Source organism: Ralstonia sp. 22111 (assembly GCF_052045895.1).
GTDB lineage: Bacteria > Pseudomonadota > Gammaproteobacteria > Burkholderiales > Burkholderiaceae > Ralstonia > Ralstonia wenshanensis.
This window is the reverse complement of the sequence record NZ_JBQEPR010000002.1, coordinates 115,344-170,521: the sequence shown is the minus strand read 5'-3', so window position 1 is coordinate 170,521 and position 55,178 is coordinate 115,344. Positions and strand designations below refer to the sequence as shown.

The 55,178-nt window shown below is 64.6% G+C and carries 60 protein-coding genes (2 of these 60 cut by a window edge); 47 read left to right on the top strand and 13 right to left on the bottom strand.

What is annotated here, in order from left to right; translation table 11 throughout:
• Positions 1–766, bottom strand: the 5' portion of a protein-coding gene (locus ACTJK4_RS07055) for a LysR substrate-binding domain-containing protein (protein WP_440076204.1). Its footprint begins 131 nt before the window's first position; the window shows 766 of its 897 coding nt (coding positions 1–766); it begins with the start codon at positions 764–766; the stop codon falls past the left edge of the window.
• 119 nt (positions 767–885) lie between these two features.
• On the opposite strand from ACTJK4_RS07055, the gene ACTJK4_RS07050 reads away from it, so the two are divergent.
• Entirely contained in the window at positions 886–1,917 is a 1,032-nt protein-coding gene (locus tag ACTJK4_RS07050) for a bile acid:sodium symporter family protein (protein WP_440817093.1), read from the top strand.
• Here the strand turns inward: ACTJK4_RS07050 and ACTJK4_RS07045 are convergent, their stop codons facing one another.
• The 3 genes from ACTJK4_RS07045 to tsaE are packed head-to-tail and all read right to left on the bottom strand — an operon-like array spanning position 1,918 to position 4,562.
• On the bottom strand, positions 1,918–2,463 hold the full coding sequence (locus ACTJK4_RS07045) for an N-acetyltransferase family protein (protein WP_440076206.1): 546 nt from the start codon (positions 2,461–2,463) through the stop codon (positions 1,918–1,920).
• Positions 2,464–2,466: 3 nt separating this feature from the next.
• A complete protein-coding gene (locus ACTJK4_RS07040) occupies positions 2,467–3,990 on the bottom strand; it encodes an N-acetylmuramoyl-L-alanine amidase (protein WP_440817089.1) in 1,524 nt (507 codons plus the stop codon).
• Entirely contained in the window at positions 3,984–4,562 is a 579-nt protein-coding gene (gene tsaE / locus ACTJK4_RS07035) for a tRNA (adenosine(37)-N6)-threonylcarbamoyltransferase complex ATPase subunit type 1 TsaE (protein WP_316870220.1), read from the bottom strand. The genes ACTJK4_RS07040 and tsaE overlap by 7 nt, the downstream gene beginning before the upstream one ends.
• Before the next feature lie 16 nt (positions 4,563–4,578).
• On the opposite strand from tsaE, the gene queG reads away from it, so the two are divergent.
• The 7 genes from queG to plsY all read left to right on the top strand — a co-directional run bounded on the left by queG (position 4,579) and on the right by plsY (position 10,422).
• A complete protein-coding gene (gene queG / locus ACTJK4_RS07030; RefSeq protein WP_440817087.1) occupies positions 4,579–5,736 on the top strand; it encodes a tRNA epoxyqueuosine(34) reductase QueG in 1,158 nt (385 codons plus the stop codon).
• Positions 5,737–5,994: 258 nt separating this feature from the next.
• The gene (locus ACTJK4_RS07025) at positions 5,995–6,642 is read left to right on the top strand and encodes a chalcone isomerase family protein (RefSeq protein ID WP_440817085.1); all 648 of its coding nucleotides are present in this window, start codon (positions 5,995–5,997) and stop codon (positions 6,640–6,642) included.
• Positions 6,643–6,765: 123 nt separating this feature from the next.
• Positions 6,766–7,743, top strand: a complete 978-nt coding sequence (locus ACTJK4_RS07020) for a tripartite tricarboxylate transporter substrate binding protein BugE (protein ID WP_232040871.1) — start codon at positions 6,766–6,768, stop codon at positions 7,741–7,743.
• A 62-nt stretch (positions 7,744–7,805) separates the two neighbouring features.
• A complete protein-coding gene (locus ACTJK4_RS07015) occupies positions 7,806–8,282 on the top strand; it encodes a methylated-DNA--[protein]-cysteine S-methyltransferase (protein ID WP_440817082.1) in 477 nt (158 codons plus the stop codon).
• On the top strand, positions 8,279–9,214 hold the full coding sequence (xerD, locus tag ACTJK4_RS07010; RefSeq protein ID WP_232040873.1) for a site-specific tyrosine recombinase XerD: 936 nt from the start codon (positions 8,279–8,281) through the stop codon (positions 9,212–9,214). The genes ACTJK4_RS07015 and xerD overlap by 4 nt, the downstream gene beginning before the upstream one ends.
• A gap of 22 nt (positions 9,215–9,236) precedes the next feature.
• Complete coding sequence (gene ybaK / locus ACTJK4_RS07005; RefSeq protein WP_440817080.1) at positions 9,237–9,728, top strand: Cys-tRNA(Pro) deacylase; 492 nt, start codon at positions 9,237–9,239, stop codon at positions 9,726–9,728.
• A gap of 70 nt (positions 9,729–9,798) precedes the next feature.
• Entirely contained in the window at positions 9,799–10,422 is a 624-nt protein-coding gene (gene plsY, locus ACTJK4_RS07000; protein WP_232040875.1) for a glycerol-3-phosphate 1-O-acyltransferase PlsY, read from the top strand.
• Here plsY and ACTJK4_RS06995 read toward each other — a convergent pair.
• On the bottom strand, positions 10,419–11,435 hold the full coding sequence (locus tag ACTJK4_RS06995) for a GlxA family transcriptional regulator (protein ID WP_440817078.1): 1,017 nt from the start codon (positions 11,433–11,435) through the stop codon (positions 10,419–10,421). The two genes, plsY and ACTJK4_RS06995, sit on opposite strands and share 4 nt — an antisense overlap.
• 159 nt (positions 11,436–11,594) lie before the next feature.
• Here ACTJK4_RS06995 and ACTJK4_RS06990 point away from each other — a divergent pair, with 159 nt between their 5' ends.
• The gene (locus ACTJK4_RS06990) at positions 11,595–13,982 is read left to right on the top strand and encodes an acylase (RefSeq protein WP_440817076.1); all 2,388 of its coding nucleotides are present in this window, start codon (positions 11,595–11,597) and stop codon (positions 13,980–13,982) included.
• Between the two features lie 66 nt (positions 13,983–14,048).
• On the opposite strand, the gene ACTJK4_RS06985 is transcribed toward ACTJK4_RS06990, so the two are convergent.
• Positions 14,049–14,534: a YajQ family cyclic di-GMP-binding protein gene (locus ACTJK4_RS06985; RefSeq protein WP_440817073.1), complete on the bottom strand. Its 486-nt coding sequence runs from the start codon at positions 14,532–14,534 to the stop codon at positions 14,049–14,051.
• A 106-nt stretch (positions 14,535–14,640) separates the two neighbouring features.
• Between ACTJK4_RS06985 and murB the strand changes: the two genes are divergently transcribed.
• The 3 genes from murB to argG all read left to right on the top strand — a co-directional run bounded on the left by murB (position 14,641) and on the right by argG (position 17,625).
• A complete protein-coding gene (murB, locus tag ACTJK4_RS06980; protein WP_440817071.1) occupies positions 14,641–15,669 on the top strand; it encodes a UDP-N-acetylmuramate dehydrogenase in 1,029 nt (342 codons plus the stop codon).
• Between the two features lie 148 nt (positions 15,670–15,817).
• Positions 15,818–16,135, top strand: a complete 318-nt coding sequence (locus ACTJK4_RS06975; protein ID WP_027680653.1) for a pyrimidine/purine nucleoside phosphorylase — start codon at positions 15,818–15,820, stop codon at positions 16,133–16,135.
• 152 nt (positions 16,136–16,287) lie between these two features.
• Positions 16,288–17,625, top strand: a complete 1,338-nt coding sequence (gene argG, locus ACTJK4_RS06970; RefSeq protein ID WP_045202694.1) for an argininosuccinate synthase — start codon at positions 16,288–16,290, stop codon at positions 17,623–17,625.
• A 76-nt stretch (positions 17,626–17,701) separates the two neighbouring features.
• Here the strand turns inward: argG and argF are convergent, their stop codons facing one another.
• Complete coding sequence (gene argF / locus ACTJK4_RS06965; RefSeq protein ID WP_024974875.1) at positions 17,702–18,628, bottom strand: ornithine carbamoyltransferase; 927 nt, start codon at positions 18,626–18,628, stop codon at positions 17,702–17,704.
• Positions 18,629–18,996: 368 nt separating this feature from the next.
• On the opposite strand from argF, the gene ACTJK4_RS06960 reads away from it, so the two are divergent.
• Positions 18,997–19,320, top strand: coding sequence for a DUF3579 domain-containing protein (locus ACTJK4_RS06960; RefSeq protein WP_232040882.1), 324 nt, complete (start codon positions 18,997–18,999; stop codon positions 19,318–19,320).
• Positions 19,321–19,463: 143 nt separating this feature from the next.
• On the opposite strand, the gene rpsT is transcribed toward ACTJK4_RS06960, so the two are convergent.
• A complete protein-coding gene (gene rpsT, locus ACTJK4_RS06955) occupies positions 19,464–19,730 on the bottom strand; it encodes a 30S ribosomal protein S20 (RefSeq protein ID WP_004631753.1) in 267 nt (88 codons plus the stop codon).
• Between the two features lie 315 nt (positions 19,731–20,045).
• Here rpsT and murJ point away from each other — a divergent pair, with 315 nt between their 5' ends.
• A complete protein-coding gene (murJ, locus tag ACTJK4_RS06950) occupies positions 20,046–21,599 on the top strand; it encodes a murein biosynthesis integral membrane protein MurJ (RefSeq protein ID WP_316870116.1) in 1,554 nt (517 codons plus the stop codon).
• A complete protein-coding gene (locus ACTJK4_RS06945) occupies positions 21,599–22,444 on the top strand; it encodes a SirB1 family protein (RefSeq protein WP_232040884.1) in 846 nt (281 codons plus the stop codon). Before murJ ends, ACTJK4_RS06945 begins: the two co-directional genes overlap by 1 nt.
• A gap of 3 nt (positions 22,445–22,447) precedes the next feature.
• Here the strand turns inward: ACTJK4_RS06945 and ACTJK4_RS06940 are convergent, their stop codons facing one another.
• Entirely contained in the window at positions 22,448–23,107 is a 660-nt protein-coding gene (locus ACTJK4_RS06940; protein WP_232040885.1) for a VTT domain-containing protein, read from the bottom strand.
• 114 nt (positions 23,108–23,221) lie between these two features.
• On the opposite strand from ACTJK4_RS06940, the gene mutL reads away from it, so the two are divergent.
• From mutL to ACTJK4_RS06825, 23 genes are all read left to right on the top strand, one after another.
• Positions 23,222–25,129 (top strand): DNA mismatch repair endonuclease MutL, encoded by a 1,908-nt coding sequence (mutL, locus tag ACTJK4_RS06935; RefSeq protein ID WP_260802088.1) that lies wholly within the window; start codon positions 23,222–23,224, stop codon positions 25,127–25,129.
• Positions 25,130–25,135: 6 nt separating this feature from the next.
• Positions 25,136–26,113 (top strand): tRNA (adenosine(37)-N6)-dimethylallyltransferase MiaA, encoded by a 978-nt coding sequence (gene miaA / locus ACTJK4_RS06930; protein ID WP_440817063.1) that lies wholly within the window; start codon positions 25,136–25,138, stop codon positions 26,111–26,113.
• Positions 26,110–26,637, top strand: a complete 528-nt coding sequence (locus ACTJK4_RS06925; protein ID WP_440817060.1) for an N-acetyltransferase family protein — start codon at positions 26,110–26,112, stop codon at positions 26,635–26,637. The genes miaA and ACTJK4_RS06925 overlap by 4 nt, the downstream gene beginning before the upstream one ends.
• An 80-nt stretch (positions 26,638–26,717) precedes the next feature.
• Positions 26,718–27,458 (top strand): 2OG-Fe(II) oxygenase, encoded by a 741-nt coding sequence (locus ACTJK4_RS06920; RefSeq protein ID WP_440817058.1) that lies wholly within the window; start codon positions 26,718–26,720, stop codon positions 27,456–27,458.
• 10 nt (positions 27,459–27,468) lie between these two features.
• Positions 27,469–28,125, top strand: coding sequence for a DNA oxidative demethylase AlkB (gene alkB, locus ACTJK4_RS06915; RefSeq protein WP_440817056.1), 657 nt, complete (start codon positions 27,469–27,471; stop codon positions 28,123–28,125).
• A 15-nt stretch (positions 28,126–28,140) separates the two neighbouring features.
• A complete protein-coding gene (locus ACTJK4_RS06910) occupies positions 28,141–28,791 on the top strand; it encodes a DNA-3-methyladenine glycosylase family protein (RefSeq protein ID WP_440817053.1) in 651 nt (216 codons plus the stop codon).
• A gap of 159 nt (positions 28,792–28,950) precedes the next feature.
• Positions 28,951–29,115, top strand: coding sequence for a periplasmic nitrate reductase, NapE protein (gene napE / locus ACTJK4_RS06905; RefSeq protein ID WP_082075987.1), 165 nt, complete (start codon positions 28,951–28,953; stop codon positions 29,113–29,115).
• An 89-nt stretch (positions 29,116–29,204) separates the two neighbouring features.
• The gene (locus tag ACTJK4_RS06900; RefSeq protein WP_440817597.1) at positions 29,205–29,549 is read left to right on the top strand and encodes a chaperone NapD; all 345 of its coding nucleotides are present in this window, start codon (positions 29,205–29,207) and stop codon (positions 29,547–29,549) included.
• On the top strand, positions 29,521–32,037 hold the full coding sequence (gene napA / locus ACTJK4_RS06895) for a periplasmic nitrate reductase subunit alpha (protein WP_440817050.1): 2,517 nt from the start codon (positions 29,521–29,523) through the stop codon (positions 32,035–32,037). The genes ACTJK4_RS06900 and napA overlap by 29 nt, the downstream gene beginning before the upstream one ends.
• Before the next feature lie 40 nt (positions 32,038–32,077).
• Complete coding sequence (locus ACTJK4_RS06890; protein ID WP_232040893.1) at positions 32,078–32,581, top strand: nitrate reductase cytochrome c-type subunit; 504 nt, start codon at positions 32,078–32,080, stop codon at positions 32,579–32,581.
• 12 nt (positions 32,582–32,593) lie between these two features.
• Entirely contained in the window at positions 32,594–33,181 is a 588-nt protein-coding gene (locus tag ACTJK4_RS06885) for a cytochrome c3 family protein (protein WP_232040894.1), read from the top strand.
• A 55-nt stretch (positions 33,182–33,236) separates the two neighbouring features.
• Positions 33,237–33,869, top strand: coding sequence for a cytochrome c biogenesis heme-transporting ATPase CcmA (ccmA, locus tag ACTJK4_RS06880; RefSeq protein ID WP_440817594.1), 633 nt, complete (start codon positions 33,237–33,239; stop codon positions 33,867–33,869).
• Complete coding sequence (ccmB, locus tag ACTJK4_RS06875; protein WP_260802095.1) at positions 33,866–34,534, top strand: heme exporter protein CcmB; 669 nt, start codon at positions 33,866–33,868, stop codon at positions 34,532–34,534. The genes ccmA and ccmB overlap by 4 nt, the downstream gene beginning before the upstream one ends.
• A gap of 4 nt (positions 34,535–34,538) precedes the next feature.
• The gene (gene ccmC / locus ACTJK4_RS06870) at positions 34,539–35,324 is read left to right on the top strand and encodes a heme ABC transporter permease CcmC (protein WP_414561025.1); all 786 of its coding nucleotides are present in this window, start codon (positions 34,539–34,541) and stop codon (positions 35,322–35,324) included.
• The gene (locus tag ACTJK4_RS06865) at positions 35,321–35,473 is read left to right on the top strand and encodes a hypothetical protein (protein ID WP_232040898.1); all 153 of its coding nucleotides are present in this window, start codon (positions 35,321–35,323) and stop codon (positions 35,471–35,473) included. The genes ccmC and ACTJK4_RS06865 overlap by 4 nt, the downstream gene beginning before the upstream one ends.
• The gene (gene ccmE, locus ACTJK4_RS06860; protein WP_232040899.1) at positions 35,470–35,940 is read left to right on the top strand and encodes a cytochrome c maturation protein CcmE; all 471 of its coding nucleotides are present in this window, start codon (positions 35,470–35,472) and stop codon (positions 35,938–35,940) included. The genes ACTJK4_RS06865 and ccmE overlap by 4 nt, the downstream gene beginning before the upstream one ends.
• Positions 35,937–37,955, top strand: coding sequence for a heme lyase CcmF/NrfE family subunit (locus ACTJK4_RS06855; RefSeq protein ID WP_440817044.1), 2,019 nt, complete (start codon positions 35,937–35,939; stop codon positions 37,953–37,955). Before ccmE ends, ACTJK4_RS06855 begins: the two co-directional genes overlap by 4 nt.
• Complete coding sequence (locus ACTJK4_RS06850; protein ID WP_440076216.1) at positions 37,952–38,494, top strand: DsbE family thiol:disulfide interchange protein; 543 nt, start codon at positions 37,952–37,954, stop codon at positions 38,492–38,494. Before ACTJK4_RS06855 ends, ACTJK4_RS06850 begins: the two co-directional genes overlap by 4 nt.
• On the top strand, positions 38,487–38,957 hold the full coding sequence (locus tag ACTJK4_RS06845; protein WP_232040902.1) for a cytochrome c-type biogenesis protein: 471 nt from the start codon (positions 38,487–38,489) through the stop codon (positions 38,955–38,957). The genes ACTJK4_RS06850 and ACTJK4_RS06845 overlap by 8 nt, the downstream gene beginning before the upstream one ends.
• Positions 38,954–39,853 (top strand): c-type cytochrome biogenesis protein CcmI, encoded by a 900-nt coding sequence (gene ccmI / locus ACTJK4_RS06840; RefSeq protein ID WP_440076217.1) that lies wholly within the window; start codon positions 38,954–38,956, stop codon positions 39,851–39,853. The genes ACTJK4_RS06845 and ccmI overlap by 4 nt, the downstream gene beginning before the upstream one ends.
• 95 nt (positions 39,854–39,948) lie before the next feature.
• Positions 39,949–41,034, top strand: coding sequence for a bifunctional DNA-binding transcriptional regulator/O6-methylguanine-DNA methyltransferase Ada (ada, locus tag ACTJK4_RS06835; protein WP_440817039.1), 1,086 nt, complete (start codon positions 39,949–39,951; stop codon positions 41,032–41,034).
• Between the two features lie 6 nt (positions 41,035–41,040).
• Positions 41,041–41,304 carry an Ada metal-binding domain-containing protein gene (locus ACTJK4_RS06830; protein ID WP_232040905.1) on the top strand — a complete coding sequence of 88 codons (264 nt, stop codon included), beginning with the start codon at positions 41,041–41,043 and terminating at the stop codon, positions 41,302–41,304.
• Positions 41,305–41,342: 38 nt separating this feature from the next.
• Positions 41,343–41,783 (top strand): hypothetical protein, encoded by a 441-nt coding sequence (locus tag ACTJK4_RS06825; protein WP_232040906.1) that lies wholly within the window; start codon positions 41,343–41,345, stop codon positions 41,781–41,783.
• Positions 41,784–41,856: 73 nt separating this feature from the next.
• On the opposite strand, the gene purM is transcribed toward ACTJK4_RS06825, so the two are convergent.
• The gene (purM, locus tag ACTJK4_RS06820; protein ID WP_414561029.1) at positions 41,857–42,912 is read right to left on the bottom strand and encodes a phosphoribosylformylglycinamidine cyclo-ligase; all 1,056 of its coding nucleotides are present in this window, start codon (positions 42,910–42,912) and stop codon (positions 41,857–41,859) included.
• Between the two features lie 163 nt (positions 42,913–43,075).
• Between purM and ACTJK4_RS06815 the strand changes: the two genes are divergently transcribed.
• From ACTJK4_RS06815 to ACTJK4_RS06775, 9 genes are read left to right on the top strand one after another with little or no spacing between them, the layout of a single operon-like run.
• Positions 43,076–44,146, top strand: coding sequence for an AI-2E family transporter (locus ACTJK4_RS06815; RefSeq protein WP_232040908.1), 1,071 nt, complete (start codon positions 43,076–43,078; stop codon positions 44,144–44,146).
• Positions 44,147–44,204: 58 nt separating this feature from the next.
• Positions 44,205–44,906 carry a DnaA regulatory inactivator Hda gene (gene hda, locus ACTJK4_RS06810; RefSeq protein WP_440817035.1) on the top strand — a complete coding sequence of 234 codons (702 nt, stop codon included), beginning with the start codon at positions 44,205–44,207 and terminating at the stop codon, positions 44,904–44,906.
• 52 nt (positions 44,907–44,958) lie between these two features.
• On the top strand, positions 44,959–45,633 hold the full coding sequence (locus ACTJK4_RS06805) for an HAD family hydrolase (protein ID WP_260802104.1): 675 nt from the start codon (positions 44,959–44,961) through the stop codon (positions 45,631–45,633).
• Positions 45,634–45,645: 12 nt separating this feature from the next.
• Positions 45,646–47,208, top strand: coding sequence for a polynucleotide adenylyltransferase PcnB (gene pcnB / locus ACTJK4_RS06800; RefSeq protein WP_440817031.1), 1,563 nt, complete (start codon positions 45,646–45,648; stop codon positions 47,206–47,208).
• Positions 47,205–47,720: a 2-amino-4-hydroxy-6-hydroxymethyldihydropteridine diphosphokinase gene (gene folK, locus ACTJK4_RS06795; RefSeq protein WP_316870135.1), complete on the top strand. Its 516-nt coding sequence runs from the start codon at positions 47,205–47,207 to the stop codon at positions 47,718–47,720. The genes pcnB and folK overlap by 4 nt, the downstream gene beginning before the upstream one ends.
• Before the next feature lie 34 nt (positions 47,721–47,754).
• Entirely contained in the window at positions 47,755–48,399 is a 645-nt protein-coding gene (locus ACTJK4_RS06790; RefSeq protein WP_045202860.1) for a deoxynucleoside kinase, read from the top strand.
• 56 nt (positions 48,400–48,455) lie between these two features.
• Positions 48,456–49,274, top strand: coding sequence for a 3-methyl-2-oxobutanoate hydroxymethyltransferase (gene panB / locus ACTJK4_RS06785; protein WP_232040912.1), 819 nt, complete (start codon positions 48,456–48,458; stop codon positions 49,272–49,274).
• An 11-nt stretch (positions 49,275–49,285) separates the two neighbouring features.
• The gene (locus tag ACTJK4_RS06780) at positions 49,286–49,993 is read left to right on the top strand and encodes an ABC transporter permease (RefSeq protein ID WP_316870136.1); all 708 of its coding nucleotides are present in this window, start codon (positions 49,286–49,288) and stop codon (positions 49,991–49,993) included.
• Positions 49,990–50,688 (top strand): ABC transporter ATP-binding protein, encoded by a 699-nt coding sequence (locus ACTJK4_RS06775; protein ID WP_316870137.1) that lies wholly within the window; start codon positions 49,990–49,992, stop codon positions 50,686–50,688. Before ACTJK4_RS06780 ends, ACTJK4_RS06775 begins: the two co-directional genes overlap by 4 nt.
• Here ACTJK4_RS06775 and ACTJK4_RS06770 read toward each other — a convergent pair.
• From ACTJK4_RS06770 to dnaK, 3 genes are all read right to left on the bottom strand, one after another.
• The gene (locus ACTJK4_RS06770) at positions 50,632–52,521 is read right to left on the bottom strand and encodes a chorismate-binding protein (protein WP_440817025.1); all 1,890 of its coding nucleotides are present in this window, start codon (positions 52,519–52,521) and stop codon (positions 50,632–50,634) included. The two genes, ACTJK4_RS06775 and ACTJK4_RS06770, sit on opposite strands and share 57 nt — an antisense overlap.
• A gap of 149 nt (positions 52,522–52,670) precedes the next feature.
• Complete coding sequence (gene dnaJ, locus ACTJK4_RS06765) at positions 52,671–53,819, bottom strand: molecular chaperone DnaJ (protein ID WP_232040916.1); 1,149 nt, start codon at positions 53,817–53,819, stop codon at positions 52,671–52,673.
• A 134-nt stretch (positions 53,820–53,953) separates the two neighbouring features.
• Positions 53,954–55,178, bottom strand: partial view of a molecular chaperone DnaK gene (gene dnaK / locus ACTJK4_RS06760; protein WP_260802110.1) — the 3' portion only. It continues 731 nt past the right edge of the window; the window shows 1,225 of its 1,956 coding nt (coding positions 732–1,956); its start codon lies off the right edge, out of view; the stop codon is at positions 53,954–53,956.

Here is a 55,178-nt window from a genome sequence, read left to right as displayed (position 1 = left end):
CCAAGGGCGACGAAGAGGGCAGCGGCAACGACAGCGACGGCACCACGCCCGCGCCGATACCCGCTTCCACCATGCCAAACACAGCGCTGCTGTGGCCCATCTCCTGCGCAACGTCAGGTTGAACGCCGTGGCGCAGGAAGATGCGGTCGATGAGCGGGCGGCTGCCCGAAGCGTGGTCGAGCAGGACGACCGCCGTGCGATGCAGATCTTTCCAGCGCACGCTGGTGCGTTGTGCGAATGGGTGATCCTTGCGACAGACGAGGCAGAACGGATCGATCAACAGCGACTCGGTCCATAGGCCTTCGGTATCGAGCGGTTCTACCACCACACCGAAATCTGCTCCACCTGTGCGGATCAATTGCAGCGTGTCGACCTGCACGGAGTCCCGCACGATCATGCGGATGTCCGGATAGCGCACCGCACACTCGGCCACGTAGACCGGCATCAATCGGGTCGACACCGTGGGGCTGGACGCCACCACCACGCGCCCGCGCCGCTGCTCGCCCACCTGGCGCGCCTGTTGCAACGTGTCGTCCAGGTCGGCGACGAGGCGGTCAAGCGCCGTCGCCAGCGAGCGCCCCACTTCCGTCAGCACGACTTCGCGGGTGGTGCGATCGAGCAGCTTCAGGCCTAGTTCGCCTTCCAGCTCGGAGATCGAGCGACTCACGGCCGGCTGTGTCAGGCCGATGGTGTCGCCCGCGCGACTGAAGCTGTGCGCACGTGCCACCGCAAGAAAGACGCGCAATTGGCGCAGGGTCACATTCATGCTGACTGCGTATGAATTGATTCGATCAATGCATTTGTATTCTAGATAGGGATGTTGTGCAATAGCGCCTATCCCGCCATCCAACCCGCGCCGTCACGTAACGGTGACTGCGCATGCACATGAAGATTCCGCTTTTGTCTCCGTTGTTGTCCCATATCGATGGGTTCATTCGCGCCATGCTGGTGATGGTCGCCCTCGCCCTCTTCTTCCCGGCGCTTGGCGCGAGCGACGGTCCGTTGCGGCTCGACATTGTCACCATCGTCGGCGTATCGCTGGTGTTCTTCCTGCACGGCGCAGCGCTCTCGCGCGAGAAAATTGTGGAGGGCGCGCGCAACTGGCGCCTGCATCTGTTCGTGCAAAGCTGCACATTCATCCTGTTTCCGCTGATCGGCGCGGTCATCTTGTTTGTGTGCAAAGCGTTCATTCCGGCAGAGCTGGTGCTGGGCGTGTTCTATCTGTGCGCGCTGCCGTCCACGGTGTCGTCGTCGGTGGCGATGACGGCCATGGCCAAGGGCAACGTGCCGGCCGCCATCTTCAACGCGACCATCTCGGGCCTGATCGGCATGATCGCCACGCCGCTGCTGATGAGCTTCGTGATCCAGGCCTCGGGCGCGGACCTGTCGGTCGGCAAGGCGCTGCTTGGCGTGGCCGAGCAACTGCTGCTGCCGTTCGTGCTGGGCCAGTTGCTGCGCCCGGTGCTCGGCGGCTTCATCAACAAACACAAGCCGATCATCAACAAGGTCGACCGCGCGGTCATCCTGCTGATCGTGTTCAACTCGTTTGCCGATTCGACGCACGCAGGCGTGTGGTCGAAGTATCCGTGGGAGACCATCGTGGCGGTGGCCGTCATGAGTGGTGCACTGTTGTTCGTCGTGCTGGGTGCGACGACGTGGCTGTCGCGGCGCGCGGGCTTCAACCTGGCCGACGAGATCACCGCCGTGTTCTGCGGCTCGAAGAAGAGCCTGGCGAACGGGGTGCCGATGGCGAAGATTCTGTTTGCCGGCAACCCCGCGCTCGGCCTAATCGTGCTGCCGCTGATGATCTATCACCAGTTGCAGTTGATCGTGTGCTCGACGCTGGCGCGCAGGTATGCAGATCGCGTTGCTCGCGCGGAGACCGGCGCCAGCGCCCCGGCCAGCCGCCCGGCTTGATCAGCGCAAGCCCATCAGACCCGCAAGTTCCGCTTCAGGCCAGTGGTAGGTGCGCACCCAAGCGTGCCCGCCATCGGCCGTCTCCAGCCAATCCCGGCTGACCGACACACCGCCCAGGGCTTCGTAGAAGCCGATCGCGGCAGTGTTCGCCTCGTACACCAGCAGATGCAACTGCGTGATGCCCTGAGCTGCGGCCCAGCGCGCCGCTTCGCCCATCAGGCGCTTGCCGACGCCATGGCCACGTGAAGCCGGCAACAAATGCAGGTTGTCGACGAGCGCGCCCCACGGCGTGCCGTCTTCACGCAGAGCGCAGAGAAAACCGATGGTCTCGCCGTCCAGATCGGCACACCACACGCACTGTCCGGCCGCGGGCGTAGTCATGCGCTCACGCCACTTGGCGTGCATCTCTGCGTTGGCCACACCGTCGAGATACGCGTCGGACAGGATGCCGAGCCCGCGATACGCGCTCTGCCAGCTTTGCGTGTGGATGTCGGCGATGGTGCTGGCGTCAGACGCCCCGCCGTCGCGCAATACAACCGTTGTCATGCGTCAGACGCCCGGGTTGCGCGACAACGGCGGATTCTTGGCGAAGTACGCCCGAATGCCGCGCAGGATGGCGTCGGCAAGCTGGTTCTGGTGGCCCAGGTCGTTGAGCTTGGCTTCTTCTTCCGGATTGGAGATGAAGGCGGTCTCGACCAGGATGGATGGAATGTCCGGCGCCTTGAGCACCGCAAACCCCGCCTGCTCGACCTGCCCCTTGTGCAGCCGGTTGATGCCGCCGATCTGGTCCAGCACCGCCTTGCCGACCTTCATGCTGTCGGTGATTTGCGCGGTGGTCGACAAGTCCAGCAGCACGCGCGTGACCTGCGCGTCTTTCGAGCCGAGATTCGCCCCGCCGATCATGTCAGCCGCGTTTTCCTTGTTGGCGAGCCACTTGGCCTGCGCGCTCGAAGCGCCGCGATCGGACAGCACGAACACCGATGCCCCGCGCGCCTCCGGTGAAAGAAACGCATCGGCATGAATGGAGACGAACAGATCCGCCTGCACGCGGCGCGCCTTCTGCACGCGCACGCCCAGCGGGACGAAGTAGTCGGAATCGCGCGTCATCATGGCGCGCATGTTGGGCTGGGCGTCGATCTTGGCCTTGAGCATGCGGGCAATCGACAGCACCACATCTTTCTCGTGCGTGCCGGCACCGCCCGTGGCGCCCGGGTCTTCGCCGCCATGGCCGGGGTCGATAGCGACCGTCAGCAGCCGGCGCATGCGCGGGCCGTTCGACGGCGCGCGCGGCACGGGTTGCTCGGGAATGATCTCCAGTGGCGGCGTGTTCGGCGCGTTGGCAAGCGTCGACGGAGGATTCGTAGACGTTGCGGGTGGCGCCTTGCGCGGCGGCGTGCGGCTGGCAAGCGCCGGGGGGTGCGGCTCTTCGATCGGCGGCTTGGTTGGGCTGCCACCGCTGCTGCGGCGTGCCAGCGCGGCGATCGGGTCATCGTCATCCGACGGCTCCGGCATCGGCGTGCCGCCTGACGCAGCAAAACGCTCCTGCTTGCCCTCGGTGGCCTGCACGAGCTGCATCAGCGGGTCGGGCGGGTTGGTCGGGTACAGATCGAACACGAGCCGGTTGCGATAGCCCGCAATCGGCAGCAGCGTGAACACCTGCGGGTTGACGCTTTCCTTCAGGTCAAACACCAGGCGCACGACGCTCGGCCGGTTCTGGCCTACGCGCACCTGGCGGATGTACGGATCGTTCGGCGCGATCTTGGCAACTAGCTCGCGCAACGTCGGGTTCAGGTCCAGCCCGTCGATGTCGACCATCAGGCGATCCGGGTCCTTGATGAGCTGATGCGTGGCCTTGAGCGCGACGTCGGATTCGATCGTCACGCGCGTGTAGTCCTCGGCGGGCCACACGCGCACGGCGACGATGTTGGCGCCGCGCGCAATCTGCGGGCCCACCAGGCCCAGGATGACCGTGCCTGCGCCGGCCTTCGCCATGCGCGTGAGCCATTGGCGGCGGGCCTGGCTCGGCAGGTTGGGATAATCCGGTTGATCGGTCGGCAGATGCTTGATCAGCATGGGAACAGGTGTTGCAACGACTGTAGAAGTTGAAGGCCGGTCTGCGTGCGTGCGCTCAGACGTGCAAGGCGCGGTGCATGCTCAACGCCGTCATCGTAGGTTTCGTGCACAACGTCGACCGATAAAGCGATGTGCAGATCGGGCGTGCCGAGCAGCGCCTGGGCTTTCTCGGGCCATTCGACCAGGCACAGCGCGGGTTCGGCAAAGCAATCGCGGAACCCGGCATCAGTCCATTCTTCGGGATCGGCAAAGCGGTACAGGTCGAAGTGATAGACCTTTTGCGTGCCCGTAGTCCCGGCAACGTCGTACGGCTCGACCAGCGTATAGGTGGGGCTGCGCACGCGCCCGGTGTGTCCGAGGCCGCGCAGGATGGCGCGCGAGAGCGTCGTCTTGCCCGCGCCCAGATCGCCCGAGAGTTGCACCTGCACGGGCCGCGGACCGAGTGCCAGCACGGCCTGCGCGAGCGCCGCGCCAAAAGCCAACGTGGCCGCTTCATCGACAAGCGAAAGCGTGCGCTCGGCGAGCGGAGGGGTCAGACCAGAAGGCGCGTCAGCAGGGAGCACGGTGGGCATTGCGTACAATTTGGGCATGTCCGCCACCCCCACGTCATCATCCGAAACGAACCTGGATGCACGCTTGCCAGCCGATGAGGCCGGCATGCACGCGCTTGTGGCGCAGATCCGCTCCTGGGGTGCCGAACTCGGTTTCGATGCGGTCCGCATCGCCGATGTCGACCTGTCGCACGCTGAAGAAGGGCTCCAGACGTGGCTTGCGCAGGGGTTTCACGGTGACATGGATTATATGGCGAACCATGGCATGCTCCGCGCACGCCCGGCCGAACTTGTTGCCGGAACGGTACGCGCCATCGTCGCGCGGATGCCGTATCTGCCACATCTGGCCGATCCGCGAACGGCCGGCAGCGACTGGCGCACCATCGAGTGGGACCGCCTGCGCCGCCCCGAAGACGCCACCATCTCGCTCTACGCACGTGGCCGCGACTATCACAAGGTGCTGCGCCAACGCCTGCAGAAGCTCGCAGAAAAGATTGCCGACGCCGTGGGGCCGTACGGTTTCCGCGTGTTCACCGATTCGGCGCCAGTGCTCGAAGTCGCATTGGCAACGAACGGCGGCCTGGGCTGGCGCGGCAAACACACGCTGCTGCTGGACCGCGATGCGGGCTCGATGTTCTTCCTCGGGGAAATCCTCGTCGACCTGCCGTTTCCCGTTGATCCGCCCGTGGAGCCCCACTGCGGCAACTGCACGCGCTGCATCGACGTGTGCCCTACGCAGGCCATCGTCGCGCCATACACGGTGGACGCGCGCCGTTGCATCTCGTACCTGACCATCGAGCACAAGGGCAGCATCCCGGTCGAGCTGCGCCCGGCGATGGGCAACCGCGTGTACGGCTGCGACGACTGCCAGCTCATCTGCCCGTGGAACAAATTTGCCGTGCCGGCCAACCTGCCTGATTTCGACGTACGCAACGGATTGGACGCGGCCACACTGGCTGAACTCTTCCACTGGACCGACACCGAGTTCAACCAGCGTCTGGAAGGCAGCCCGATCCGCCGCATCGGCCACGAGCGCTGGCTGCGCAACATAGCCGTGGCGATCGGTAACGCGCTGCGCGCTCCCCTGCCGGATACCACGCGTGCGCAACTGATTGCCGCCTTGCAAGCACGCGCTGATGACGCATCGGAACTCGTGCGTGAACACGTGGCCTGGGCGCGGGCACAGACGACGTGAGCGCTCGCTCGGGTTAGGCACGCCAACACAGCAGGACTGTGATGTGCCTTTAATCTGCCTTTCCAAGTTGTCACGCGGATTGGTTTAAAAATCCAACAAAACGCGCGTGGCACAAAACCGCGAATACCTGCTTAACGCTCACGCCAGCGGGGCCTTATACCTCCTAGTACGCAAACGCTTGCGCATCAGGGCAGACACCAATTGTTTGCAAATAAAATATCGGGAAAATGGCGGCTTAATCTCAAACCGCCCATTTCGATGTTTTCCGCTCTTGTTCATCTCCGTTGCGCATTGCAGGCTGCTCGTGCCCGTTCATCCAGGATGGCACGCGCGTGGCGCGGCGGCGTCATGGGCGCGATGCTCTGCGCCGCGTGCGCGAGCCCGGCATGGGCAACGGTGAACGTCGAAGGTGTGCCGTTCGACGACGCCGCACGTGTGGCCGGCCGCGAACTGCTGCTCAATGGCACGGGCCTGCGTTCAGTGTTTGTCATCAAGGGCTATGTCGCAGGCTTGTACCTGCCCGAGCGCGCGAAGAACGCGGCGGTCATCCTCGGCATGAAGGGGCCGAAGCGCCTGCAGATCCACCCGCTGCGTGATGTGGGCGCCGATACGTTCATCCGCGCGCTGAACGACGGCATCCACCGCAACCAAACAGAAATTCAAATGCTGAGGCTGGCCGACCGTCTGACGCAGTTGGAAGACGCAATGCGCCAGATCGGCTCCACCAAGCGCGGCGACACCATCAACTTCGACTACGCGCCCGATGCCGGCACCACCATCAGCATCAACGGCGTGACACGCGCCAAGGCCATCCCCGGCGAAGATTTCTACCAAGCCGTGCTCAGCATCTTCATCGGCAACAGCCCGGTCGACCGCGATCTGAAAAGCGGGCTGCTCGGGACCTGACAATCTGACGATTGGCTTTTCAGGGTTTCCCCGGTTGCGGCGTCGTTGGCGTTTGCAGTTGTGCTATTCAGCAGTTTCCCCGCAAGAACGCAGAACGCACACCAAGCCACAAGGAGGATGACGATGACCAAGGGATCTCTGATCGCCAGCCTGATCGCAGCCGCTGGAACGCTGTTGTGCGGGCCGGCGCTGGCCGATAACTACCCAGCCAAGCCGCTCAAGCTGATCATTCCGTTTCCGCCGGGCGGCACCACGGACATCGTGGGGCGAGGTGTGGCCGATCAGCTTGCCAAAGTGCTGGGCCAGGCCGTGGTGGTGGAAAACAAGGGCGGCGGCGGCGGTTCGATCGGCGCCGATGCCATCGCCAAGGCCGTGCCGGATGGCTACACGATCGGCATCGCCACGGTCTCTACGCATGCCGTCAACCCGGCGTGCAACCCGAAGCTTTCGTACGACCCGCTCAAGGATTTCAAGCCGATCACCAACCTGGCTACCGTGGCCAACGTGATTGCGGTCAACCCGACCTTTCCGGCCAAGAACTACAAGGAATTTGTCGCGGCGCTGACGGCGAACCCCGGCAAATATTCGTTCGCGACATCAGGCACTTGCGGCATCGGCCACATGCTGGGCGAAGAGTTCAAGGTGTTGACCAAGACACAGATGGTCCATGTGCCGTATCGCGGTGCAGGGCCGGCATTGAACGACGTGCTGGCCAACCAGGTGCCGATCATGGTCGACAACCTGCCCTCGTCCATGCAGTTCATCAAGGGCGGCAAGCTGCGACCGATCGTGGTGGCTTGGAACAAGCGCATCGATAGCCTGCCGGACGTGCCTACGTTTGCTGAAGTCGGCCTGAAGGATGCGAACGACCCGGCGTGGTACGGACTCGTGGCGCCGGCCGGCACGCCGGACGACATCATCCGCAAGCTCAACGAAGCTTCGGTCAAGGCGCTGAAAGACCCGGGCCTGGTCGATCGATTCCGCGGTGCCGGTGCCGAGCCTGTCGGCAATACGCCGCAGCAATACACGGCCGAGATCAAACGCGAATTCGACAAGATGCGCACGTTGGTCAAGCAGCAGAACATCAAGCTGGATCAGTAACGCTGCCCGCCTTGGGGCCTGTGCTAGATTCGCAGGATTGTTTTTCAGCGCCGGCCCCTGCCATGCCATCCCCTTTTGACGCCGTTCTCGAAGCGCCCTTCGGCAAGCTGGGCGTGCGCGTGGGCAGCGGCGCCCTGCGTGAACTCGTTTACCTGCCCGACAGCACGCCCATCGTCGATTCATCGGACGCGTTGATTGCCAAGCTGGCCGGTCAGCTCGACGCGTACTACAGCGACCCACGCACGACGTTCGACATCCCGCTCGCACGCACCGGCACGGATTTCCAGCACCGCGTATGGCAGGCCATCAGCGCCATCCCGTGCGGCAGCGTCATCACCTACGGCACCATCGCGCAACAGATTGGCAGCGTGCCGCGCGCGGTCGGGCAGGCGTGCGGTGACAACTGGTTCCCGATCCTCATCCCCTGCCACCGCGTGGTAAGCGCGTCCGGCATCGGCGGGTTTTCGCACCACACGGATGGCTACCTGCTGAACGTCAAGCACTGGCTGCTACGCCACGAAGGCGTGATGCTGATATGAGAAAAGCTGCACAGAAAGACGCCGAAGCGCCGGCCCTGCCGCCGCAAAGCGCAGATGCCATCCAGCGTTTTTGCGACGCGCTGTGGCTGGAGGATGGCCTCGCCCGCAATACGCTCGATGCGTACCGGCGCGACCTCACGCTCTATGCGCACTGGCTTGCCGAACGCAGCAAATCCATCGCGGAAACCGAAGACGGCGACCTGGCCGACTACTTTGCCGCGCGCCATGCCGAGAGCCGCGCATCGTCGGCCAACCGGCGCCGCACCGTGTTCAAGCGCTTCTTCCAGTGGGCACTGCGCGAGCACGTGGTGAGCACCGATCCGTCGCGCCTGTTGCCCACCGCCAAGCAGCCGCCGCGTTTTCCGAAGACGCTTTCCGAAACGCAAGTCGAGGCGCTGATCAACGCACCGGATGTCGACACGCCGCTCGGCCTGCGCGATCGCGCGATGATCGAACTGATGTATGCCAGCGGGCTGCGCGTGTCGGAAATCGTCGCGCTGAAAACGGTGGAAGTCGGCCTGAACGAGGGCGTGGTGCGCGTGGTTGGCGGCAAGGGCGGCAAGGATCGTCTGGTGCCGTTTGGCGCCGAAGCGGGCGACTGGCTGCGGCGTTATCTGCGCGATGGCCGCACCGCGCTGCTCGGCGAGCGCACGGCTGACGCGCTGTTCGTGACCGCACGCGGCGAAGGCATGACACGCCAGGCGTTCTGGTATCTCATCAAACGCTACGCGCTGCTCGCCGACATTCACGCACCGCTGTCGCCGCACACGTTGCGGCACGCGTTTGCCACGCACCTGCTCAACCACGGCGCAGACTTGCGCGTGGTGCAGATGCTGCTCGGCCACGCGGATATTTCCACCACGCAGATCTACACCCACGTCGCGCGCGAGCGGCTGCGCACGCTGCACGCCCAGCACCATCCGCGCGGATAGCGACCGTTCCTCCCTGCCCCGTATGAGCAAGTCCAAGCACGTTTCCGAGACGCCCGCTACGCAGTTCCTCAAGGCACATGGCGTCGCTTTCACCGAACACACCTACGACTACGTCGACAAGGGCGGCACAACCGAGTCTTCGCGCCAGCTTGGCGTGGATGAGCACGCCGTCGTCAAAACGCTGGTCATGGAAGACGAGCATGCCAAGCCGCTGATTGTGCTGATGCACGGCGATTGCTCGGTCTCGACCAAGAACCTCGCGCGACAGACCGGCCGCAAGAGCGTGCAACCGTGCAAGCCCGAGGTCGCACAGCGGCATAGCGGCTACCTCGTTGGCGGCACGTCGCCGTTTGGTGTGCGCAAGGCGATGCCGGTGTATGTGGAGGCGAGCGTGCTGGAGCTGGAGCGCATCTATATCAACGGTGGGCGGCGCGGCTTTCTCGTGAGCCTCGTGCCCGGCGTGCTGACCACCTTGCTGAACGCGCAGCCCGTCAATTGTGCAAACCCCGATTGAAACGAACACGGTGGCTGGGGCACGCTTGCGCCCACGCTACAATCGCGCAGCCTGATTTCTCACATTTCATATGTCACCAGTCGTCGCAACCGTCCTTTTTGCCGTGGCCGCCTACCTGATCGGCTCGATTTCGTTTGCCGTGGTGGTCAGCCGCGCGATGGGTCTGGCGGACCCTCGCACCTACGGCTCGGGCAACCCCGGCGCCACCAACGTGCTGCGCTCGGGCAACAAGAAGGCGGCCATCCTCACGCTGCTCGGTGATGCGGCAAAGGGCTGGCTGGCGGTGTGGCTGGCGCTATTCCTGGCGCCGCGCTTTGGCGTGGACGAGACCGGCATCGCGCTGGTGGTGATCGCCGTGTTCCTGGGCCACCTGTATCCGGTGTTCCACCGCTTTGCGGGCGGCAAGGGCGTCGCCACGGCGGCGGGCATCCTGCTGGCGCTGAACGTGTGGCTGGGGCTGGCCACGCTGGCGACGTGGCTCATCATCGCCGTGTTCTTCCGTTATTCGTCGTTGGCGGCGCTGGTGTCGGCGGTGTTTGCGCCGTTCTTCTACGTGCTGATGAACGGCTTCGACTGGATTGCCGGGGCGGTTGCGCTGATGGCGGTGCTGCTGATCGCGCGCCACCGCGCCAATATCGCCAAGCTGCTGGCCGGCAAGGAAAGCCGCATCGGCGAGAAGAAAAAAGCCGCCTAATTGCGCAGCTCGGCGCGCACCGAATGCGCGCGCCGATGTTCCCCCGGTGGCCGGCCCGTGTGCCGCCGGATCAACCGCCGGAAGGCGGACATGTCCTGATAGCCGCACTGCTCGGCAATCGTCGTCAGGCTCAGCGTGCTGACTTCGAGCAGGTGGCACGCGCGCTCCACGCGCAGCCGGTGCAGCAATTGCAGCGGCGACATCCCCACCGTTTTCGTGAAATGCCGAAGCAGCGTCCGCTCGCTGGTCGAGGCGACGGTGGCGAGTTTCCCCAGATCAAACGGTTCGTGCAGATGCTGTTGCAGGTAACGGCGCGCGCGCAGCACGACGCTGTCTCGGATGGCCGGTTTGCTGCGCAGCCAGATGCCGATGGCCTCGCCGCGTGAGGGGTGATCGAGCGCCGTATTGCCCAGCGTGCGCGCAAGCCGCGCATCAGCCAGCCGCGCGACCACGCGGTGCATGAGCGCCACGCCATGCTCCATCGCCCGGGCGGTGATGACGTTGCCGCTGCTGACGATGGCCTGCGCCGGCGCGGCTTTCAGATGCGGAAAGTAGCCCTGCACCCAACCTGCGATGAGCCATGTCACCGTCAGCCGTTGGCCTGCGGGCAGCACGTCAGCCAGCATCGCCACACCTGTGAAGGGCGAGGCCACCAGCCGCCCCGCATCCAGATAACGGCGGATGGTGGCGCGCTCCACTTCGAGCAGGGCCAGACGCTGCTCCAGCGTGCCGATGTGGTCGAAATGCAGCGGGGGGACGATCAACGCAACACCGAGATGCGTGTCGTCTTCCGGTAGTGCGTCACAAGGGCACGCGAGCGTTTCTGCCGCGGCCTGCCAACGCGCCGGGTCCCGCGCGATGAGCCGCCAGCCGAACACCGGCGCCTTGGCGGCATTGGCCCGCTTGCCGCCTTGCATGGAAGCCAGCGCATTGGCCACGCCAAGCGTATCGGCGGCGGTCGCCAGCATGGAAAAGGCAACGTCCGGAAAGGTCAGCAGGTCGATTTTTGGCATGCACGAGTATAGGCGGCAGGGTCGTCTGCATGGCGATATTGACCCTAATTCTGGCGGGAATACCTCTTCCGAATAGGAATCGCCCGATTGACGATGCAACGGTGGCTGCGCACAGACGCAACCGCCCATAACAACACCGACATCAGGAGACAACGCACGATGCAGCGATTCATGCAGGGATTCGCACCGCGCGCCACGCTTGCCACGGCCGCGCTTGCGGCGCTGGCCGGCTGCGCCAGCACAGACAGCGGCTGGACCACGCCTTCGGACACCGGCCTTTCGGCCGAAATCGGCCGCACCCGCTTCGGCATTCCGCACGTCGGCGCCAACGACTACGCCAGCCTCGGCTTCGGCATGGCCTACGCCTATGCGCAGGACAACGTGTGCCTGCTCGCCGATCAGGTCGTCACCGTCAACGGCGAGCGCTCGAAGACGTTCGGGCCGGACGGCACGGTCGTGGTGTCGTTCAAGCCGGTGCCCAACACGCAAGCAGATGCCTTCTTCAAGAGTGCGTTTGACGAAGCCGGCCTGCGCGCGGGCTATGCACGGATGTCGCCTGAAGCGCGCGAGCTGCTGCGCGGCTACATCGCGGGCTACAACCGTTATCTGAAAGACACGCCGGCCGCCAACCGCCCGGCAGCCTGCCGCAATGCCGACTGGGTGCGCCCCCTCACGATGGCCGACATGATGCTGATGGGCGAAGAAAAAGCCATCCAGGCTAGCGCGGGCGCCATGCTGGCGAGCATCGTCGCGGCGCAGCCGCCGGGCGGCGCACCTGCGTCGGCCGTCATTGCACCGCATGCCGTCGACACCGCGGCACTTGACCGCGACCTGCAACTGCGCGACATGCCGATCGGCTCCAACGGCTGGGCCTTCGGCAAGGCCGCCACGGACAACGGCCGCGGTGTGCTGCTCGGCAACCCGCACTTTCCCTGGACGAGCACCAACCGCTTCTACCAGATCCACCTGACCGTGCCCGGCAAGCTGGATGTGATGGGCGCGTCGATTGCCGCGTTCCCCGTCGTCAGCATCGGCTTCAACAAAGACGTGGCATGGACGCACACCGTTTCCACCGGGCGCCGCTTCACGCTGTTCGAGCTGAAGCTCGCCGAGGGCGATCCGACCACCTACCTGATCGACGGCAAGCCGCACAAGATGACCACACGCACGGTGGCCTTTGACGTGAAGCTGCCGGATGGCCGCATCGAACATCGCACCCACACTTTCTACAACACGGTGTACGGCCCCGTGCTGTCGATGCCTGCGGGCGGCATGCCATGGACCACGCAGAAGGCCTACACGCTGCGTGACGCTAATCGCAACAACACGCGCTCCATCGATACGTGGCTGCATATCGCGCAGGCCAAGGACGTGGCGGGCATCCGGCAGGCCATCAGCAATCTCGGCATTCCGTGGGTGAACACGATTGCCACCGACCGCAACGGCCGTGCGCTGTTTGCCGACGTGTCGACCACGCCGGATGTGTCGGCCGAAGCGCTCAAGCGTTGCGCGCCGTCTCCGCTGGCCGACAAGCTCTTCAAGGGCGTGGGATTGGTGCTGCTCGACGGCTCACGCAGCGCGTGCAACTGGCAGGTCGACCCGACATCGCCCGTGCCGGGCCTGGTGGCGCCCGCGCGCATGCCGGTGCTCGAGCGCGATGATTACGTCGCCAACAGCAACGACAGCTCGTGGTTGAGCAACCCAGCGCAGAAACTGACGGGCTTCTCACCGGTGATGGGTTCGACCGACGTGCCGCAACGCCTGCGCACCCGCATCGGCCTCATCGAGATCGAGCGTCGCCTGAACGGGACCGACGGCCTGCCCGGCAACCAGGTCAACCTGCCAAACTTGCAGGCGATGATCTTCCGCGACGCCAACCTCGCCGGCCACCTCGTGCGCAACGATCTGCTGGCCGCCTGCAAAGCCACGGCAAACCTCGACACAGTTGTGCGCGACGGCTGCGCTGCCCTTGCGGAATGGAACCTCACGGACAACGTCGACGCCCGCGCTGCGCACCTGTTCCGCGAGTTCTGGATGCGCGCCAAGGACATCCCGCATGTCTATGCGGTCGACTTCAACCCCGCTGATCCGATCCACACACCGCGCAACCTGCGCATGAGCGATGCAACCGTGCGCACGGCCGTGTTCAAAGCGCTGAAGGATGCCGTGAGCGCCGTCCGTACCGCCGGTTTTGCGCTGGACGCACCCCTGGGCACTGTCCAGGCAGCACATGCGCCAGGCGGCGACATCGCCCTGCACGGCGGTGAGGAGTACGAAGGTGTCCTCAACAAGCTGCAAAGCACGCCGATCGGGCCGAAGGGCTTGCAGGTGTATTACGGCACAAGCTACATCCAGACCGTCACGTTCGACGATCAGGGCCCGGTGGCCGATGCGCTTCTGACCTACGGGGAATCCAGCGATCCGGCTTCGCCGCATGCGTTCGACCAGATGCGCGAATTCTCTGCCAAGCGCTGGAACCGGCTGCCGTTCTCGGAAGCCGCCATTGCCGCCGATCCGGCATTGAAGGTGACCAAGCTGTCGCAGTGAAGTTTTGCCACCGCTAATGCAAACGCCCCGCTCGTGCGGGGCGTTTTGCTTGGGAGCGCGACGGGCTCAGTCGCGGAAGTTGTTGAAATCCAGCGGCGTGTCGCTCACGTCCTTGCGCAGCATGGCAATCACGCTTTGCAGGTCATCCCGCTTGGCGCCGGTCACACGCACCGCGTCGCCCTGAATGCTCGCCTGCACCTTGATCTTGCTGTCCTTGATGGTCTTGACGATCTTCTTGGCGAGGTCACCCGAGACGCCCTTCTTGATCTTGACGACCTGCTTCATCTTGTCGCCGCCAATCTTCTGTTTGTCTTGATAGTCGAGAAAGCGCACGTCGACGTTGCGCTTGGCGAGCTTGTTCATCAGCACATCGTTCACCTGGCCGATCTTGAAATCGTCATCGGCAAACAAGGTCAGTTCCTGATCCTTGTGCTCGACCCGGGAGTCCGAGCCCTTGAAGTCGAATCGCGTCGAAATCTCTTTGTTGGCCTGTTCCACGGCGTTCTTCACTTCCACCATGTTGGCTTCGCATACCACGTCAAACGACGGCATCGTGTTCTCCTTGCAGACTTGAATTCGGGTTGCTGCGGCGCCTCGCTGCGGGTGCCGCGTGCGCCCTGGCTTCTATAATCTTGGCTTTCCCAGCAGATTTGGCGCCATGGCGTTGCTCGACACGCATTATCCCCTAGGCCAGCACAACACGTTCCGTTTTGAGGCCACCGCCCGCTACGCCGCGCACGTGCGCACGCCGGAAGACATTCCCGCCGCGCTGGCCAACCCGCGCGTGCAGGGCCTGCCTGTGCTGGTGCTGGGTGGCGGCAGCAATGTCGTTCTCACGCGCGATTTCGAAGGTCTCGTGCTGCTGATGGAGATTCCCGGCATCGCCGCCGGCCAAAGCACGGTCGACGGCCGCGAAGTCCACACCGTCACCGCAGGCGGCGGCGAATCGTGGCACGGCCTGGTTGCTCACACGGTCTCACATGGCTTGCCTGGGCTGGAAAACCTCGCGCTGATTCCCGGTACGGTGGGTGCGGCGCCCATCCAGAACATCGGCGCGTACGGCGTCGAGATCAAGGACCGCTTCCAATCCCTGCGCGCCTACGACCGCCACGCCGGCGAGTTCGTCACCCTGATCGCCGCCGATTGCGCCTTCGGCTACCGCGACAGCCTCTTCAAGCGCACCGGCGCCGATCGCTACATCATCACCGAGGTCACGTTCGCCCTGCCACTCGACTGGCAGCCCGATACGCACTACGCCGAACTTGCACGCGAGTTGGCCGTGCAGAACATCGCCAGCCCGACGGCGCAGGACATCTTCGATGCGGTGGTCACCATCCGCCGCCGCAAGCTGCCCGATCCGGCCGAGATCGGCAACGCCGGCAGCTTCTTCAAGAACCCCATCGTCGATGCCGCCACGCGCGATGCGCTGGCCACGCGCTTCCCGAATCTGGTCGGGTATGCGCAGCCGGACGGCACCTACAAGCTCGCCGCCGGCTGGCTGATCGATCAGTGCGGCTTCAAGGGCCGGCAGAGCGGCGCGGTGGGTGTATATGAAAAGCAGGCGCTGGTGCTGGTGCACCGTGGCGGCGGTAGCGCGGTCCAGTTGATGACGTTGGCGCGTGAGATCCAGGACGCGGTTCATGCGCGTTTTGGCGTACGCATCGAACCCGAACCCGTGGTCGTGTAAACAGCCCGGCGGAGCGGCTTCTTGAGCACCTTGCGCCACATCCAACGCGTCTGGATCCAGGCAGCCCTCGCCCGACGTACCCGCAGCCGACCCAATGGCCTAAAATGGCTGGTTTGACCCTACGACCACCCTTTTCGCGTTCCATTTCATGACCACCGAAACCTTTGACGGCGTCCGCCTGACCACCAAGGCCAATGTGTACTTTGACGGAAAGTGCGTCAGCCACAGCTTTACCCTGCCCGACGGCACCAAGAAGTCCGTGGGCGTGGTGCTGCCGGCCACGCTGACCTTCGGCACGGCCGCCGCCGAGATCATGGAATGCGTGGGCGGTTCGTGCGAATACAAGCTCGACGGCACCGATGAGTGGAAGACGTCCGGCGCAGGCGAAAGCTTTCAGGTTCCGGCCAACTCGAAGTTCGACATTCGGGTGACCGAGGCCTACCACTACATCTGCCACTACGCCTGAAACCGGCTCACGCTCCTACTGCGCACTCCGATCTTGGCCCTGCGATGCTCGCCCTACCCATGTAGGGCTGCGCTTCTCGACCCAACCTCGAAGCGCTCGCTACGGATCGTGAGCCGGTTTGAATCCTGAACGGCTATTTGAAGAGAAAGATTATGGAAACCATCCTGCAACACGTTCCCGTCGGCCAGAAGGTCGGCATTGCCTTCTCGGGCGGTCTAGATACCAGCGCTGCGCTGCGCTGGATGAAGAACAAGGGCGCGCTGCCCTACGCCTATACCGCCAACTTGGGCCAGCCCGACGAGGAGGACTACGATGCCATCCCGCGCAAGGCCATGGAGTACGGTGCAGAGAAAGCCCGCCTGATCGAGTGCCGCCCGCAACTGGCCAATGAAGGGATTGCCGCCATCCAGGCCGGCGCCTTCCACATCAGCACCGGCGGCATCACGTACTTCAACACCACGCCGCTGGGCCGCGCCGTGACTGGCACCATGCTGGTCGCCGCGATGAAGGAAGACGACGTCAACATCTGGGGTGACGGCTCGACCTTCAAGGGCAACGACATCGAGCGCTTTTACCGCTACGGCCTGCTGACCAACCCGGCCCTGAAGATCTACAAGCCGTGGCTGGACCAGGCCTTCATCGATGAGCTGGGCGGCCGCGCCGAAATGTCGGCCTTCATGACCAAGGAAGGGTTCGGCTACAAGATGAGCGCCGAAAAGGCCTACTCGACGGACAGCAACATGCTGGGCGCCACGCACGAGGCCAAGGATCTGGAGCACCTGAACAGCGGCATCCGCATCGTCAACCCGATCATGGGCGTGGCGTTCTGGAAGCCGGAAGTCGAGGTCAAGGCAGAAGAAGTGTCGGTCACCTTCGACGAAGGCCGTCCGGTCGCCGTCAACGGCCGCGAAATCGCCGACCCGGTGGAGATGTTCCTGGAGCTGAATCGCATCGGCGGCCGCCACGGCCTGGGCATGAGCGACCAGATCGAAAACCGCATCATCGAAGCCAAGAGCCGCGGCATCTACGAAGCCCCGGGCATGGCGCTGCTGCACATTGCCTACGAACGCCTGGTGACCGGCATCCACAACGAAGACACCATCGAGCAATACCGCATCAACGGTCTGCGCCTGGGCCGTCTGCTGTACCAGGGCCGCTGGTTCGACCCGCAAGCGATCATGCTGCGCGAAACCGCCCAGCGCTGGGTGGCCCGCGCCGTGACCGGCACCGTTACGCTGGAACTGCGCCGCGGCAACGACTACTCGATCCTGAACACCGAATCGCCCAACCTGACCTACGCACCTGAGCGTCTGTCGATGGAGAAGGTCGAAGACGCACCGTTCAGCCCCGCCGACCGCATCGGCCAACTCACCATGCGCAACCTCGACCTGATGGACACGCGCGACAAGCTGGCCATCTACTCGAAGGCTGGCCTGCTGTCGCTGGGTACCGCCAATGCACTGCCCCAGCTCGACGGCGGCAAGAAGTAACTACCTGCCGCGTCAAAGCAAAAAGGCCGCTCCGACGTCAATCGGAGCGGCCTTTTTCTATGGCGTCAAACTCGGCTCAGTAGCGCCCGCAGAGCAGGTATTCCATCAGCGCCTTCTGCACATGCAGGCGGTTTTCCGCCTCGTCCCACACGACGCTTTGCTTGCCGTCGATGACGGCTGCCTCGACCTCCTCGCCGCGGTGCGCGGGCAGGCAGTGCATGAACAGCGCATCGGGTTGTGCGCGCTGCATCATCGCCTCGGTGACCATCCAGTCGCCAAAGGCTTTCTTGCGCGCTTCGTTCTCGGCTTCGTAGCCCATGCTGGTCCACACGTCGGTGGTCACCAGATGCGCGCCATCGCAGGCCTCGAGCGGGCTTTCGAACACATGCACAAACGGCAAAGCAGAATCGGCCACCATGGCCGGATCAAGCTGATAGCCCTTTGGTGCAGAAAAATGGAAACGGAAGCCGAGGATTTCTGCTGCCTGGATCCACGTGTAGGCCATATTGTTGGCATCGCCCACCCACGTGACGGTCTTGCCCTTGATGGGGCCGCGCTGCTCGATGAAGGTGAAAATGTCGGCCAGCACCTGGCAGGGGTGGTATTCGTTGGTCAGCCCGTTGATGACCGGCACGCGCGAATGCGCGGCAAAGCGTTCGATGATCTCTTGGCCGAAGGTGCGGATCATGATGATGTCGGTCATGCGGGAGATGACCTGCGCCGCGTCCTCAATCGGCTCACCGCGCCCCAGTTGGGAATCGCGCGTGTTCAGGAAGACCGCGTGGCCGCCAAGCTGGTGAATGCCGGCTTCGAACGACAGGCGCGTACGCGTGGAATTCTTCTCGAAGATCATGGCCAGCGTGCGGTCGTGCAGCGGGTGCCACGTCTCGTAGTTCTTGAACTTGGCCTTGAGGATCGCGGAACGGTCCAGCAGGTATTCGTACTCTTCCAGCGAAAAGTCCTTGAACTGCAGGTAGTGCTTGATCGAGCTTGGTGGGTTCATAAAACAACGAAGGCGGCCTGCAGATGACGCTCCGGGAACATCCCGTGACACGTCGCCCTAGCCGCCTTGCCTGTTGAAGATTCAGTCCATCATACGGGATCGCCACCCATTTGGCGAGTTTCGCGCCTGCGCGGGCGGCTACCATAAAGGCCCGGGTGAAAGGCCGATGAAAGTCTTATATAAGATATAATACTGGCTGCCTCGGATGCCCCAACCGTCCGCAAACCGGCACAACGAGCCGGCCCGTCCGGTTCATGAATCGGCAACCAGGCAGGCGCATCATCCGCACCACAAGTGCACCCCGCTCGAACGTTGCGGCACCCGCACGGTCGAAGTCGTTTGCAAATTTCCACAGCCCCACGCAGTCCATGGCAGCCAACCCTCGCCAATTCTTTATCCAGGGCGTCACCCGCGACGGAAAGACCTTCCGCCCGAGCGACTGGGCCGATCGGCTGTGCGGTGTGATGGCGCAGTTCCGCCCCGCCGGTGATAGCGGAGACCCCCGCTTCACCTACTCCCCCTATGTGCGCCCGGTCATGTCGGGTGGCATCCGCAGCGTGTTCGTCGACGAGCGCCTGCGCGACATCGAACCCAAGGCACTGGATTTCGTGCTGAACTTCGCGCACGACAACAATCTGCAGCTCGTGGAAGCCTGCATCCTGCCGGAAGGCGGCACACCCGCGAAAGCCTGATCCCGTAAAGAACGGCACCCCACTCAGCGCCTCGCACATTGGGCGCACAGAATACAAAAAGCCCGTCCGAAGACGGGCTTTTTTATCGTCGGAGCGCGACGTTGCGTGTCGCACCATGCCGGCTAGGCCGGCATCACCCGAACTTAGGCAGCCATTGCCTTGATGGCAGCGGACAGACGCGACTTGGCGCGCGCAGCCTTGTTCTTGTGGACGATCTTCTTGTCAGCGATGCTATCGATCGTGCTTTGGGCCGTCTTGAATGCAGCAGCGGCAGCAGTCTTGTCGCCAGCGGCCACAGCCTTGCGGACGCCCTTGATTGCGGTACGCAGACGCGAGCGCAGAGCCGAGTTGTGAGCGTTCTGAACGACGGCTTGGCGTGCGCGCTTGCGTGCTTGTGCGGTGTTTGCCATGGAAAAATCCCTGAAGAAACGGTAGCAAGCGCCCCGGGAGACACGGAAGGCCGAAGCGCGCAAATTGGTGAAAGACAGCAATTATACGCAGACTTCCGCGCCCAACGCAAACCCTGTTGTGAAATCGCCCGGATAACGGCAGTTTGCGGCTTTTGCGGCACTTTTGGGCGCATGACAAGCCGGTCCCTATAATACGGCCGCAATTGTGCCCTCCGGTCACGTCAGTCACGCCGGGCGCGAACCCCGCATGGCGCCGTCGGTCAGACCGCCATCGCCGTGTTTGCCTCCCAGACGGCGCCCAACCAAGCATTCATCTTGAATCTCCTCAAAACACTCGCCACGATCAGCGGCCTGACGATGCTCTCGCGCATCACGGGGCTCATTCGCGAGACGCTGATCGCCCGTGCCTTTGGTGCTTCGGTGTACACCGATGCCTTCAACGTCGCCTTCCGCATCCCGAACCTGCTACGCCGGCTTTCGGCCGAGGGCGCGTTCTCGCAAGCGTTCGTGCCGATCCTGGGCGAATTCAAGAATCGCCAAGGGGAAACCGAAACACGCGCATTGGTCGACTCGGTGGCCACGGTGATGACGTGGTTCCTGGTGGTCATCTCGGCGCTGGGCGTGATCGGCGCGCCGCTGATCGTCACCGCTGTCGCGACGGGCTTCAAGGCGCACGAGAACCAAGCCTATATCTCGGCGATCTTCATGACGCGCGTGATGTTTCCGTACATCGGGCTCGTGTCGTTGGTGGCGCTGGCATCAGGCATTCTCAATACGTGGCGACAGTTTGCGGTGCCCGCTTTCACTCCGGTGCTCCTGAACCTGTCGTTCATCGTGGCAGCGGTGTTTGTGGCGCCGTACCTCGAAACCCCTATCTACGCACAGGCCTATGCGGTGATGGTGGGCGGCATCCTGCAGCTGGCCATTCAGGTCCCGTCATTGCGACGCGTGGGCATGCTGCCACGCGTGTCATTCAATGTGCGACAAGCGTGGCACCACCCGGGCGTGCGGCGCGTGCTTAAGCAGATGCTGCCGGCCACGCTGTCGGTGTCGGTCGCGCAGATCAGCCTGATCATCAACACCAACATTGCATCGCGCCTACCGACGGGCAGCGTGTCGTGGCTGAACTACGCCGACCGGCTGATGGAATTCCCGACCGCGCTGCTGGGTGTGGCACTCGGGACGATCCTGCTGCCAAGCCTGTCCAAAGCAAGTGCGGACAACAACCGTGAAGAGTATTCGTCGCTGCTCGACTGGGGCCTGCGGCTGACCGTGCTGCTGGCGGTTCCCTCGGCAGTGGGGCTGTTCGTGTTTGGCGCGCCGCTCACCGCCACGCTGTTCCACTACGGCAAATTCACCGGCATGGACGTCGAGATGACGCGTCAGGCGCTGACGTCGTACGGCGTGGGGCTGATCGGGCTGATCGTCATCAAGATCCTGGCGCCAGGCTTCTATGCGCGGCAGGACATCCGCACGCCGGTGAAGATTGCACTGGTGGTGCTGGTGGCGACGCAGTTGTCCAACTATGTGTTCGTGCCGATGTTCGGACACGCCGGGCTGGCGCTGTCGATCAGCTTTGGCGCGACCATCAATGCGGCGCTGCTGTTCTTCGGCCTGCGCCGTCGCGGCTATTACCACCCGCTGCCGGGCTGGGGTCTATTCATCGCGCAGGTGATGTCGGCCGTACTGCTGCTGGCGGGCGTGCTGCTGTGGCTTGCACACAATTTTGATTGGGTGGGATTGGGTGCCAAGCCGCTCGTACGCATCGCGCTGCTGGGGGCAAGCCTGGTCCTGTGCGCGGTGGTCTATTTCGGTACACTGTGGCTCACCGGATTGAAGTTTTCCACGTTCCGAAAAAAGGCCATCTGATGACCACTAAAGTCCTCGATTATTTTTCGGCCCTGGTCGCGGACGACGACAGCATCCCACTCACAGAAACCGCCCTGTCAATTGCGCAGGACGCGTATCCGGATCTGGACCTGCAGGCAGAGCTGGCCGCCATCGACGTGCTCGTCGCGCGGATCAAAAACCGCATCGCCGACGGCACGCCGGCCATCCAGCGCCTGCGCCTGCTCAACCAGTTTTTCTATCGCGAGCTGGGCTTCGGGCCCAATGCAAACGATTACTACGATCCCGAGAACTCCTATCTGAATACCGTGCTGCAAAGCCGGCGCGGCATTCCGATCTCGTTGGCGGTGCTGCTGATGGAGATCGGCCAGCAGATTGGCCTGCCCCTCAAGGGCGTGTCTTTTCCGAACCACTTCCTGGTACGCATGAGCATTCCGGCAGGCGAGGTCGTGCTAGATCCGCTGACGGGCCAGACGTTGTCGAAAGAAGAATTGCAGGACATGCTCGACCCGTACCTGGAGAAGGAAGGCATCGAAGACCCGAACACGGTGCCGCTCGGAGTGTTCCTGCAAGTGGCCACGCACCGCGAGATCATCGCGCGCATGCTGCGCAATCTGAAGGCGATCTATCTGCAGGAATCGCGCTGGCAGCGCCTGCTGGCGGTGCAGCAGCGCTTGGTGATTCTGCTGCCCGATTCGATCGAGGAAGTGCGCGACCGAGGGTTGGCCTACGCCAATCTTGAGTGCTTCCGGCCCGCGCTGGAAGACCTGGAAGCCTACGTGGACGCGCGGCCAGATGCAGCCGACACGGCCAAGCTCAAGGAGCGCATGCCAACGCTACGCGCCATGAGCAAGCACTTGAATTGACGTCTACTTCGGGGCCACAGCGCCCCGACGGCGCCTGAGAAGCTTCCATAGCCCGCCCAGTGCCAGCGGCACAATCGCAGCACCCAGGCCGATAAGCACGATCGTGTTCAGGTGCTCGCGGATGATGGGCACGTTGCCGAACAGGTCGCCGGTCAGCACCAATAAGCCGACCCACAGCACGGCGCCGATCATGTTGAACAGCTGGAATTTGGCGAACGTCATCTTCGACACGCCGGCGACGAACGGCGCGAACGTACGCACCACCGGAATGAAACGTGCCATTACCAGCATTTTGCCGCCATGGCGCTCGTAGAAGGCGTGTGTCCTAAGCAGCGCTTGGTGATCCAGGAAGCGGATGTGGCCGTCGAATACCTTGGGCCCGATCCACGAACCGACGAAGTAGTTGACGGTGTTGCCCGTTACCGCGGCAGTGACCAGCAGCACGATGAGCAGCCAAGCGTCCATCTGGCCCGTGGCGCACATTGCGCCGGCAATGAAGAGCAGCGTGTCGCCCGGCAGGAATGGCAGCACCACCAAGCCGGTCTCGGCAAAGACGATGGCGAACAGCAGCACGTAGACCCACGCGCCGTACTGCTGAATGAGCAGTCCCAACGATTTGTCGACATGCAGAACGATGTCGAGCAGTTGCATCACGATATCCAAACCAACCCCCGATTGAGCAGCGGGGAATGATACCGGATGTCAATTAATTTTCCCCTTGCGCTTGCCGGGCTTGCGTCGGTGCGCCGCACAGGGCGTGACATTTATAATGCCGCGATGACTTCCGCCTCGACTTCCCGCCGCCCCATCCGCCCGCTTCCCGACCAGCTGATCAGCCAGATCGCGGCCGGCGAGGTGGTCGAACGGCCAGCGTCCGTGGTCAAGGAGTTGCTGGAAAACGCGCTGGATGCCGGCGCCACGCAGCTGCAGATCAAGCTGGAGGAAGGTGGCGTGCGGCGCATTGCCATCACCGACAACGGCGGCGGCATTCCGGCGGGCGAACTGCCCGTCGCGCTGATGCGGCATGCGACCAGCAAGATCGGCTCGCTGGAAGAGCTGGAATCGGTGGCGACGCTGGGGTTCCGGGGGGAGGCGCTGGCCTCGATTGCCTCGGTGGCGGAGTTGACGCTCACGTCGCGCACAGCGAACGACGCTCACGCCACGCAAATCATTGCGCAAACCGGGCGGGCGCAGCCCGCCTCGGGCGGCATCGGCACCACCGTCGATGTGCAGCATCTGTACTTCAATACGCCGGCACGCCGCAAATTCCTGAAGACGGAGCAGACCGAGCTGGGCCACTGCATGGAGGTGATCCGCCGCACCGCGCTCGCGCGGCCGGATGTGGCCATCTCCGTGCATCACAACGGCAAGCCGCTGGAGCATTGGAACGCCACGCAGGCCGACGCGCGCACCGCCGCCGTGCTCGGCACCGAATTCGCCCGTGCGCGATTGCCCTTCGACGAGGAAGCCGGCGAGCTGCGCCTCTTCGGCTTTGCAGGCCTGCCGACCGCGTCGCGCGGCCGGGCCGATCATCAGTTCTTCTACGTCAACGGCCGCTTCGTGCGCGACCGCCTGCTCACGCACGCCGTGCGCAGCGCTTACGAAGATGTGCTCCATGGCGATCGCTTTCCCGCCTACGTGCTGTGCCTGGAGTTGCCGCCCGAGGCTGTGGACGTGAACGTGCATCCGTCCAAGATCGAGGTGCGCTTTCGCGACAGCCGCGCGGTGCATCAGTTTGTCTATCACTCGGTGCAACGCGCCTTGTCCCGCCACGCCGGCGAACAAGGCGACAGCCTGCGCACCGATATCGCCGAGGCGCCCGAGGTTGCGGGGGTCATGACGGCACCTTCGCCGGCTGACAACACCACGCGCTGGATCAACCAGATGGCCGCGCGGCAGACGTCGCTCGGCATTGCGCAGCCGCGTGCGGAATATCTGTCGATGATGCGCGGCGATAGCGCGCCCATGCCATCGAGCCGCCCCGCCTGGATGACCGATGTGCCAAGCGCCGCGACGTTGTTCGACGGCGGCACCGCGACTGCGCAAGCACCTGCTGCCGTTGCGGAGCCGGGCGCTGCGCAGGACGCCGATGACGAGGATGCGCACCCGCTCGGCTTCGCAGTCGCCCAGTTGCACGGCATCTACGTGCTGGCGCAGAACACGCGCGGCATGGTGCTCGTCGACATGCATGCCGCGCACGAACGCATCCTCTACGAACAGCTCAAGGCCGCGCTGGAAACCAAGCGCGTCGAAGTGCAGCCGCTTCTGATTCCGGTCACGTTTGCCGCAAGCCCGGTGGAGATCGGCACCGCAGAGGAATTTCGCGACACGCTCACGCTGCTCGGCTTCGATATCTCTGCCGTGTCGCCCACCACGCTGGCTGTGCGATCGGTGCCGACGCTGCTGCAGAAGGCCGACGCGCAAGCGCTCGCCCGCGACGTGCTGCGCGATCTGCACGCCTACGGCGGCTCGCGCGTGCTGGCTGAACGCCAGAATGAGCTGCTCGCCACGCTGGCGTGCCACTCCGCCGTGCGCGCCAACCGCCGCCTGAACCTGGACGAGATGAACGCGCTGCTGCGCCAGATGGAAGCCACCGAACGCGCCGACCAGTGCAACCACGGTCGCCCGACATGGATCCAGCTCACCGTGGCTGACCTGGATCGACTCTTCCTGCGCGGCCAGTAAATTCCGATGACTGCGTCTGCTGCAAGCGCCCCGCGCGCCATTTGCCTGCTCGGGCCGACAGCGTCCGGCAAAACCGCCGCCGCATTGAAGCTGGCCGAGCGCTGGCCGGTCGAGATCATCAGTATGGATTCGGCGCTGGTGTATCGCGGCATGGACATCGGCACCGCCAAGCCCAGCGCCGAAGAACAGGCCATCGCGCCGCATCACCTGATCGACATCATCGATCCGCTTGATGCGTATTCCGCCGCGCAGTTTGCCAATGATGCGAACGCGCTGATCGATGCCATCCGCGCGCGCGGCAAGCTGCCGCTGATCGTCGGCGGCACGATGCTGTATTACAAGGCGCTCACGCAAGGGCTCTCCGATTTGCCCGGCGCCGATCCCGCCATCCGCGCAGAGATCGACGCCGAAGCCGCGCGCGATGGCTGGCCAGCGCTGCACGCCAAACTGGCGCAGGTCGATCCGGTGACGGCCGCGCGATTGCACGCGACCGATGCGCAGCGCATCCAGCGCGCGCTGGAGCTGTATCGGCTGACGGGCCAGCCGATGTCCGCCCTGCTCGCACGCGAGGTCGGCGCAAATGCGTTCCAGGAGCACGACGCAGCCGCGCCGTATCTGACGATTGCGCTGGAGCCATCCGACCGCCTCGTCTTGCATGCGCGCATCGCGCAGCGCTTTGATGCGATGCTCGCCGGCGGCCTGCTCGATGAGGTGGAGCGCTTGCGCCGCCGCGGCGATCTTTCGCCCACGCTGCCGTCCATCCGCTGCGTCGGGTATCGCCAGGCATGGGCTTACCTCGACGGCGAAATCGACATGACCGGCCTGCGCGAACAAGGTATCGCTGCAACGCGCCAGCTCTGCAAGCGCCAGATCACGTGGCTGCGCAGCACGCCCGAGCGGCACGTGGTCGACTGCCTCGCACCCGATTACGTCGACCAGGTTGCGCGCCTGGTCCAAACCTCACTGGAACCGCAATCGCAATGACCGCCACCACAGCGACCCGCTTCACGCTGCGCCCCGCCACGCCGGACGACTGCGCCTCGCTCGTTCACCTGATCTCCGCGCTCGCCGAGTACGAAATGCTCACGCACCTGGTGCAGACCACGCCAGAAGCGCTGGCGACGATGTTGTTCGGGCCGCGCCCGTACTGTGAGGCGGTGCTGGCGGAGGTCGACGGCCGGGCCGTGGGCTTTGCGCTGTTCTTCCACAACTTCTCGACCTTCCTGTGCAAGCCGGGCCTGTATCTGGAAGACCTGTTCGTGGAGCCCGAGTACCGCGGCCTGGGCATCGGCAAGGCACTGCTGATCCACCTGGCGCGCCTGGCGCAGGAGCGGGACTGCGGCCGTTTCGAATGGAGCGTGCTCGACTGGAATGCGCCGTCCATCGCCTTCTACGAAGCCATGGGCGCGGATGTGCTGCCCGAGTGGCGCATCTGTCGCGCCACCGGCGATGCGTTGACGAAGTTGGCCGCCACCACCATGCCCGCCAGCCTGGCCGCGCAAGGCTGAATTTGACCGCAAGCTCCGGAGTGCCACGCACACTCCCGTGAGCGTAGGCTTGGCATATCGAATCTCCGAAAGGAGCGCATATGCCGCCTTCCACCGCCGCCGCGCATGTCAGCGCGGGGCATCGCCCCACTCTTGATGGCATCGACTGGCATGCCGTTGAGGACGCTCTCAATGAGGTCGGCAGCGCCGTGTTGCCCGGCCTGCTCACGCATGACGCGAGCGACGCGCTGACCGCGCTGTACCCGCAGGATCGCCTGTACCGTTCGCGCGTGGTGATGGAGCGCTATGGCTTTGGGCGCGGTGAGTACCAGTATTTTGCCTATCCGCTGCCGGACCTGATCGCGCATTTGCGCACGTCGCTCTACCTGCCGCTGGCGACCATCGCCAACCGCTGGAACCAAGCCATGGACATCGACGTACGCTATCCAGCCAAGCACGCCGATTTCATACGCCGTTGCCACGAGGCCGGCCAGTTGCGCCCCACGCCGCTGATCCTGCGATACGGCCCCGGCGACTACAACTGCCTGCATCAGGACCTCTACGGCGAGCACGTCTTTCCACTGCAGGTGGCCATCCTGCTGTCTGAACCCGGCGTCGATTTCACCGGCGGCGAATTCGTCATGACGGAGCAGCGCCCACGGATGCAGTCTCGGCCCGAGGTCGTGCCACTGCGCAAAGGCGATGGCGTGATCTTTGCGGTGCACCATCGCCCCGTACAAGGCACGCGCAGCACGTACCGCGTGAACATGCGCCACGGTGTGAGCCGCCTGCGCTCTGGCCAGCGGCATACTGTGGGGATCATCTTCCACGACGCGCTATAGCCAGCTCACCATGACGACCGGGGACCTGTTTGCCGACCATGCACCCGCCGAAGACGCGCGCATCGCGCTCGGCGAGGCGGCCTTTGTTTTCCGTGGCTTAGCGCTGGCAGAAGCACCGGCCCTGCTGGCGGCGGTGGACGCCATCGAGCAGCGGGCAGCGTTTCGTCACATGGTCACGCCGGGCGGCTTCGAGATGTCGGTCGCGCTTACCAACAGCGGCACGCTGGGCTGGACCTCAGACCGCCGCGGCTACCGCTATGCCACGCACGACCCGCTTACGGGAGCCGCGTGGCCGCCACTGCCCGATGTGTTCCTGCGCCTGGCGCGTAACGCCGCCGCTGAAGCCGGCTTCCCCGGCTTCACGCCAGACGCCTGCCTCATCAACCGCTATGTGCCTGGTGCCCGCATGTCGCTCCATCAGGACAAGGACGAACAGGATTACGACGCGCCCATCGTCTCCGTGTCGCTTGGCATGCCGGCGGTCTTCCTGTTTGGCGGACATCGCCGCGCAGACAAGGCGCAGCGCATTCCCCTTTTTCACGGCGATGTCGTCGTCTGGGGTGGCCCGGACCGCCTGCGCTATCACGGCGTTGCGCCGCTCAAAGACCATCCGCTTCCGCTGCTGGGCAGCCAGCGTATCAACCTCACGTTCCGCAAGGCCGGCTGACCGGCAAACCAGCGCATGACCATTGCCGCAGACCTGTCCGAAAACGCCTACCGGCAAGCCGAAACATTTCTGGCGACGCTGGACGACGACTGGGCTCGCCATATCGCTGCGATCGGACCGTGCCGCCACGCCGCCAAGCCTGCGCGCGAACCTTATGAAGCGCTGATCCGCGCGATCGCCTACCAGCAGCTGCACGCCAAGGCCGGTGACGCCATCCTCGGACGTTTCCTCGCGCTGTATCCGGCCGCCGCTTTTCCCGCACCGCAGCAGGTGCTCGCGACAGACGAGGCAGCGCTGCGCACCTGCGGTTTCTCCGGGACCAAACTGGCGACCATTCGCGGCATTGCACAAGCCGCGCTCGATGGCGTCGTCCCCACGCGCGAACAGGCGTTGTCCATGCCGGACGAAGCGCTCATCGACCGGCTGGTAACACTGCGCGGAGTTGGCCGCTGGACGGTCGAAATGCTGCTGATCTACACGCTGGAGCGCTCGGACATCCTGCCCGCAGATGATTTCGGCGTACGCGACGGTTATCGCCGCCTGAAGCGGCTGGACACCACGCCCACACGCAAGCAGATGGAAACACTCGGGCTTGCGTGGAGCCCTTATCGCACCGTCGCGGCCTGGTATCTATGGCGGGTGCCCGTCAATGTTTCAGGCGCGTGAATTCGGCAAGTCTTGCGCTAGATCACGCCCCAACGACATATCGCTTGCGCGACATATGTCACGCCGGGATCATGCGAAAACCTTGAATTCCCGTGCGACGTTCGCTTTACTGGAAAACGTTCGCGCGCCATTTGCGCCGCCTTTATTGGTCGAGTCATCGTGGAACAGCCCCAAAACGTCGACGCGCAACGTAAATCCGAAGAGCTGCGGAGCTTCCTGTTTCTGACGGTCGTCATGGTGCCGGTTCTTTCCGTCATTATCGTGGCCGGATATGGCTTTATCGTCTGGGCAACCCAATTGCTGAGCGGTCCGCCAACGCATTGATATACGCCCGGGGGGGTTCCGAGGGCGAGTCGGGTTGTATGTTCGCGCAGCACTGATTAGAAAAAGGCGTGCATCGCCAAAACAGCGTCATGCGAAACACAAGAAAAATGGATATCCCCGTTCGGCCGGCGCCGCTTGATGACGACGAGTGGCATATCGCGGGCGTCCTGGTCCAGACGCGGCCAACCCATATTGCATCCGTCAGCAAGTCCATCGAAGCCATCGCCGGCAGCGAAATCCATGCGGCCAGCGACAACGGCAAGCTCGTGGTCACGCTTGAGGCGCCCAGCTCGCGGGCCATCGCAGCCCACCTGACGTTCATTCAACAGATCGACGGTGTGCTGAACACCGCCCTGATCTATCAGCACAACGAAATGGCCGACGCCATGAAAGAGGAAATGGACGATGAAAGTCTCTCGCCGCGCGTTCATTAAGCAAACCGCTGCCGCCGCCACCGCTTCGGTAGCTGGCGTCACGCTTCCTGCTGGCGCCGCCAACCTCGTCACTGACAAAGAGCTGACGCAGCTCAAGTGGTCGAAGGCGCCTTGCCGATTCTGCGGCACGGGCTGCGGTGTTGAAGTCGCCGTCAAGGACAACCGCGTGGTGGCCACGCAGGGCGACCCGAAGGCCGAGGTCAATCGGGGCCTGAACTGCGTCAAGGGGTACTTCCTCTCGAAGATCATGTACGGAAAGGACCGGCTGACCCAGCCGCTGCTGCGCATGAAGAATGGCAAGTACGACAAGAACGGCGATTTCACGCCCGTGAGCTGGGACCGTGCGTTCGACGAGATGGCGGTGCAGTTCAAGCGCGTCATCAAGGAAAAGGGCCCGACCGCTGTCGGCATGTTCGGCTCGGGCCAGTGGACGATCTTTGAGGGCTACGCTGCCGTCAAGCTGATGAAGGCGGGCTTCCGCTCGAACAACCTCGACCCCAACGCACGCCATTGCATGGCCTCGGCCGTGGCCGGCTTCATGCGCACCTTCGGCATGGACGAGCCGATGGGCTGCTACGACGACTTCGAAGTCGCCGACGCGTTCGTGCTCTGGGGCTCGAACATGGCCGAGATGCACCCGATCCTGTGGTCGCGTGTGACAGACCGACGCCTGTCGGCGCCCAAGACGAAGGTCGCGGTGCTCTCGACGTTCACGCATCGCTCGTTCGATCTGGCCGATATTCCTATCGTCTTCACGCCGCAGACCGACCTCGCGATGCTCAACTACATCGCGAACTACATCATCACCAACAAGAAGGTCAACACGGACTTCGTCAACAAGCACACCGTCTTCAAGCAAGGGGTAACCGACATCGGCTACGGCCTGCGGCCCGACAACCCGCTGCAGAAGGCCGCCAAGAACGCCGACAAGGTGGGCGACTCCAAGCCGATTTCGTTCGACGAGTTCGCCAAGTTTGTCTCGACGTACGACCTGGACTACACCACCAAGCTGGCGAACCCGGACAAGAGCAAGGAGAAGGAATTCAAGCAGCAGCTCCAGAAGCTTGCCGAGCTGTATGCCGATCCGAAGATCAAGGTCGTGTCGTTCTGGACCATGGGTTTCAACCAGCACACCCGCGGCACCTGGGCGAACAACATGATCTACAACCTGCACCTGCTGACAGGGAAGATCGCCACGCCGGGCAACAGCCCGTTCTCGTTGACGGGCCAGCCTTCGGCCTGCGGCACCGCGCGCGAGGTGGGCACGTTCTCGCACCGCTTGCCGGCCGACATGGTGGTGACCAACCCCAAGCACCGCGAAGAGGCCGAGCACATCTGGAAGCTGCCTGCCGGCACGATCCCGGAAAAGCCGGGCTATCACGCCGTGCTGCAGAACCGCATGCTGAAAGACGGCAAGCTCAATGCTTACTGGGTGCAGGTCAACAACAACATCCAGGCCGGCGCCAACCTTGAACAGGAAGGCTATCCGGGCTACCGCAATCCGGCGAACTTCATCGTTGTCTCGGACGTGTACCCGACCGTCACCGCGCTGGCCGCCGACCTGATCCTCCCGAGCGCGATGTGGGTGGAGAAGGAAGGCGCCTACGGCAACGCCGAGCGCCGCACGCAGTTCTGGCATCAACTCGTGGATGCGCCGGGTGAGGCGCGTTCCGACCTGTGGCAGTTGGTCGAGTTTTCCAAGCGTTTCAAGGTGGAAGAAGTCTGGCCGGAAGACCTCATCGCCAAGAAGCCGGAGCTGCGCGGCAAGACGCTCTACGACGTGCTCTACCGCAACGGCAACGTCGACAAGTTCTCGGTCAAGGAAGTCGACCCGGAATACAACAATGCCGAAGCCAAGGCGTTCGGCTTCTATCTTCAGAAGGGCCTGTTCGAAGAGTACGCAAGCTTCGGGCGCGGCCACGGCCACGACCTTGCACCGTTCGACGACTATCACAAGGCGCGCGGATTGCGCTGGCCGGTGGTCAACGGCAAGGAAACGCGCTGGCGCTACAAAGAAGGCAGCGATCCGTACGTCAAGGCCGGCACCGGCTATCAGTTCTACGGCAATCCGGACGGCAAGGCGGTGATCTTCGCCCTGCCCTATGAGGCACCGCCGGAAGTGCCGGACAAGGAATACCCGTTCTGGTTGTCGACCGGCCGCGTGCTGGAGCACTGGCACTCGGGTTCGATGACGCGCCGGGTGCCCGAGCTGTATCGCGCCTTCCCGAACGCGGTCTGCTTCATGCATCCGGAAGATGCGAAGGCGCTCGGGCTACGACGCGGTGTCGAAGTCGAGGTGATCTCGCGGCGCGGCAAGATGCGCACCCGCATTGAAACGCGCGGCCGCAATCAGCCGCCGAAGGGTCTGGTATTCGTGCCCTGGTTCGATGCGAGCCAGCTCATCAACAAGGTCACACTGGATGCAACCTGCCCGATCTCGCTGCAGACGGATTTCAAGAAATGCGCCGTCAAGATCGTGAAGGTCTGACGAGCCCAGGCAGACGACACACGCGCAACCGGAAAACGTCATGAAGCTCAGCCGACTCCTGGGACTGCCAGCCGCCATCTGTGCGCTGCTGCTGGCAACCCTTGCCAACTTGCCCGCGCAGGCCCAAGGCGTTGTCGACGCCATGCGCGGCCCCACGCCGATCGCCGCCGAATCGACACCGCCGATCCTGTATCCGACCGAAAACAAGGACGTGCGCCGCGAGCGCAACTACACCGGGCAACCGCCAACGATTCCGCACAAGATCGACGGCACGTACATGTATCAGATCAACAAGGACCACAACGGTTGTCTGTCTTGCCATGCGCGTACGAAGGCCGAAGAGATGCGTGCGATCGCAATCAGCCCCACGCACTACGTTGACCGCGATGGCCATCAACTGGCCGACGTTTCGCCGCGCCGCTTCTTCTGCACGCAATGCCACGTGCCGCAGGCCGACGCCAAGCCGCTTATCACCAATACGTTTGTCGATGTCGATGAACTGCTCAAACGCAAGCCTGATGGCAAGAGCGTTGGCAAGAACTGAGGCGGTGCAGCCATGTTCGACCTGATCAAGCGCTACTGGCGCACCATCAACCGGCCCAGCGCGTATTTCAGCCTGGGCTTTCTGACGTTGGGCGGCTTTGTTGCCGGCGTGGTGTTCTGGGGCGCATTCAACACCGCGATGGAGGTGACCAACACCGAGGCGTTCTGTACGGGTTGCCACGAAATGCACGACAACGTGTATCAGGAGCTGCAGAGCACGATCCATTACACCAACCGCAGCGGTGTACGCGCGATCTGCTCCAACTGTCACGTTCCGCACGCCTGGACGAACAAGATTGCACGGAAGATGCAGGCATCCAAGGAAGTGTGGGGCAAGATCTTCGGCACCATTGACACGCGCGAGAAATTCGAAGCGCATCGGCTCGAACTGGCCCAGCATGAATGGGATCGGCTCAAGGCCAACGATTCATTGGAATGCCGCAACTGCCACAACTACGAATCGATGGACTTCACGCGACAAAGCCCGCGCGCGTCGGCCATGCACTCCCAATATCTGGGCAGCAAAGAGAAAACCTGTATCGACTGCCACAAGGGTATTGCGCACCATCTGCCCGACATGTCGAAGATGAAGACCGAGTAAAGCACGTGAACGTGCTGCCGGCGCTAGACCCCGTTTGACTCAGCCCCCCACTGCCGTGCTTGTTGCCAGCCAATTGACGTTCTCGCGCGCCGGCCGTCGGATCTTCCGCGAGCTGGACCTCTCGGTGTCGGCGGGCGAGCTGGTGCAGGTAACGGGGGCGAACGGCAGCGGCAAAACGACGTTGCTGCGCGTGCTCTGTGGCCTGCTGGCACCGGCAAGCGGCTCGCTCACGTGGCATGGTGCGCCCGTGCGCAGCGGCGATCCCACCTTCCTCAATGCGCTTTGCTACGTTGGCCACACCAACGGCATCGATCCAGATCTCACTGTGACGGAGAGCCTGCGTCTGGCCATGCAACTGGCCGGATTGCGCGATTCGGCGGCGGAGCCGTTTGGCATCGGGCTCGCACTGGAAGCGCTCGAACTCGGCAAGCTTGCCGACACGCCTGTGCGCAAGCTCTCGCAAGGCCAGCGTCGGCGGGTGGCACTGGCGCGCTTGCTGCTCGCGCGGCGCGAGCTGTGGCTGCTCGACGAGCCGATCGCTTCGCTCGACGACCATGCGGTAGGCCTCTTCACTGCGCAGCTCGATGCGCACCTGCGCGCCGGCGGCATGGCGATCATGGCCACGCACCACCTGCTGTCGCGCCCGAAAGGGGTGAATCGCGTGCTCAGGCTTGGAGGCACCGCATGAAGCCGATGCTGATGGCCATCCTGCGACACGACCTTGCGCTCTCATGGCGGCGGCGCGGCAACCTCGTCGGCGGCGTGGTGTTCTACGTCATTGCGGCGAGCCTGTTTCCCCTGGCCATCGGCCCCGACCCGCAGCAATTGCGCATGCTTGCACCGGGCATCCTTTGGGTCGCGGCGCTGCTGGCATCGATGCTCTCGCTCTCTCGGTTGTTTGCGCAGGAACACGCCGATGGCAGCCTCGATCAACTGCTGTTGTCGCCGCACCCGCTTGCGCTGATCGTGCTGACGAAGATTGCCGCGCACTGGCTCGCGAGCGGCTTGCCGTTGCTGCTGCTGACGCCCATCCTGGCCCAGCAGTACAGCCTGCCGCTGCATGCAACGCTGTTGCTGACGGCCACGCTGCTGATCGGTACGCCAGCCATTGCGCTGATCGGCGCCGTTGGTGCAGCACTCACGCTGGGCGTGCGCAACGGCGCAGCGCTGTTGTGCATCCTCGTACTGCCGCTCTGTGTGCCCGTGCTTGTGTTTGGCGCAGGCGCCGGATCCGCTGCAGACGCGGGGCTCGATGTCATGCCGCATCTGTCACTGCTGGGCGCTTGCCTGGCGCTGTCGCTGTTTGTCTGTCCGCTGGCTGCCGCCGCCGGACTGCGCATTGCCGTGGAATGACCCGATGACGAACCGATCCGGACTCCACACCACGCCCATCGCCGTGCGCCAATCTGCGTCGCGGCGCTGGAACTGGCTCGCGTATGCGTCGCCCGTGCGGTTTGATCCGCTCGCGCGCAAGTTGGCACCGTGGTTTGGCGTGGCCGCACTTCTGTTCCTCATTGCCGGCCTCTACGTCGGCTTTGCTGTGGCGCCTACCGATGCGCAGCAAGGCGAGGTCTATCGCATCATCTTCCTGCACGTGCCGGCCGCGTGGATGTCGATGTTCATCTACCTGGTGATGGCCGGTTATTGCGCGCTGGGGCTGGTGCTGCGCACCCGGCTTTCGTCGATGATGGCCTCGGCTCTGGCACCCACTGGCGCGCTGTTCACTGCCATTGCGTTGTGGACTGGCGCGCTGTGGGGCAAGCCGACGTGGGGCACGTGGTGGGTGTGGGATGCGCGATTGACCTCGGAGTTGCTGCTGCTGTTTCTGTACCTCGGCTTCATCGCGCTGGAGAGCGCCATTGAAGACCCCCGCCGCGCCGAACGCGCCTGCGCCGTGCTGGCCGTGGTGGGCGTGGTCAACATCCCCGTGATCTATTTCTCGGTGCAGTGGTGGAACACGCTGCACCAGGGCGCGTCCATCAGCCTGACGGCGGCCCCGTCGATGGCGATGACGATGCTGCTCGGCATGCTGCTGATGACGCTCGCGTGCTGGATGTACAGCATCTGCGTGGCGCTGATTCGCGTGCGTTGCATCATGCGCGAGCGCACTGACGATGACCACAACCTGAGCACGCCGGCATGAGCCAGTTCTCCGTCAATCACGTCGACTATATTGCGGGCGCGTTTGCCGTGGCCGCCATCTGCATCGCGGCCGAGATGCTGCTGCTCGCCCGCCGCTGGCGCGCAGCCAACCGCGCCGCCCACTCCCATCCACACGGCGGCGACCAATGACACGCAGACAACGCCGTCTCGGCATCCTGCTCGCCGCACTGGTGTGCGCGGGTGCGGCTACCGCACTCACGCTGAATGCGTTCCGCTCCAATCTGGTGTTTTTCTTCAGCCCCAGCCAGATCGCTGCCAAGGAAGCGCCTGTGGCCCAGGTCTTCCGTCTGGGCGGGCTCGTTGAACGCGGCTCCATCCAACGCGAACGTGACGGCATGACCATCCGCTTTATCGTCACCGACACCGCGCGCGGTGTGCCGGTCGTCTACCACGGTTTGCTGCCGGACCTGTTCCGCGAGGGAAAGGGCGTCGTCGCGCGCGGGCGGCTGGGCGAAGACGGCATCTTCGTCGCCAACGAGGTGCTCGCCAAGCACGACGAAAACTACATGCCGCCCGAAGCCGCGGATGCCTTGCGCCGCGCTGCGCAAGTCAACGAACAAATGGCGAAGGAATCTGCCCGGAGCGCGTCACGATGATTGCCGAGCTGGGCCACTTCGCGTTGATCCTGGCGTTGCTGACTGCGGTCATGCAATCGGTGCTGCCGCTGGTGGGCGCGGCGCGCGACAACGAGCGCTGGATGGCCGTGGCGCGTCCCGCTGCGCGCATGCAGTGCGCGCTGGTGCTGCTGGCGTATGGCGCGCTGACATGGGCCTTCGTCAGCAACGACTTCAGCGTGCTCTATGTCGCTGCCAACTCGAACAGCGCGCTGCCGCTGCCCTATCGCGTGGCCGCCGTGTGGGGCGGGCACGAGGGGTCGATGTTGCTGTGGACGACGATGCTGGCGCTGTGGTCGCTGGCCGTGTCGTTGTTCAGCCGACAGCTGCCGTTGCCCGTGGTGGCGCGCGTACTGGGCGTGATGGGGGCCATCAGCACAGGGCTGCTGCTTTTCCTGCTGTTGGTGTCCAACCCGTTCTTGCGCCTGCTACCGCCGGCCATGGAAGGGCGCGATCTCAATCCGCTGTTGCAAGACCCAGGCATGGTGTCGCATCCCCCCATGCTCTACATGGGTTACGTGGGTTTTGCGGTGGCGTTTTCGTTTGCAATGGCCGCGCTCCTGTCGGGTCGGCTCGATGCCACCTGGGCGCGCTGGTCTCGGCCATGGACAACCGCGGCGTGGGCATGCCTGACGACCGGCATCATGCTCGGCAGCGCGTGGGCGTATTACGAACTCGGCTGGGGCGGCTGGTGGTTCTGGGACCCGGTCGAAAACGCGTCGTTCATGCCGTGGCTGGCCGGCACGGCGCTGATCCACTCGTTGGCGGTGACGGAAAAGCGTGGCGTATTCCGCGCATGGACGGCGCTGCTGGCCATCTTTACGTTCTCGCTCAGTCTGCTCGGCACGTTCCTCGTGCGCTCAGGCGTGCTGACGTCGGTGCACGCGTTTGCGGTCGACCCGAAGCGCGGTCTCTTCATCCTAGCCTTGCTGGGCATCGTGACGGGCGGTGCGCTGGGTCTGTTTGCGTGGCGGGCAAAGCGCTTGTCCGGCAACGCGTCGGAAGGCGCCACGTTTTCGCTGTTCGCGCGTGAATCGTTCCTGCTGGCCAACAACGTGCTCCTGGCCGTGGCGGCTGCCACGGTGTTGCTCGGCACGCTGTATCCGCTGGTGCTGGATGTGCTGCGGCTGGGCAAGATTTCGGTCGGGCCGGCGTATTTCGAGCAGGTCTTTGTGCCGCTGATGTCGCCTGCGGTGCTGCTGATGGGCGCGGCGCCGCTGGCGCGCTGGCGTCATGGTGCGCTGCCGTCGATGGCCGTGCGGCTGCGCTGGGCGGCGGCGGCGAGCGTTATCATTGGACTCGGACTTGCGGTGTTTTATCGGACGTCCGCACTGGCGGGCCTGGGGCTGACGCTGGCCGCGTGGTGTCTTGCGAGCGCGCTGGCCAGTCTGGCCGAAAAGCTCCGGCAGCCAGGCAATCGACTGACGACCCTGCGGCAGTTGCCGCCGAGCTACTTCGGCATGCTCGTGGCGCACGCAGGGGTCGGCGTGTTCATCGCGGGCGTCACGCTGGTGCTCAGCCAGGAGACCCTACGCGAGTTGCCGGTGCGCGTGGGCGGCGCGGTGGAGGTGGGCGGCTACACGTTCCACCTCACCAGCGTTGCGCCGGGCCAAGGCGCCAATTACGACGTCTTGCGTGGCCACGTCGACGTCAGCCGCGACGGCAAACCCGTGGCCACCCTGCTACCCGAGCGGCGCTTGTACCGCAGTCAGGAAACCCCCACGACCGAAGTCGCCATCGACACCGGCCTCACACGCGACCTCTATGTCGCGCTGGGCGAATCGCTCGGACAAGACAACTGGGCCATGCGCATCTACATCAAGCCCTTCGTCAGTTGGATCTGGGGCGGCTGTGCGCTGATGGTGCTGGGCGGCCTGCTGGCCGTGTGCGACCGCCGCTACCGGCTCCGTCGCTGGTCCACGTCGTCGCGCATCGCGCCCGACACCGCACTGGCCAATCCGTCATTGGCGATGCCTGCAACCGAGGAGCCGCGGTGAAGCTGCGCTACGTGCTGCCGCTGGCAGCGTTCTTTGTTCTGGTGATCGCGCTGGCTGCGGGGCTGTCGCGTGATCCGCGTGAACTGCCCTCGCCGCTGGTCGGCAAACCGGCCCCGGCGTTCAGGCTGACGGCGCTGGAGCCGACCGCCAATCCGATCACGCCGAAAGACCTCCAAGGCAAGGTGTGGATGCTCAACGTCTGGGCGTCGTGGTGCACCGCCTGCCGCGCAGAGCACGCCGTGCTGAACGCGTTTGCCAAGCAGTCACCCGTGCCGATCTACGGGCTGAACTACAAGGACGACGCGGATGCCGCACGGGCGTGGCTCAAACAAATGGGCGATCCATATGTCGCGTCGCTCGTCGACGCTGACGGCAAAGTCGGCATCGACTACGGCGTCTACGGCGTGCCGGAAACCTTCGTCATCGATCGCGCCGGCGTGATCCGCTATCGACAGGTGGGCCCCGTAACGACCGAGTCGATGGAACGCAAGATCGTGCCGCTTCTGCAGCAACTGGGGCAGGAAGGTGACCATGCATAAGCGCCTGGCTGCCCTCGTTCTGGCTGGCGTCGCGGCGTTCACGTTGCAGATGCCCGCCCGTGCCGCTGCGGCAGACGTCGATCTCGACACCCGCGTCCACGCGCTGTCGGAGCAACTGCGCTGCCTTGTTTGCCAGAACCAGACCCTCGCCGATTCCAACGCCGACCTGGCCGTCGACCTGCGCCGCCAGATTCGAGAACAACTTCGTGCCGGCGCCACCGAGGCCGCGGTAAAGGACTACCTCGTGCAGCGCTATGGCGATTTCGTCCTGTACCGGCCACCCGTCAAACCGCTGACCTATCTGCTGTGGTTCGGCCCGGCGCTGTTGCTGATGGCGGTGGTATTCAGCATCGTGTCATCCCGCAAACAGCAGAAGGCACCCCCTGCCGAGATCGACGCCGACGCACAAGCGCGCCTCGCCGCCCTGCTTGCCGCGTCGCCACCGGAAGACCCCCGCCCATGACCGTGATGACCTTGTTCTGGCTGCTGGCGGCCGCCCTCACGGCCGTCACCATGGCGGTTCTCCTGACGCCGTTATTGCGACGCGCGCGCAACGGTGCAGGCGATACGCTCATCCAAAGCCCCACGGCGCGCACCCAGATGGTCCGCTGGTACCAAGACCAACTGCGCGAGCTGGATGCCGACCTGCGCAACGGCGCTATCGATGCCGCCAGCCACGCGCGCGCACGCGCAGAGCTTGGCCGGCGGTTGCTGGACGATACGGCCGACACCCCCAGCACTTCGCAGGCGCGCCCCGACCGCCGCCCCGTTCTGCTCGCCGCACTGCTGCTGGCTGCGTTGCCCAACTCCGCCGTGCTGCTCTACCAGCATCTGGGCAAACCCGCGTCGCTGTGGATGCCGGGCGACATGATGACCGCCGCCCGCAGCGATCACACCGGCGGAGACGCGCAGATCGAATCGATGGTCAACAGCCTGGCGCAACGGCTGCGCGATACGCCTGACGACGCGCCCGGCTGGGCGCTGCTGGCGCGGTCCTACAGCACGATGGAACGGCCTGCGGACGCCGTCGCCGCTTACGCCAAGGCCGTCGCCCTTGCCCCCGATGTCGCCAGCCTGCGCGCCGATTACGCCGACGCACTCGCCACCGCCCAGGGCGGCGCCCTTGCTGGTGCGCCCACGGAGCAGGTGCGCCTGGCCCTGAAGACCGACCCCGACGAGCCCAAAGCGCTTGCCCTGGCCGCTTCCGCCGCCGTCGAACGTGGTGACGTGGACGATGCAATTGCCCAATGGGAGCACCTGCACCGGCTGCTGCCGCCCGAATCTGCCGGCGCCAAGCGGATCGCCGCCAACTTGGCCGCCGCGCGCGCCGATCAACAGAAAGCACCCGGCGGCAAGTGACGCGCGCGGCGCTTCGAATTTGACCGCAAGACCCGGAGTGCCCGGCCAGGGGCCCGTACCTACAGTACAGTCATCGCAGTCCACTGGATGACGCCATGCAAACCTCCACCCGCACCGCACCGGACACCACCCTTGTTGAACACGACCCGCGCTGGGCTCGCGTGCTGGCGCGCGACGCCTCTGCCGACGGGCAATTCGTCTATGCGGTGAAGACCACCGGCGTGTATTGCCAGCCGAGCAGCCCGTCGCGCCTGCCGCGCCCCGAGAACGTCGAGTTCTTCGACTCACCCGCCGACGCAGAAGCCGCTGGTTACCGCCCAAGCCGCCGCGCCGGCCCCGATCAGACCACCGTACGCACCCAGCAAACCGCGCTCGTCGCGCAGGCCTGCCGCCGCATCGAGGCAGCCGACACACCGCCCACGCTCGATGCGCTCGCGCAAGACGCCGGCCTGAGCCCCTATCACTTCCATCGCCTGTTCAAGAGCGTCACGGGCCTCACGCCCAAGGGCTATGCCGATGCGCATCGCGCCCGCAAGCTGCGCGCGCAACTGGGACGCGGCAGCACCGTCACCGAGGCCATTTACGACGCCGGATTCAACGCCAGCAGCCGCTTCTACGAGGCGTCGGACAATGTGCTTGGCATGACAGCCAGCCGCTACCGCGCAGGCGGCGCACAGACCACGATCCGCTTCGCGGTGGGGGAATGCTCGCTTGGTTCGATCCTGGTGGCGCAGAGCGATCGCGGCATCTGCGCGATCCTGATGGGCGACGACCCCGACGCCCTCGTGCGCGATCTGCAGGACACGTTCCCGAAGGCAGAACTCATCGGCGGCGATGCCGGTTTTGAAGAACTGGTGGCGAAGGTCGTGGGTTTTGTCGAGGCGCCGTCCATTGGCCCGGACTTACCGCTGGACGTACGCGGCACCGCGTTTCAGGAGCGCGTGTGGCAGGCGCTGCGCGAAGTGCCGCCCGGCAGCACCACCAGCTACACCGAGATTGCCGCGCGCATTGGCGCACCCAAGGCGGTGCGCGCAGTGGCGCAGGCCTGTGCGGCCAATCACATCGCGGTGGCCATCCCATGCCACCGCGTGATCCGCCGGGACGGCAACACGTCGGGATATCGCTGGGGGGTGGAGCGCAAGCTGGCGCTGCTGGAACGCGAGTCGCAATCCGCCGCATGAAACCGCGTGAGAACGTGGACGCTCATCGGCGCGCGCGGCCAGGCTTATGAGAGCGCCGTGCCCGGCACGCTGGGCGGGCATCGGCGTGCTCGCATCTATGGTCGGCTCGACTGTGCGGCTGCACGCCGGGCCATCGCGCGCGGCGGTTATGTGCGGCACCGCGTGTTCTTCCTGAATGAAGCCGACGCGCGTGCTGCCGGCTACCGGCCGTGCGCGGTGTGCATGCCGCAGGCGTATGCGGCATGGAAGCGATCGGTCAGTTCCGGGTAAAGTCGTGGGCTGAACATCGCCGACACGCTCCGCACATCATGACCAAACCCCTGCTGCTTGCCGCGCTCACAGCCCTCGCGCTGGCGGGCTGCGGCCGCTCCGACGACGCGCACAAGCCTGCCGCACCCGCTCCAGCTTCCACACCTGCGGCCTCTGCCCCTAGTGCAGCCAACTCGGCCAACGCGCCGGCCGCCAGCGCGCCCGCCGTCAGCGAAGCCGAACAGGCCAAGGCCGTCGATCTCGCCCGCGCCGCCATCGAAAAGTACAAGCTGACCACCCTGCCGCAGGAGTGCCTGTCGTTCGTGGTGGACCGGGCCGACGACACGCACAACAGCGTTGAAGTGCTGGAAAACCACACCCCGGCCTGCGGCGGCGACCCGAACACGGCACCGCGCGTCGTCACGCTGCTCATCGACAAGGACACCGGTGCGCTGCAGAAGGACGACCCAGCCAGCGGTGAATACGTCCCACTGAAATAAGCGCCCGCAAGACGACGGGCATAAAAAAACCGCCGAACGCATCGGCGGTTTTTTTGTGGGTGCGAACTTCGCGTCAGACCACGAGCGTCTGCGCTTCGCCGGCCTGGCGGGCGCGGATTTCGCCGATCTGGTAGACCGTCTCGCCCGCGTCGTTCAGGTGCGCGATGGCGGCCGGTGCATCGGCTGCCGACACGATCACCACCATGCCGATGCCACAGTTGAACACGCGGTGCATTTCGTCATCGGCCACGTTGCCGGCCTTCTGCAGCCACTGGAACAGCGGCGGCAGCGTCCAGGCGTCCTTGTGCAGCACGGCGGTCAGGTTGTCTTGCAGCACGCGCGGCACGTTTTCGGTCAAACCGCCACCGGTGATGTGCGCCATGCCCTTGACGGTCAGCTTCTCCATCAGCGCCAGCAGCGGCTTCACATAGATGCGCGTCGGCGCCATGATGGCGTCCTGCAGGCGCTGGCCGTGGAAATCGGCGTTCAGGTCCGGGCGCGACACCTCGATGATCTTGCGCACCAGCGAGTAGCCGTTCGAATGCGCACCTGACGAGGCCAGGCCCAGCACCACGTCGCCCTCGGCAATGGTCGTGCCGTCGATGATCTTGCGCTTTTCGACCGCGCCGACGGCAAAGCCGGCCAGGTCGTATTCGCCGTCCGGGTACATGCTCGGCATTTCAGCGGTTTCGCCGCCGATCAGCGCGCAGCCGGCCAGCTCGCAACCCTGGGCGATGCCCTTGACCACCGTGGCAGCGGTGTCGACGTCGAGCTTGCCGCAGGCGAAGTAATCCAGGAAGAACAGCGGCTCGGCGCCCTGCACCAGGATGTCGTTCACGCTCATGGCGACCAGATCCTGGCCAACCGTGTCGTGGCGGTTCAGCGCAAAGGCCAGCTTGAGCTTGGTGCCCACGCCGTCCGTGCCGGACACCAGCACAGGTTCCTGATACTTCTTGGACAGCTCGAACAGCGCGCCGAAGCCGCCGATGCCGCCCAGCACGCCTTCGCGCATGGTGCGCTTGGCAAACGGCTTGATGCGGTCGACAAGGGCGTCACCCGCCTCGATGTCGACGCCCGCGTCGCGGTAAGACAGGCCGGTCGATGCGGATGGGGTTTCGGAAGCGCTCATACAGTCGTCTGAATTGAAAAAACCGGAAAAGAAAGCGAGACGGCGGCGGGAAGTCACAAAAATCGGACCCGCCGGTCCAGTAAAATCGCGATTTTACCGGATGCGGCCGTCCCGATGGCCGCTTTTCCGACTCCTCCACCCCGCCATCGGAACCGTCGCCCCCATGAACGCCCCCGTGCTGTCGCAGGAAACCAAGCGCACGCTCGCCTGGATCGCCGTGGCGCTTGTCTTCCTGGCCGTGCTCAAGGCGCTGGCGCCGACGCTCACGCCCTTCGTCTTCGCGTTCATCCTGTCGTACATCCTGCACCCGGGCGTGGAATGGCTGCAGCGCCATCGCGTACCACGCGTGCTGGGCGTGTTTCTGATGATCGTGGTGCTGTCGGTGGTGGGCGTGGCGCTGATGCTGCTGATCCTGGCGGTGTTGCAGCGGGAGATTCCGGCCATCCGCGATCAATTGCCCGGGATGCTTGCCAAGCTCAACGCATTTCTGTCGCCCAAGCTGGACGAATTGGGCCTGCATGTCAGCTTCGATTTTCCGGGCCTGCGCGCCCTGCTTACGGAACAGCTCGCCGCAAGCCCGGACGACGTGGTGGCCCGGGTGCTGACCTATCTGCGCGTGTCGGGTTCGGCGGCCCTCCAGGTGCTGGGCATCTTCTTCCTGGTGCCGATCGTGATGTTCTACCTGTTGATGGACTGGAACATGCTCATGCGCCGCGTCGAAAGCGCCGTCCCGCGCCGCTGGCTGCCAAAAACGCGCGAATTGGCCGCCGAAACAGATGGCCTGCTCTCCCAATACCTGCGCGGGCAGATCATCGTGATGCTGGTGCTGGCGGTGTACTACTCGGCGGGGCTGGCGCTGGCCGGCTTTGACGTGGCGCTGCCGGTGGGCATCTTTACAGGGCTGGCCGTGTTCATTCCGTATATCGGCTTTGGCGTGGGGCTCACGCTGGCCATCCTTGCCGCGCTGTTGCAGTTCGGCAACCTCTACGGCTTGCTGGCGGTGGCCGTGGTGTATGGCATCGGCCAGTTCCTGGAAAGCTTCTACCTGACGCCTCGCCTGGTGGGCGAACGCATTGGCCTGCACCCGCTGGCGGTCATCCTCGCCTTGCTGGCTTTTGGCCAATTGTTCGGTTTTTTCGGTATCCTCCTCGCCCTACCGATGAGTGCTGTGCTGCTGGTCGGTTTGCGGCAGATCCGGCAGCTTTACCTGGGCAGCCGGCTCTACCAGGACTGAAAGCCACTGAAGGCGACTGAAGGCAACTGAAAAGTACGGCGACTCCACTCCACGTTTCATGGCCACACCCGAACAGCTCCCGCTCGAACTCGGTGCGACACCCGCCCCGACCTTCGACAACTTCGTCGCCACCGGCAACGAAGAGGCGGTGCTGCGCCTGCGCGCCCTGATTCCGCAAGTGGTGGACGGCACCGCCACCGACCGCCTGGTCTACCTCTGGGGCGAAGAAGGCAGCGGCCGCAGCCACCTGCTGCAGGCCATCTGCGCCCAGACCGAGGCTGGCGGCTACGAAGTCCGCACGCTGGAACCCGACGCCCCGCCCGAAGCCTTCGAATTCGACCCGACCATCACCGTCTGGACCATCGACGACGCAGAGCGGCTGGACCAATGGGCGCAGATCGCCGTGTTCAACCTCGTCAATGAAGTGCGCGCGCATCCGCATGCCGCCATCGCCATCTCCGGGGCCGCCGCGCCGATGGCGATGCCGCTACGTGAAGACCTGCGCACCCGGCTGGGCTGGGGCCTGGTCTACTGGCTGCGCCCGCTGTCCGACGCCGACAAGGTGGAAGCGCTGCGCCAGGCTGCCCGCGAACGCGGCATGCAGCTCTCGGCCGACGTGCCGCAGTGGCTCGTGACGCACTCCTATCGCGACATGCCGAGCCTGATGGCCCTGCTGGACGCCCTCGACACCTATTCGCTCGCCCGCAAGCGCGCCGTCACCCTGCCGCTCGTGCGCGACATGCTCGCGCTGATGAAGTGAATCCCGGGGCTCGCGCGGCCGGTGATGTAACGTTCGGGTAAAATCGCGCCCCATGAATCTGGCCCTCTTCGACCTCGATCACACCCTCATCCCCACCGACAGCGACCACGAGTGGGGACGCTTCCTCATCCGCCGCGGCGTGGTGGACGAAGCTGAGTACCAGCGCAAGAACGATCAGTTCTATGCCGACTACAAAGCCGGCACGCTGGATATCCATGCGTTTCTGCGTTTCGCCCTGGCACCGCTTGCCGCCCACCCGCGGGACACGCTCGCCCAGTGGCACGCCGAGTTCATGCACGACGTGATCCGTCCGAAGATCACGCCGCAGGCGCAAGCGCTGGTCTACAAGCACCTGGACGCTGGTGACCTGTGCTGCGTGGTGACCGCCACCAACAGCTTCGTCACCCGCCCGATTGCCGAGGCCTTCGGCATCGACCACCTCATCGCCACCGAACCGGCCACCACCGACGGCAGCCCGGACAGCGCCTTCACCGGCGACGTGGCCGGCACACCGAGCTTTCGCGAGGGCAAGGTCGCGCGCGTGCACGAATGGCTGGCCAACATGGGCCGCGGCTGGAGCGATTTCGAGCGCAGCACGTTCTACAGCGATTCGGCCAACGACGTGCCGCTGCTGGAGGAAGTGACCGACCCCGTCGCGACCAACCCGGACGACACGCTGCGCAATCTGGCAGCCGCGCGCAACTGGCGCATCATGGATCTCTTCTAAGCAAGGCGCGGCGTGATCAAGAAACTCATCAATCGCCTGCTGGGCAAGACCTCCGCAGCGTCCCACGCTCCGGCTGAACCGGGAGTGCCCGCCACCAGGAAAGTCCGTACACCCAAGGCACCCAAAACGGCCAAGGCGCGCACCAAGTCCGGCGGCGGCGTGCCGCGTCAGGCGCGTGTGTGGAGCGTGGACGAGCACGGTATCGATCCGAAGCTGCTCTCGCGCAACGCAGTCAAGGTCACGTCCACGCTGCAGGAAGCCGGCTATAGCGCCTTCATCGTGGGCGGCGCCGTGCGCGACTTGCTGCTGGGCATCAAGCCGAAGGATTTTGATGTGGCGACCAACGCCACGCCCGAGCAGGTACAGGCGCTGTTCCGCCGCTCGCGCATCATCGGACGTCGTTTCCAGATCGTGCACGTCACGTTCTACGGCGGACGCGATCAGGAAATCATCGAAGTCTCGACCTTCCGCGCGCTCGTCGACGCGGTCGATGCCGAGCAGGTCCCCGCCGGCAAGCGCGTCAAGCGCACCGAGCTGGACCACCACACGCATGCCGTCGACGCCAGCGGCCGCGTCCTGCGCGACAACGTCTGGGGCACGCAGGCCGAAGACGCCACCCGCCGCGACTTCACCGTCAACGCGATGTACTACGACCCCGCCGACGAAACCGTGCATGACTACCATCACGGCATGGAAGACATGCGCGCCCGCACGCTGCGCATGATCGGCGATCCGCATACCCGCTACCGCGAAGACCCGGTGCGCATGCTGCGCGTGGTGCGCTTCGCGGCCAAGACCGGCTTCGATATCGACGCCGACACGCGCGCGCCGATCGCGGAGCTGGGCCCGTTGATCCACAACGTGCCGGCCGCCCGCCTGTTCGACGAGATGTTGAAGCTGCTGATGTCGGGCCACGCCTGGGCATCGCTGCAGGAACTGCGCAAGGCGGGCCTGCACCGCGGCCTGCTGCCGCTGCTGGACGTCGCGCTGGAGCAACCGATGGGCCAGCGCTTCGTGCAACTCGCGCTCGACAATACCGACGATCGCGTCAAGGCCGGCAAACCGGTCTCGCCCGGCTTCCTGTTTGCCTCGCTGCTGTGGCATCACGTGGTCGAACACTGGAACCGCCGCCGCGCTGCCGGCGAGCCGCTGATCCCCGCGCTGCACACCGCCATGGACGAAGTGCTCGACCGTCAGACCGAGCAACTCGCCATCCAGCGCCGCTTCACCTCCGATATGAAGGAAATCTGGAGCATGCAACCGCGCTTTGAGAAGCGGTCGGGCCGCATGCCGTATCGGCTGCTGGAGTCGCCGCGCTTCCGCGCCGGCTACGACTTCCTCGCGCTGCGGTGTGCCTCGGGCGAATTGCCACAGGAACTCGCCGACTGGTGGACCGACTTCCAGAACGGTGACGGCGAAGCCCGCGAAGCCCTCATGGCCCAAGCCAAGCACGCCCCGAGCCCCTCGGCAAATGCCGGTCCGGCCAGCCCGGGCAAGCGGCGTCGCCGCCGACGTGGTCCGGCAAAATCGGATACAGTCGTTGACGTCAATCCGGGAAGTTCGGAGGAAACGTGAAGACAGTGGCGTACATCGGCATCGGCGCCAACCTGGGCGACGCACGCCAGGCAGTGAAAGACGCCGTGGTCTGCCTCGCACAGCAGGTCGGCATCACCGTCACCGGCAAATCGAGCCTGTATCGCAGCGCGCCCGTGGAGTCCAGCGGCGATGACTACATCAACGCCGTGGTGCGCATCGATACGCATTTCACCGCCGACCAGCTGCTCCGCATCTGTCACCACATTGAAGACCAGTTCGGCCGCGAGCGCCCGTTTCACAACGCGCCGCGCACGCTGGATCTGGACTTGCTGCTCTACGGCGACCACGTCCTCACTTCAGCCGAGCTGACGGTGCCGCACCCGCGCGTGGGCCAACGCGCCTTTACCCTGCTGCCCTTGCACGAACTGGCGCCCGACCTCGTGATTCCGGGCATTGGCGCCGTGGCTGCACTACTGCCCGGCGTGGCCGAACAGCGCATCGAAAAGACCACGATGTGCCAATGCATGCGCGCCAAGCAGCCGGCCGCCTGATCTCATCACCCGCACCACCCACAACCACCCGCCGATGGCACTGGATCACCTGCGCCGTATCGTTGTCGAAGGCCCCATTGGCGTGGGCAAGACCGCGCTGGCCCAGCGCCTGGCCGACCATCTGCGTGCGTCGACGTTGTTCGAAACGCCCGCCGAAAACGCCTTCATCGCCCGCTTCTACGAAGACCCCGCGCGCTATGCGCTACCGGTGCAGCTGCGCTTCCTGCTGCAACGTGCCGAGCGCCTCAAGGCATGGCATAAGGCGACGCTTGCCGGTGAGCGCATCGTCGCCGACAGCTTCCTGCCGCGCGACCGCCTGTTCGCCCAACTCACGCTGCCGGCCGATGAACTGGCGCTGTACGACGCGATGGCCAATGCGCTGGCCCTGCCGCAACAGCGCATCGACCTCGTGATCTGCCTGCAGGCACGCGCGGAAGACCTGCTGCCACGCGTCGCCCGTCGCGCCGTTCCTTACGAAACGGGCATCGATGCCGAGTACCTCGGACGCATCTGCGCCGCATACGGTGAGCTGTTTCTGTATTACGATGCCGCACCGACGATGATCGTCGACACCGCTGCCTTCGACCCCGCAGGCAACGACGACGATTTCCGCACCTTGCTCGCCCGCATCGACGCGATGCGCGGGCCCAAGGAATTCATCAAGCTGGCAACGCGCTAGTCGACGCACCGCATGGTCTGCGTGGGCGCTCGCGATGCCCCAATGAGTCTCAGCCCATGAGCTATCTCCAGGAATCGAACCGCAAGGCCGTCACGGTGACTTCGTTGCAGGCCATGCGTGCTGCCGGCGAGCGTATCGCCATGTTGACGGCCTACGACTCCAGCTTCGCCGCCCTGATGGATCGCAACGGCACCGACGTGCTGCTCGTCGGCGATTCGCTCGGCAACGTGATGCAGGGCCAGAAGACCACGCTGCCGGTCACGCTCGATCACATCGTCTATCACACCGAATGCGTGTCGCGTGGGACGACCAAGGCGCTGCTCGTGTCGGACCTGCCGTTCGGCACGTATGGCACGCCCGAACAGGCTTTCCACAGCGCCGTGCGCGTGATGCAGGCCGGCGCGCAGATGGTCAAGCTCGAAGGCGGCGTGTGGCTCGCGCCGACCATCAAGTTCCTCGTTGAACGCAGCATTCCGGTGTGCGCGCACATCGGCCTGACGCCGCAATCGGTGCATGCGTTCGGCGGCTTCAAAGTGCAGGGTCGCGGCGATGAAGCGGCTGCGCAACTGAAGGCCGATGCGTTGGCCGTGCAGGACGCCGGGGCACAGCTCGTCGTCATGGAAGCCATCCCGGCCGAGTTGGCCGGCGAAGTCACGCGCCTGCTGGCCATTCCCACCATCGGCATCGGCGCCGGGCTGGAGTGCTCGGGCCAAGTGCTTGTGATGCACGACATGCTGGGTGTGTTCCCCGGCCATCGCCCCAAGTTCGTACGTAACTTCATGGACGGGCAAACCACCATCGACGGCGCCGTTGCTGCCTACGTGGCAGCCGTCAAGGACGGCACGTTCCCCGGCCCGGAACACACCTTCGCCTGAGCGGCACCCGCATGGAAATCTGGTCGGCCACCGTCGACGCCTTCACCCTGCTTGTCAGCGGCGATGCGGCGTTGTGGCTGATCGTCTGGGTGTCGTTGAAGGTGGCGATTGCGGGCCTCCTGCTGGCGGCGCCGCCGGGTCTGCTCATCGCCTACCTCATCGCCATGCACCGTTTTATGGGGCGCCGTGCGCTGGTGGTGCTGGCGCAGGCGTCGCTGTCGTTTCCGACCGTGCTGATCGGGCTGTTGCTGTATCTGCTGCTTTCGCGGCAGGGGCCGCTGGGCGGCTTCGGGCTGCTGTTCACGCAGGGTGGGATGATCCTCGGGCAAGCGGTTCTTGGCCTGCCGGTGATCGTGGCGTTTGCGCTGGCGACGCTTGAGCGCGCGGATCCGCGTCTCGCGGAAACCGCACGTGTGCTGGGCGCCGGGCGCGTCCGTTTGCTATTGACGGTGTTTCGTGAATTGCGCTTCGGCCTGATGGCTGCGGTGGTGGCCGGCTTCGGGCGCGTCATCGCCGAAGTGGGCTCGGCGCTGATGGTCGGCGGCAACATCGAAGGCGTCACACGCACCATGACGACGGCGATTGCACTGGAAACCAGCAAGGGCGAATTCGCAGAGGGCATCGCGCTAGGCATCGTGCTGATCGTGCTGGCTTTGCTCGTCAACCTGGTGCTGGCGTGGCTGCAAGGGGCTGGCAACTATCGCAGGGAGCCGGCATGAGCGCGCCGTCGCAGCCCACGATGGTGTTTGAAGGCTTGCGCTGCCAGCACGGCGCGCGCATTCTGTTCGAGATTCCGCGCCTGGCGCTGTCGGCCGGACACGCGATTGTCATCACGGGCGCAAACGGTGTCGGCAAGACAACGCTGCTGCGCATGCTGGCCGGGCTTGCACCCGCCAATGGAGCGACCGTCGATATGGGGCAAGGGCGGCAGGCGCTGTCGCCCTACCCGGCCGAACTGCGCAAGCGGCTGACCTACGTGCACCAGCATCCCTACCTGTTCCGCACCTCGGTACGCGCGAATCTTGCCTATGGGCTCACCACGGGCCCACATCGCGTGGCGCGTGCCGAGCTGGCTGAGCGTGTCGAGGATGCGCTCCGCTGGGCGGGTCTGCAGCACGTGGTCGACGTGCCGCCCGAACGCCTGTCCGGAGGCGAAACGCAGCGCCTTGCATTGGCGCGGGCGCGCGCGCTGCGCACCGATGTGCTGCTGCTCGACGAGCCGACTTCGAACCTGGACGGCGCTGCGCGCGAGCAAGTCATTGCCCTTGTAGGGGAACTGGCAGCAGAAGGCCGCACGCTGCTGATGGTCTGCCACGACCGCGAACTGATCAACCTGCCCGGCGTGGCCCGCTGGAAACTAGAGCACGTCGAGGGCCAGGGGCGGCTCGAAATGCGCGGGCACCACGCCGCGTAGGGCATTACATACGGCGACGGCCTCGGCGCGGGCAACATCGGCGCGCGTGAGCGAACGTTCCTGCAGCGGCCCATCGAGCCACGGTGAAGCGTCTTTCAACAGAACGGCACGCATCACTCCCGGCAAGACGCCCGCTGACAACGGTGGCGTCCACCACGCACCATCGAGCTTGACCAGCAACGTGCTGCGCCCGCCTTCGGCCAACGTGCCATCGGCGTTGAAGAACACGGTATCGAATGCACCTTCGCGTTCGGCCGCCTGCCACGCAGCGTCGTAGCCTGCGCGCAACGTGGTCTTGTGCGTCGGCAGACTGTGGGTGACCTCGCGCGGTTGCGCGGCAACGAGCAGGCGCACCGGCGCATCCCAGCTCGCATGCAGCGGCGACAAGGGCACGGCCGATACGTTGGCCGCACCGTTCGGCGTCAGCAACAGGCGCATGCGATAAGCGCCCTCACCTTCCAGCGATGCGCACATGCGCGCCACGTCATCCGCCAGCGCAGTTCGATCGAAGGGGAAGCCGAAGGCGGCCGCAGAACGCGCCAGCCGCGCCAGATGCCAATCCAGGAGCGCCACACCATCGCGCGTCGCGCGCATCGTCTCGAACAACGACAGCCCTGGATCGAGCGCCGTCACGAAACGCGCCTTCAGTTGGCACTCCGCGTATTCCTCATCGGCGATGCTGTCGTGCACGATGCCGGAGCCGATGCCAAGTTCGCCGCTGCGCAGGCCATCAGCGCCAGGCGGGCCGAGCACCAGCGTGCGGATCGCCACCGAGAAGCAAGCGTCGCCCATCGCCCGATCGGCGGCTGGCGCATCGATCCAGCCGATGGCGCCGGTGTACAGGCCACGTGGCTCTGGCTCCAACGTCTCGATGATCTCCATCGTCCGCCGCTTGGGCGCCCCCGTAATGGAGCCGCACGGGAACAGCGCACGCAGGCAATCGGCAAGGCCGGTGGCGGGCGGAATCTCGGCCTCCACGGTCGACGTCATCTGGAGCACGCTGCCGAACGGCGTCACCTCGAACAGCGTCGGCACGCGCACAGAACCCGCACGCGCGAGGCGGCCCAGATCGTTACGCAACAGGTCGACGATCATCAGGTTCTCGGCGCGGTTCTTCTCGTCGGCGGCCAGTGCAGTGGCACGGGCTTCGTCGATTTCGACATTGCCAGTGGCAGGCGCGGTGCCCTTCATCGGCCGCGCAACAAGCTGGCCCGCGTGATGAGAGAAGAACAGCTCCGGCGAACACGACAGAATCGCACCGCCCTCCGGTAGCGCGATGAATGCGCCGTAAGGCACGGGCTGCCGCGCGCGCAGGCGCCGATACAACGCCGCCGGCGCGCCAAACGCAGTCATGCGCAGGCGGTATGTGTAATTGACCTCGTAGGTATCGCCCGCCGCAATCCAGTCGTGGATGCGCGCGATGGCGTCGGTGTAGGTGGCGTGGTCGGCGCTGGCGGCACAGTCGAACAGGCCCGCTGCGCCCGTTGCGTCGGGCCACGCGTCGAACAACGTATCGACTTCTGCCGGCGACAGCACGTCCATTGCGCGAAACAGCAGCACGCGCAGGCGGCCATCGTGACCAGGCAATGAGGAAGAGATTTCGGTGGAAGCCGGCAGGCCGACCAGCGGCCCACCAAACTCATACGGCGCAACGATCAGGGCATGCAAACCCTGGCGCCAGGCGGCACGAAGATCATCGTCCAGCCCATCCAGCACGCCGGCCGGCCGGAAGAACTCGCCGGCATAACCGGTGTACCAGCGCGAGCACGGCGCGCCGCCAGAGGTGGCATCGTCCAACAGCGCGAACGGCGCGCCGACCTCCGGCAACTGCATGGCGATGTTCCTGATTGAAAGGTGGTGTTTAAGAAGCCTCGAAAAGCGTAGCGAGCGACCCGAGGTTGGCGCGAGAAGCGCAGCCGTACATGGGTACGGCGAGCATCACAGTGCCAAGATCGGGCCGCGCAGTAGCTTTGCGAGGTTTCTTACGAGGAGAAGAAGTTCTTCACCTTGTCTAGCCACGACTGCTCTTGCGGGCTGTGCCGCGAGCCGCCTTCGTGCACGGACTTGTCGAACTGCTTGAGCAGATCCTTCTGGTGCTCCGTCAGCTTGACCGGCGTCTCGATGTTGATGTGCACGTAAAGATCGCCTGCATAGCCCGAGCGCACGCCCTTGATGCCCTTGCCGCGCAGGCGGAACGTCTTTCCAGCCTGCGTGCCTTCGGGCACCGTGAACGAAGCGCGACCACCCAGCGTCGGCACTTCGATGTCGCCGCCAATGGCTGCCGTCGCAAACGAAATCGGCATCTGGCAGTGCAGATCATCGCCGTCGCGCTCGAACACCGGGTGCTGCTTGATGTGGATTTCCACATACAGATCGCCCGGGGGGCCGCCGTTGATACCCGGCTCGCCGTTGCCCGACGAACGGATGCGCATGCCTTCGTCGATGCCGGCCGGAATCTTCACTTCCAGCGTCTTCTGGCTCTTCAGCTTGCCCTGGCCGTGGCACTTGGTACACGGCTTGGGGATGTACTTGCCGCTGCCGTGGCACTTCGGGCAAGTCTGCTGCATCGTGAAGAAACCCTGCGACACACGCACCTGACCGGCACCGTGACAGGTCGGGCACGTCTCCACGCTTGAGCCGGGCTCGGCGCCCTTGCCGTGGCAGTGGTCGCACTCGTCCCAGTGCGGCACGCGGATCTGCGTGTCGTAGCCGTGCGCGGCCTGCTCCAGCGTGATCTCCATGCTGTAGCGCAGGTCTGCGCCGCGATACATCTGTGGGCCGCCACCGCGGCGCCCGCCCTGGCCCTGGGCCTGACCGAAGATGTCGCCAAAGATGTCGCCAAAGGCCTCGGCAAAGCCGCCGCCAAAACCTGCTCCGCCCGCGCCAAAGCCGCCCGCCATATTCGGGTCGACACCCGCGTGGCCGTATTGGTCGTAGGCAGCCTTCTTCTCAGCGTCGGAGAGCATCTCGTAGGCCTCTTTGGCCTCCTTGAACTTGTCTTCCGCTTCCTTGCTGTCCGGATTGCGGTCCGGGTGGTACTTCATCGCGAGCTTGCGATACGCCTTCTTGATCTCGTCGTCGCTCGCGTTCTTACCCACCCCGAGCACTTCGTAGTAATCACGTTTTGCCATGGTGGCTTCAGTCGTCGCCTGTTTTTACTGCGTGTCGAATAGCAAAAAAGCCGAGCGTGACATCAGGTGCGTCCCGCACAACCCGATGATCACTGCCCGGCGTACCGTAACGTCCGCCTGGCGGACGAGTTGGCTTACTTCTTGTCGTTCACTTCCTTGAACTCGGCGTCGACGACGTTATCGTCGTGCGGTGCGCCTTGTCCGGCTTGCGCGCCTGCCTGGGCACCGGCAGCGGCTTGTTCCGCACCGCCGGCCTCGCCCTTGGCTTGCATGTCGGCATAGACCTTCTCGCCGAGCTTCTGCGAGGCGGTTGCCAGCGCTTCGGTCTTGGCGTCGATCGCGGCCTTGTCGGTGCCCTTCAGGGTCTCTTCAAGTTCCTTGATCGCGGCTTCGATCTTGTCCTTCTCGCCAGCTTCGAGCTTGTCGCCGTACTCGCCCAGTGCCTTCTTGGTCGAGTGCACCAGCGCCTCACCCTGGTTACGGGAGTCGACCAGTTCGCGCAGCTTCTTGTCTTCCTCGGCGTTGGCCTCGGCGTCCTTCACCATGCGCTCGATCTCGGCTTCCGACAGGCCGGAGCTTGCCTTGATCGTGATCTTGTTTTCCTTGCCGGTCGCCTTGTCCTTGGCGCCCACGTGCAGGATGCCGTTGGCGTCGATGTCGAACGACACTTCAATCTGCGGCGTGCCGCGCGGTGCCGGCGGAATGCCTTCCAGGTTGAATTCGCCCAGCATCTTGTTGCCGGAGGCCATCTCGCGCTCGCCCTGGTAGACCTTGATCGTCACGGCCGGCTGGTTGTCGTCAGCGGTCGAGAAGGTCTGCGAGAACTTGGTCGGGATGGTCGTGTTCTTGCCGATCATCTTGGTCATCACGCCACCCAGCGTTTCGATGCCCAGCGACAGCGGCGTCACATCCAGCAGCAGCACGTCGGTACGGTCACCACCCAGCACCTGACCCTGGATGGCGGCGCCCACGGCAACGGCCTCGTCCGGGTTCACGTCCTTGCGGGCTTCCTTGCCGAAGAACTCCTTCACCTTCTCCTGCACCTTCGGCATACGCGTCATGCCGCCGACCAGGATCACATCGTGGATGTCCGACACCTTCACGCCGGCATCCTTGATGGCGGTGCGGCACGGATCGATCGTACGAGCGATCAGGTCTTCGACCAGCGCTTCGAGCTTGGCGCGCGTGATCTTCAGGTTCAAGTGCTTCGGGCCCGAAGCATCGGCCGTGATGTACGGCAGGTTGATTTCAGTCTGTTGCGTGCTCGACAGCTCGATCTTGGCCTTTTCAGCAGCTTCCTTCAGGCGTTGCAGCGCAAGCACGTCCTTCGACAGGTCGACACCCTGCTCCTTCTTGAAC

Coding starts and splice junctions, on each gene's coding strand:
- ACTJK4_RS07040 (WP_440817089.1), bottom strand. CDS start 3,990: ATGCTGATCAAGCATCTGCCGACCGATCAACCGGATTATCCCAACCTG.
- ybaK (WP_440817080.1), top strand. CDS start 9,237: ATGAGCAAGTCCAAGCACGTTTCCGAGACGCCCGCTACGCAGTTCCTC.
- ACTJK4_RS06985 (WP_440817073.1), bottom strand. CDS start 14,534: ATGCCGTCGTTTGACGTGGTATGCGAAGCCAACATGGTGGAAGTGAAG.
- miaA (WP_440817063.1), top strand. CDS start 25,136: ATGACTGCGTCTGCTGCAAGCGCCCCGCGCGCCATTTGCCTGCTCGGG.
- ACTJK4_RS06865 (WP_232040898.1), top strand. CDS start 35,321: ATGAGCCAGTTCTCCGTCAATCACGTCGACTATATTGCGGGCGCGTTT.
- ACTJK4_RS06790 (WP_045202860.1), top strand. CDS start 47,755: ATGGCACTGGATCACCTGCGCCGTATCGTTGTCGAAGGCCCCATTGGC.
- ACTJK4_RS06885 (WP_232040894.1), top strand. CDS start 32,594: ATGTTCGACCTGATCAAGCGCTACTGGCGCACCATCAACCGGCCCAGC.
- ccmB (WP_260802095.1), top strand. CDS start 33,866: ATGAAGCCGATGCTGATGGCCATCCTGCGACACGACCTTGCGCTCTCA.
- ACTJK4_RS06855 (WP_440817044.1), top strand. CDS start 35,937: ATGATTGCCGAGCTGGGCCACTTCGCGTTGATCCTGGCGTTGCTGACT.
- ACTJK4_RS06775 (WP_316870137.1), top strand. CDS start 49,990: ATGAGCGCGCCGTCGCAGCCCACGATGGTGTTTGAAGGCTTGCGCTGC.
- napA (WP_440817050.1), top strand. CDS start 29,521: ATGAAAGTCTCTCGCCGCGCGTTCATTAAGCAAACCGCTGCCGCCGCC.
- ACTJK4_RS06900 (WP_440817597.1), top strand. CDS start 29,205: ATGCGAAACACAAGAAAAATGGATATCCCCGTTCGGCCGGCGCCGCTT.
- ACTJK4_RS06910 (WP_440817053.1), top strand. CDS start 28,141: ATGACCATTGCCGCAGACCTGTCCGAAAACGCCTACCGGCAAGCCGAA.
- ACTJK4_RS06995 (WP_440817078.1), bottom strand. CDS start 11,435: ATGCCAAAAATCGACCTGCTGACCTTTCCGGACGTTGCCTTTTCCATG.
- tsaE (WP_316870220.1), bottom strand. CDS start 4,562: ATGCCCACCGTGCTCCCTGCTGACGCGCCTTCTGGTCTGACCCCTCCG.
- ACTJK4_RS06945 (WP_232040884.1), top strand. CDS start 21,599: ATGACCACTAAAGTCCTCGATTATTTTTCGGCCCTGGTCGCGGACGAC.
- ACTJK4_RS06920 (WP_440817058.1), top strand. CDS start 26,718: ATGCCGCCTTCCACCGCCGCCGCGCATGTCAGCGCGGGGCATCGCCCC.
- ACTJK4_RS07025 (WP_440817085.1), top strand. CDS start 5,995: ATGTTTTCCGCTCTTGTTCATCTCCGTTGCGCATTGCAGGCTGCTCGT.
- ACTJK4_RS06815 (WP_232040908.1), top strand. CDS start 43,076: ATGAACGCCCCCGTGCTGTCGCAGGAAACCAAGCGCACGCTCGCCTGG.
- argG (WP_045202694.1), top strand. CDS start 16,288: ATGGAAACCATCCTGCAACACGTTCCCGTCGGCCAGAAGGTCGGCATT.
- ACTJK4_RS07020 (WP_232040871.1), top strand. CDS start 6,766: ATGACCAAGGGATCTCTGATCGCCAGCCTGATCGCAGCCGCTGGAACG.
- ACTJK4_RS06975 (WP_027680653.1), top strand. CDS start 15,818: ATGACCACCGAAACCTTTGACGGCGTCCGCCTGACCACCAAGGCCAAT.
- ACTJK4_RS06770 (WP_440817025.1), bottom strand. CDS start 52,521: ATGCAGTTGCCGGAGGTCGGCGCGCCGTTCGCGCTGTTGGACGATGCC.
- ACTJK4_RS06805 (WP_260802104.1), top strand. CDS start 44,959: ATGAATCTGGCCCTCTTCGACCTCGATCACACCCTCATCCCCACCGAC.
- ACTJK4_RS06925 (WP_440817060.1), top strand. CDS start 26,110: ATGACCGCCACCACAGCGACCCGCTTCACGCTGCGCCCCGCCACGCCG.
- ACTJK4_RS06890 (WP_232040893.1), top strand. CDS start 32,078: ATGAAGCTCAGCCGACTCCTGGGACTGCCAGCCGCCATCTGTGCGCTG.
- ACTJK4_RS06845 (WP_232040902.1), top strand. CDS start 38,487: ATGCATAAGCGCCTGGCTGCCCTCGTTCTGGCTGGCGTCGCGGCGTTC.
- ACTJK4_RS07015 (WP_440817082.1), top strand. CDS start 7,806: ATGCCATCCCCTTTTGACGCCGTTCTCGAAGCGCCCTTCGGCAAGCTG.
- ACTJK4_RS06825 (WP_232040906.1), top strand. CDS start 41,343: ATGACCAAACCCCTGCTGCTTGCCGCGCTCACAGCCCTCGCGCTGGCG.
- panB (WP_232040912.1), top strand. CDS start 48,456: ATGAGCTATCTCCAGGAATCGAACCGCAAGGCCGTCACGGTGACTTCG.
- ACTJK4_RS07045 (WP_440076206.1), bottom strand. CDS start 2,463: ATGACAACGGTTGTATTGCGCGACGGCGGGGCGTCTGACGCCAGCACC.
- queG (WP_440817087.1), top strand. CDS start 4,579: ATGTCCGCCACCCCCACGTCATCATCCGAAACGAACCTGGATGCACGC.
- alkB (WP_440817056.1), top strand. CDS start 27,469: ATGACGACCGGGGACCTGTTTGCCGACCATGCACCCGCCGAAGACGCG.
- ACTJK4_RS06960 (WP_232040882.1), top strand. CDS start 18,997: ATGGCAGCCAACCCTCGCCAATTCTTTATCCAGGGCGTCACCCGCGAC.
- xerD (WP_232040873.1), top strand. CDS start 8,279: ATGAGAAAAGCTGCACAGAAAGACGCCGAAGCGCCGGCCCTGCCGCCG.
- dnaJ (WP_232040916.1), bottom strand. CDS start 53,819: ATGGCAAAACGTGATTACTACGAAGTGCTCGGGGTGGGTAAGAACGCG.
- ccmE (WP_232040899.1), top strand. CDS start 35,470: ATGACACGCAGACAACGCCGTCTCGGCATCCTGCTCGCCGCACTGGTG.
- mutL (WP_260802088.1), top strand. CDS start 23,222: ATGACTTCCGCCTCGACTTCCCGCCGCCCCATCCGCCCGCTTCCCGAC.
- ccmI (WP_440076217.1), top strand. CDS start 38,954: ATGACCGTGATGACCTTGTTCTGGCTGCTGGCGGCCGCCCTCACGGCC.
- ACTJK4_RS06780 (WP_316870136.1), top strand. CDS start 49,286: ATGGAAATCTGGTCGGCCACCGTCGACGCCTTCACCCTGCTTGTCAGC.
- plsY (WP_232040875.1), top strand. CDS start 9,799: ATGTCACCAGTCGTCGCAACCGTCCTTTTTGCCGTGGCCGCCTACCTG.
- ccmC (WP_414561025.1), top strand. CDS start 34,539: ATGACGAACCGATCCGGACTCCACACCACGCCCATCGCCGTGCGCCAA.
- ada (WP_440817039.1), top strand. CDS start 39,949: ATGCAAACCTCCACCCGCACCGCACCGGACACCACCCTTGTTGAACAC.
- ACTJK4_RS07050 (WP_440817093.1), top strand. CDS start 886: ATGAAGATTCCGCTTTTGTCTCCGTTGTTGTCCCATATCGATGGGTTC.
- ACTJK4_RS06990 (WP_440817076.1), top strand. CDS start 11,595: ATGCAGCGATTCATGCAGGGATTCGCACCGCGCGCCACGCTTGCCACG.
- purM (WP_414561029.1), bottom strand. CDS start 42,912: ATGAGCGCTTCCGAAACCCCATCCGCATCGACCGGCCTGTCTTACCGC.
- murB (WP_440817071.1), top strand. CDS start 14,641: ATGGCGTTGCTCGACACGCATTATCCCCTAGGCCAGCACAACACGTTC.
- argF (WP_024974875.1), bottom strand. CDS start 18,628: ATGAACCCACCAAGCTCGATCAAGCACTACCTGCAGTTCAAGGACTTT.
- rpsT (WP_004631753.1), bottom strand. CDS start 19,730: ATGGCAAACACCGCACAAGCACGCAAGCGCGCACGCCAAGCCGTCGTT.
- hda (WP_440817035.1), top strand. CDS start 44,205: ATGGCCACACCCGAACAGCTCCCGCTCGAACTCGGTGCGACACCCGCC.